The sequence below is a fragment of the Streptomyces sp. CT34 genome (genome assembly GCF_000805335.1).
GTDB lineage: Bacteria > Actinomycetota > Actinomycetes > Streptomycetales > Streptomycetaceae > Streptomyces.
On sequence record NZ_KN708638.1, the window covers coordinates 6887436 to 6945106 of the forward strand.

Annotated in this window: 47 protein-coding genes, 1 tRNA gene and 2 pseudogenes (1 of these 50 only partly in view); 28 read left to right on the plus strand and 22 right to left on the minus strand. The window is 70.3% G+C overall.

Going from position 1 to position 57671, the window contains the following annotated elements; translation table 11 throughout:
• The first annotated feature begins 105 nt into the window (after positions 1-105).
• The 4 genes from RZ84_RS30070 (at position 106) to RZ84_RS30085 (ending at position 4273) form a co-directional block, all read left to right on the plus strand.
• Positions 106-1308 carry an MBL fold metallo-hydrolase gene (locus tag RZ84_RS30070; protein WP_241777920.1) on the plus strand — a complete coding sequence of 401 codons (1203 nt, stop codon included), beginning with the start codon at positions 106-108 and terminating at the stop codon, positions 1306-1308.
• A 367-nt stretch (positions 1309-1675) separates the two neighbouring features.
• A complete protein-coding gene (locus RZ84_RS30075) occupies positions 1676-1870 on the plus strand; it encodes a hypothetical protein (protein WP_043267436.1) in 195 nt (64 codons plus the stop codon).
• A 411-nt stretch (positions 1871-2281) separates the two neighbouring features.
• A complete protein-coding gene (locus RZ84_RS30080) occupies positions 2282-3670 on the plus strand; it encodes an amino acid permease (RefSeq protein ID WP_277816888.1) in 1389 nt (462 codons plus the stop codon).
• 180 nt (positions 3671-3850) lie between these two features.
• A complete protein-coding gene (locus RZ84_RS30085; protein WP_078894347.1) occupies positions 3851-4273 on the plus strand; it encodes a nuclear transport factor 2 family protein in 423 nt (140 codons plus the stop codon).
• Positions 4274-4347: 74 nt separating this feature from the next.
• Here the strand turns inward: RZ84_RS30085 and RZ84_RS30090 are convergent, their stop codons facing one another.
• Positions 4348-5157: a helix-turn-helix domain-containing protein gene (locus RZ84_RS30090; RefSeq protein WP_052230246.1), complete on the minus strand. Its 810-nt coding sequence runs from the start codon at positions 5155-5157 to the stop codon at positions 4348-4350.
• Between the two features lie 156 nt (positions 5158-5313).
• On the opposite strand from RZ84_RS30090, the gene RZ84_RS30095 reads away from it, so the two are divergent.
• On the plus strand, positions 5314-5625 hold the full coding sequence (locus tag RZ84_RS30095; protein ID WP_043271237.1) for a 4a-hydroxytetrahydrobiopterin dehydratase: 312 nt from the start codon (positions 5314-5316) through the stop codon (positions 5623-5625).
• Positions 5626-5637: 12 nt separating this feature from the next.
• Here the strand turns inward: RZ84_RS30095 and RZ84_RS30100 are convergent, their stop codons facing one another.
• Both RZ84_RS30100 and RZ84_RS30105 read right to left on the minus strand, forming a co-directional pair.
• Positions 5638-6657 carry a YihY/virulence factor BrkB family protein gene (locus tag RZ84_RS30100; protein WP_241777921.1) on the minus strand — a complete coding sequence of 340 codons (1020 nt, stop codon included), beginning with the start codon at positions 6655-6657 and terminating at the stop codon, positions 5638-5640.
• Positions 6658-6707: 50 nt separating this feature from the next.
• Positions 6708-7751, minus strand: a complete 1044-nt coding sequence (locus RZ84_RS30105; RefSeq protein ID WP_043267438.1) for a DUF1266 domain-containing protein — start codon at positions 7749-7751, stop codon at positions 6708-6710.
• A 130-nt stretch (positions 7752-7881) separates the two neighbouring features.
• Between RZ84_RS30105 and RZ84_RS30110 the strand changes: the two genes are divergently transcribed.
• The 3 genes from RZ84_RS30110 to RZ84_RS30120 all read left to right on the plus strand — a co-directional run bounded on the left by RZ84_RS30110 (position 7882) and on the right by RZ84_RS30120 (position 13155).
• A complete protein-coding gene (locus RZ84_RS30110) occupies positions 7882-8817 on the plus strand; it encodes a class I SAM-dependent methyltransferase (RefSeq protein WP_043267439.1) in 936 nt (311 codons plus the stop codon).
• Positions 8818-9027: 210 nt separating this feature from the next.
• Positions 9028-11205, plus strand: coding sequence for a hypothetical protein (locus RZ84_RS30115; RefSeq protein ID WP_241777922.1), 2178 nt, complete (start codon positions 9028-9030; stop codon positions 11203-11205).
• A gap of 222 nt (positions 11206-11427) precedes the next feature.
• Positions 11428-13155 (plus strand): hypothetical protein, encoded by a 1728-nt coding sequence (locus RZ84_RS30120; protein WP_052230247.1) that lies wholly within the window; start codon positions 11428-11430, stop codon positions 13153-13155.
• Between the two features lie 46 nt (positions 13156-13201).
• On the opposite strand, the gene RZ84_RS30125 is transcribed toward RZ84_RS30120, so the two are convergent.
• The 6 genes from RZ84_RS30125 to RZ84_RS30150 form a co-directional block, all read right to left on the minus strand.
• Complete coding sequence (locus RZ84_RS30125) at positions 13202-13993, minus strand: VOC family protein (protein WP_043267441.1); 792 nt, start codon at positions 13991-13993, stop codon at positions 13202-13204.
• A 183-nt stretch (positions 13994-14176) separates the two neighbouring features.
• Entirely contained in the window at positions 14177-15010 is an 834-nt protein-coding gene (locus tag RZ84_RS30130; RefSeq protein WP_043267443.1) for an aldo/keto reductase, read from the minus strand.
• 159 nt (positions 15011-15169) lie between these two features.
• Positions 15170-16996 carry an AMP-dependent synthetase/ligase gene (locus tag RZ84_RS30135; protein ID WP_198540069.1) on the minus strand — a complete coding sequence of 609 codons (1827 nt, stop codon included), beginning with the start codon at positions 16994-16996 and terminating at the stop codon, positions 15170-15172.
• Positions 16997-17369: 373 nt separating this feature from the next.
• Positions 17370-18233, minus strand: coding sequence for a LysR family transcriptional regulator (locus tag RZ84_RS30140; protein ID WP_043267445.1), 864 nt, complete (start codon positions 18231-18233; stop codon positions 17370-17372).
• Positions 18234-18540: 307 nt separating this feature from the next.
• Complete coding sequence (locus tag RZ84_RS30145; protein ID WP_043267447.1) at positions 18541-20502, minus strand: sialidase family protein; 1962 nt, start codon at positions 20500-20502, stop codon at positions 18541-18543.
• A 208-nt stretch (positions 20503-20710) separates the two neighbouring features.
• The gene (locus RZ84_RS30150) at positions 20711-21652 is read right to left on the minus strand and encodes a quinone oxidoreductase family protein (RefSeq protein WP_043267449.1); all 942 of its coding nucleotides are present in this window, start codon (positions 21650-21652) and stop codon (positions 20711-20713) included.
• A gap of 147 nt (positions 21653-21799) precedes the next feature.
• Between RZ84_RS30150 and RZ84_RS30155 the strand changes: the two genes are divergently transcribed.
• Entirely contained in the window at positions 21800-22243 is a 444-nt protein-coding gene (locus tag RZ84_RS30155; protein WP_043267451.1) for a MarR family winged helix-turn-helix transcriptional regulator, read from the plus strand.
• A gap of 14 nt (positions 22244-22257) precedes the next feature.
• On the opposite strand, the gene fdhD is transcribed toward RZ84_RS30155, so the two are convergent.
• The gene (fdhD, locus tag RZ84_RS30160) at positions 22258-23112 is read right to left on the minus strand and encodes a formate dehydrogenase accessory sulfurtransferase FdhD (RefSeq protein WP_043267453.1); all 855 of its coding nucleotides are present in this window, start codon (positions 23110-23112) and stop codon (positions 22258-22260) included.
• 275 nt (positions 23113-23387) lie between these two features.
• On the opposite strand from fdhD, the gene RZ84_RS30165 reads away from it, so the two are divergent.
• Together RZ84_RS30165 and RZ84_RS30170 are read left to right on the plus strand one after the other, a co-directional pair.
• The gene (locus RZ84_RS30165) at positions 23388-24071 is read left to right on the plus strand and encodes a GntR family transcriptional regulator (protein WP_078894349.1); all 684 of its coding nucleotides are present in this window, start codon (positions 23388-23390) and stop codon (positions 24069-24071) included.
• Positions 24072-24219: 148 nt separating this feature from the next.
• Positions 24220-24597 (plus strand): chorismate mutase, encoded by a 378-nt coding sequence (locus tag RZ84_RS30170; RefSeq protein WP_043267458.1) that lies wholly within the window; start codon positions 24220-24222, stop codon positions 24595-24597.
• 79 nt (positions 24598-24676) lie between these two features.
• Here RZ84_RS30170 and RZ84_RS30175 read toward each other — a convergent pair whose 3' ends face one another.
• From RZ84_RS30175 to RZ84_RS30185, 3 genes are read right to left on the minus strand one after another with little or no spacing between them, the layout of a single operon-like run.
• Positions 24677-26086 carry an OFA family MFS transporter gene (locus tag RZ84_RS30175; RefSeq protein WP_043267460.1) on the minus strand — a complete coding sequence of 470 codons (1410 nt, stop codon included), beginning with the start codon at positions 26084-26086 and terminating at the stop codon, positions 24677-24679.
• A gap of 22 nt (positions 26087-26108) precedes the next feature.
• Positions 26109-27338: a formyl-CoA transferase gene (gene frc, locus RZ84_RS30180; RefSeq protein WP_043267463.1), complete on the minus strand. Its 1230-nt coding sequence runs from the start codon at positions 27336-27338 to the stop codon at positions 26109-26111.
• A 12-nt stretch (positions 27339-27350) separates the two neighbouring features.
• Positions 27351-29033, minus strand: coding sequence for a thiamine pyrophosphate-binding protein (locus tag RZ84_RS30185; RefSeq protein ID WP_043271248.1), 1683 nt, complete (start codon positions 29031-29033; stop codon positions 27351-27353).
• A gap of 531 nt (positions 29034-29564) precedes the next feature.
• Here RZ84_RS30185 and RZ84_RS30190 point away from each other — a divergent pair.
• Positions 29565-31124, plus strand: coding sequence for an aldehyde dehydrogenase family protein (locus RZ84_RS30190; RefSeq protein ID WP_043267466.1), 1560 nt, complete (start codon positions 29565-29567; stop codon positions 31122-31124).
• 136 nt (positions 31125-31260) lie between these two features.
• Here the strand turns inward: RZ84_RS30190 and RZ84_RS30195 are convergent.
• Positions 31261-32240, minus strand: a pseudogene (locus RZ84_RS30195) (DUF2254 family protein).
• A 120-nt stretch (positions 32241-32360) separates the two neighbouring features.
• On the opposite strand from RZ84_RS30195, the gene RZ84_RS30200 reads away from it, so the two are divergent.
• Positions 32361-32445 (plus strand) — tRNA-Leu (locus RZ84_RS30200).
• Between the two features lie 136 nt (positions 32446-32581).
• On the opposite strand, the gene RZ84_RS41920 is transcribed toward RZ84_RS30200, so the two are convergent.
• A complete protein-coding gene (locus RZ84_RS41920; RefSeq protein WP_241777923.1) occupies positions 32582-33070 on the minus strand; it encodes a recombinase zinc ribbon domain-containing protein in 489 nt (162 codons plus the stop codon).
• Entirely contained in the window at positions 33070-33942 is an 873-nt protein-coding gene (locus tag RZ84_RS41925; protein ID WP_241777924.1) for a recombinase family protein, read from the minus strand. Before RZ84_RS41925 ends, RZ84_RS41920 begins: the two co-directional genes overlap by 1 nt.
• Before the next feature lie 538 nt (positions 33943-34480).
• Here RZ84_RS41925 and RZ84_RS30210 point away from each other — a divergent pair.
• The gene (locus tag RZ84_RS30210; RefSeq protein WP_078894350.1) at positions 34481-35725 is read left to right on the plus strand and encodes an IS256 family transposase; all 1245 of its coding nucleotides are present in this window, start codon (positions 34481-34483) and stop codon (positions 35723-35725) included.
• 113 nt (positions 35726-35838) lie between these two features.
• Here RZ84_RS30210 and RZ84_RS30215 read toward each other — a convergent pair whose 3' ends face one another.
• Positions 35839-36192 carry a VOC family protein gene (locus RZ84_RS30215; RefSeq protein ID WP_043267468.1) on the minus strand — a complete coding sequence of 118 codons (354 nt, stop codon included), beginning with the start codon at positions 36190-36192 and terminating at the stop codon, positions 35839-35841.
• A gap of 121 nt (positions 36193-36313) precedes the next feature.
• Between RZ84_RS30215 and RZ84_RS39300 the strand changes: the two genes are divergently transcribed.
• Together RZ84_RS39300 and RZ84_RS35300 are read left to right on the plus strand one after the other, a co-directional pair.
• A complete protein-coding gene (locus tag RZ84_RS39300) occupies positions 36314-36451 on the plus strand; it encodes a hypothetical protein (RefSeq protein WP_157878951.1) in 138 nt (45 codons plus the stop codon).
• 205 nt (positions 36452-36656) lie between these two features.
• Positions 36657-37448: an SAVMC3_10250 family protein gene (locus tag RZ84_RS35300; RefSeq protein WP_277816889.1), complete on the plus strand. Its 792-nt coding sequence runs from the start codon at positions 36657-36659 to the stop codon at positions 37446-37448.
• Positions 37449-37452: 4 nt separating this feature from the next.
• Here RZ84_RS35300 and RZ84_RS30225 read toward each other — a convergent pair whose 3' ends face one another.
• Positions 37453-38073, minus strand: coding sequence for a hypothetical protein (locus RZ84_RS30225; protein WP_043267470.1), 621 nt, complete (start codon positions 38071-38073; stop codon positions 37453-37455).
• Positions 38074-38414: 341 nt separating this feature from the next.
• Here RZ84_RS30225 and RZ84_RS37260 point away from each other — a divergent pair.
• A pseudogene (locus tag RZ84_RS37260) lies at positions 38415-39214 on the plus strand (IS5 family transposase).
• Positions 39215-39845: 631 nt separating this feature from the next.
• Positions 39846-42332, plus strand: coding sequence for an AAA domain-containing protein (locus RZ84_RS30235; RefSeq protein ID WP_241777925.1), 2487 nt, complete (start codon positions 39846-39848; stop codon positions 42330-42332).
• A gap of 5 nt (positions 42333-42337) precedes the next feature.
• Here RZ84_RS30235 and RZ84_RS37265 read toward each other — a convergent pair.
• Positions 42338-43146 (minus strand): IS5 family transposase gene (locus tag RZ84_RS37265; RefSeq protein WP_198539934.1). Its coding sequence is split into 2 segments (ribosomal slippage): positions 42338-42807 and positions 42807-43146, totalling 810 coding nucleotides; the frame shifts between segments, so codons are not numbered across the junction.
• A 61-nt stretch (positions 43147-43207) separates the two neighbouring features.
• Between RZ84_RS37265 and RZ84_RS30245 the strand changes: the two genes are divergently transcribed.
• The 3 genes from RZ84_RS30245 to RZ84_RS30255 all read left to right on the plus strand — a co-directional run bounded on the left by RZ84_RS30245 (position 43208) and on the right by RZ84_RS30255 (position 47374).
• A complete protein-coding gene (locus tag RZ84_RS30245) occupies positions 43208-45109 on the plus strand; it encodes an AAA domain-containing protein (protein WP_078894352.1) in 1902 nt (633 codons plus the stop codon).
• Positions 45106-45948, plus strand: a complete 843-nt coding sequence (locus tag RZ84_RS39305; protein ID WP_043267474.1) for a hypothetical protein — start codon at positions 45106-45108, stop codon at positions 45946-45948. Before RZ84_RS30245 ends, RZ84_RS39305 begins: the two co-directional genes overlap by 4 nt.
• Before the next feature lie 82 nt (positions 45949-46030).
• The gene (locus RZ84_RS30255) at positions 46031-47374 is read left to right on the plus strand and encodes a hypothetical protein (protein WP_043267476.1); all 1344 of its coding nucleotides are present in this window, start codon (positions 46031-46033) and stop codon (positions 47372-47374) included.
• On the opposite strand, the gene RZ84_RS30260 is transcribed toward RZ84_RS30255, so the two are convergent.
• The 3 genes from RZ84_RS30260 to RZ84_RS30265 form a co-directional block, all read right to left on the minus strand.
• Positions 47371-49467 (minus strand): recombinase family protein, encoded by a 2097-nt coding sequence (locus RZ84_RS30260; protein ID WP_078894354.1) that lies wholly within the window; start codon positions 49465-49467, stop codon positions 47371-47373. The two genes, RZ84_RS30255 and RZ84_RS30260, sit on opposite strands and share 4 nt — an antisense overlap.
• A 107-nt stretch (positions 49468-49574) precedes the next feature.
• The gene (locus RZ84_RS39310; RefSeq protein WP_157878953.1) at positions 49575-49778 is read right to left on the minus strand and encodes a hypothetical protein; all 204 of its coding nucleotides are present in this window, start codon (positions 49776-49778) and stop codon (positions 49575-49577) included.
• Positions 49778-50773 (minus strand): TRM11 family SAM-dependent methyltransferase, encoded by a 996-nt coding sequence (locus tag RZ84_RS30265; protein ID WP_052230250.1) that lies wholly within the window; start codon positions 50771-50773, stop codon positions 49778-49780. The genes RZ84_RS39310 and RZ84_RS30265 overlap by 1 nt, the downstream gene beginning before the upstream one ends.
• A gap of 169 nt (positions 50774-50942) precedes the next feature.
• On the opposite strand from RZ84_RS30265, the gene RZ84_RS30270 reads away from it, so the two are divergent.
• From RZ84_RS30270 to RZ84_RS35305, 7 genes are all read left to right on the plus strand, one after another.
• Positions 50943-52061, plus strand: coding sequence for a tyrosine-type recombinase/integrase (locus RZ84_RS30270; protein ID WP_241777926.1), 1119 nt, complete (start codon positions 50943-50945; stop codon positions 52059-52061).
• A gap of 65 nt (positions 52062-52126) precedes the next feature.
• Entirely contained in the window at positions 52127-53230 is a 1104-nt protein-coding gene (locus RZ84_RS30275) for a tyrosine-type recombinase/integrase (protein WP_043267478.1), read from the plus strand.
• Between the two features lie 16 nt (positions 53231-53246).
• Entirely contained in the window at positions 53247-53600 is a 354-nt protein-coding gene (locus tag RZ84_RS30280; RefSeq protein WP_043267480.1) for a helix-turn-helix domain-containing protein, read from the plus strand.
• Positions 53597-56017, plus strand: coding sequence for a hypothetical protein (locus RZ84_RS30285; RefSeq protein ID WP_043267482.1), 2421 nt, complete (start codon positions 53597-53599; stop codon positions 56015-56017). Before RZ84_RS30280 ends, RZ84_RS30285 begins: the two co-directional genes overlap by 4 nt.
• A complete protein-coding gene (locus RZ84_RS30290) occupies positions 56014-56808 on the plus strand; it encodes a carbon-nitrogen hydrolase family protein (RefSeq protein ID WP_043267484.1) in 795 nt (264 codons plus the stop codon). The genes RZ84_RS30285 and RZ84_RS30290 overlap by 4 nt, the downstream gene beginning before the upstream one ends.
• Positions 56809-56954: 146 nt before the next feature.
• Positions 56955-57290 (plus strand): helix-turn-helix domain-containing protein, encoded by a 336-nt coding sequence (locus RZ84_RS30295; protein WP_043267486.1) that lies wholly within the window; start codon positions 56955-56957, stop codon positions 57288-57290.
• Positions 57291-57449: 159 nt separating this feature from the next.
• A protein-coding gene (locus tag RZ84_RS35305) for a hypothetical protein (RefSeq protein ID WP_052230253.1) crosses the window boundary here: on the plus strand, positions 57450-57671 show its beginning. It continues 1233 nt past the right edge of the window; the window shows 222 of its 1455 coding nt (coding positions 1-222); its start codon is at positions 57450-57452; its stop codon lies off the right edge, out of view.

Below are 57671 nucleotides of genomic sequence, written 5' to 3' on the forward strand. Positions count from 1 at the left end.
CCCCGGACGACCCGGCCAGGGTCCCATCACGGCCCCGGACCCGGCCGCCGTACCCGTTGCCGCCCCGCTCCCGTCTTGGTTTCGCCCACCGAATGGAGCCCCTCGATGACCGAACAGACCGAGCGCTCCCTCGCCGAGCCCGCCCGCACCGAGCAGCTCCCGCATGCCGACCGTAACGTCGTTACAGGGCCCGCTGCCGGCGATGCCGGGGACGTGGTGACCGACGTGACCGGCCCGGCCGCCGTGGGCACCGGTACGGCCCGCGGCGCCGCCGCGTCCCCGGCGCTCCCGGACACCGCCCCGGCGCCCGCCGAGCCGCGCCCACTGGGGGAACCCCGCACCTGGCCGCGGGACTTCACCGACCGGCTGACCGCGCCGCTGCCGGGTGTCCGGGCGCTGGCCCGGATCGCCCGGGAGGGCAAGCTGCGGCCGGCCCCCGAGGCGCTGCTGGAGATCCAGCAACTCCCCTTCGCACCCGGCCCGATGCCGGACGTCCGGCCCTCGACCATGGCGCTGACCTGGGCCGGGCACGCCAGTTGGGTCATCCGGATCGGCGGGCTGACCGTACTGACCGACCCGGTCTGGTCCCGCAAGATCCTCGGCACGCCGGCCCGGGTCACCCCCGTAGGGGTCCGCTGGGAGGATCTGCCGCCGGTCGACGCCGTCGTGATCAGCCACAACCACTACGACCACCTGGACGCGCCGACTCTCAAGCGCCTGCCGCGCGAGACCCCGCTGCTGGTCCCCGCGGGACTCGCGCCCTGGGCCCGCAGGCGCGGTTTCACGCGGGTCACCGACCTGGACTGGTGGGAGGCGGTCGAACTGCCCGCGCCCGGTGGGTCCGTACGCTTCGACTTCGTCCCCGCGCACCACTGGAGCAAGCGGACGCTGACCGACACCTGCCGCTCCCTCTGGGGCGGTTGGCTGCTCACCGCGCCCGACGGGCGGCGCATCCACTTCGCGGGGGACACCGGTTACGGCCACTGGTTCGAGGAGATCGGCCGCCGCCATCCGGGCATCGATCTCGCGCTGCTGCCCATCGGGGCCTACGACCCGCGCTGGATGCTGCGGCCGGTGCACACCGACCCGGAGGAGGCCGTACGGGCCTGCCGGGACCTGGGAGCGCGGTGCCTGGTCCCGATGCACTGGGCCACGTTCCTGCTGTCCGCGGAGCCGCCGCTGGAGCCGCTGCGCCGGGTCCGCGCCGCCTGGGCCGCGGCCGGGCTCGCGCGCGAGGACCTGTGGGACCTGCCGGTGGGGGCGTCACGCGTCCTCGACGAGGTCACCTCGGGCGCCGGCCGTACCTGAGCCGGCGGGCAGCACTACGCGGCGGATCCCGCAGCGGTACGTGGCGGATCCCGCCGGCTGCGCGTGCGGCGCCCGAGCTACGACGTCCCGCTACGACGCCCTACTACGCCCCCCGCCCCGCCCGTCGGTCGCCCGGTCCCGCCCGCCGGTTCCCCGGCTCCGCCCGCCGGCGCCGGCCGGAGCCGGTGCCACACCCGGGGTGCCGTGCTGACCAGTACGGTCGCCAGCCGGGGTTCGCGGTGCCGGGTGGCGGCGCCCAGCAGCCCGGTGGGGAACGGGACTTGGGGCGTGGCCCAGGGCCCGCAGTCTGTGGTCGACGAGGGAGCGGCGGCCGTCGTGGCCGGGGCGGTCCGGATGGCTCCGGCTCATGGCCCGCCGGGAGGACCGGCCGGCGGCGCTCTGCGAGGAGATCACCGGCGTGGGCGGCAACGCCTCCTTCGTGGTGGGCGAGGCCACGTCGGAGGAGTCCGTCGCGGAGTCGGTCGCCGTCACCGAACGGCTCGGCGGCCTCGACGCGACGAGCGACGAGGCCAAGCGGGCACGGGTGCGCAGACCCCGCTGAACTTCATCGCGCTGCCCGACGGCATGGCGCGGGTGACGCTCTTCCTGCCGTCCGACGAGTCCCGCTGGATCACCGGCACGGTGCCCCCGTGGACGGCGGCGCCGCAGCCGCCTGAGGTCGGGTCCTGACGCGCACCGTGTGCGGGCGATATCGATGCAGCGCGCACGAATCGCACCCCGGTCGTCCGGTCCGCAGGTGGTGTGACCGAAGATCTTCGCCTGGCAGTTGGGTCGGACAGGAGGATTCGCGGCGATTTTGAGCCGTGCGGGCGTGCGGTGACCATAGGCCCAGCCGGCACCCCGGCGAGTCAGCACGACGAGAGACGCGTCACACACCATGCACCGCGATCCTGCCGTAGAGGTCACCCCTACCGCCTCTGACCTGGACGTTCCAGCGAACCGTCCGTTCCGGTTGAATCTGATCACCGCCACCGCCCTCGTGATGGGCAACATCATCGGCGGCGGCATCTTCCTGCTGCCGGCCTCGGTGGCGCCCTTCGGGACCATCAGCCTGGTCGCCTTCGGCGTCCTCACGCTCGGTGCGATCTCCCTCGCGCTGGTCTTCGGGCGGCTGGCGCAGCGCCATCCGGACACCGGCGGCCCCTACGTCTACGCGCGCGAAGCGTTCGGCGACTTCGCCGGGTTCCTCTCCGCCTGGTCGTACTGGACCATGACCTGGGTCAGCAACGCGGCGCTGGCGGTCGCCGCCGTCGGCTATGTGCACGTCCTCTTCCCGGGGCACGAGTCCAAGGGCGTCGATCTCGCGGTGGCCCTGGGCGCGCTGTGGCTGCCGGCGCTGGCCAACTTCGCGGGCACCCGCTACGTCGGCGCGGTCCAACTGGTCTCCACCGTCCTGAAGTTCGTCCCGCTGCTGTTCATCGCGATCGTCGGGATCTTCTTCTTCGACCCGCACAAGCTCGGCTCGTTCCACGAGGGCGGCGGCAGCACCCTCGGCGGGCTGTCCGCGGCGGCGGCGATCCTCCTCTACAGCTACGTCGGCGTGGAGTCAGCCGCGATGAGCGCCGGCGAGGTCCGCGACCCGGAGCGTAACGTCGGCCGGGCCACCGTCCTCGGCACCATCGGCGCCGCCGTGGTCTACCTGCTCGGCACCCTCGCCGTCTTCGGCACCGTCTCCCACGACAAGCTGGTGACGTCCAAGGCGCCGTTCTCGGACGCGGTGGACGCGATGTTCGGCGGCCACTGGGGCGGTACGGTCATCGCCGCGGCGGCCGTGATCTCCATCGTCGGCGCGCTCAACGGCTGGACCCTGATGAGCGCCCAGTCCCCGTACGCCGCCGCGAAGGACGGCCTGTTCCCGGCCGCGTTCCTCAAGAAGCGGCGCGGCGTGCCCACCTTCGGTGTGCTGGCCGCCGCCGTGCTGGCCAGCGCCCTCACGGTGATCAACTACTTCGTCGGCACCGGCGGCGTCTTCGAGATCCTGGTGCTGATCACCACCTTCTCGGCCACCGTCCCGTACCTCCTGGCGGCCGGCGCGCAGATCTACTTCCTGGTCAGCGGCCGGCGCGACAAGGTCCGCCCCGGCCGGTTCGCCCGCGACCTGACGCTCGCCCTGATCGCCTTCGGCTTCACCTTCTGGCTCGTCGCCGGGGCCGGCTACGCGGCGATCTACCAGGGCGTGCTGTTCCTCTTCGCCGGCATCCTGGTGTACGCGCTGATGGCCGCCCGGCGCGCGGACCGCGCGGAGCGGCGGGACGGGCCGGAGCATGCGGAGGAGGCGCGGGAGGCCGCGCCGTCCCCGGTGGCCGCCGCGGCGCCGAGCGGCGGCGGCCCGGCAGCGTAGCCGGCGGCGAGCCCTGGGCGGACCCGGGATTACCGGACCGCGGGATTACCTCCGACGTAATCGACCCTCCCGGGCCGCACCGGCAGAGTGAAGGCATCGGTTCACGGGCCGGCGCACTCCGGCCCGTGAACCGGTGCCGATACGTCTCTTCCGGATACCGGATATCACCAGGAGTTCGCCATGTCGCAGCACGGGCACGGGCAGTCGCGCAACGGGCAGCAGGGCACCGCCGGTCAGAACGTCGATCATTCGGTCGCCGCTGCGCGGTACATCGACGCGTGGAACGCCACCGAGGAGGGCGAGCGGGCCGAGGCGGTCGCCGCGGCGTTCACCGGGGACGCCACCTACACCGATCCGCTGGCCGACGTCGCGGGCCATGAGGGGCTGGCGGCGGCGATCGCCGGTGCGCACCAGCAGTTCCCGGGGTTCGCCTTCCGGCTGCTGGGGGCGGTGGACGGCCACCACGACATCGCGCGGTTCGGCTGGGAGCTGGTCGCGCCGGACGGGGCGGCGCCGGTCGCCGGGTTCGACGTGGTGCGGCTGGCCGAGGACGGCCGGATCCGGTCGGTGCTCGGATTCCTGGACCGCGTCCCGGCGGTGTGAGGGGCCCGGCGGAACCGGCGTGACGGGGGAGCGATGCCTGTGATGTCAGGCCCGGCCGGAGGCCGGTGCCCGCGTCACGCCAGGGTCCGCAGGGCGGCGGCCGTTTCGGGGTCGGCGGGCAGCAGCGTCTCCACCGCCAGTTCCGAAACGGTCACATCCATCGGGGTGTTGAAGGTGGCGATCGTCGAGATGAAGGACAGCACCCGGCCGTCGTGCTCGATCACCATCGGCAGGGCGAAGGGCGGGTGCTCGCCGAACGCCGCGGTCTCCCGCCCGCCCTCGGGCAGCGGGTAGCCGCTCACCTCGTCGTACAGCTCCCGCAGCGGCGCGGACCGCAGCAGCGCCAACTGCCGCTCCATCTGGTCGAGAAGGTGCCCGCGCCACTCCAGGAAGTTGCGGATGCGGGGAGCCAGGCCGCGCGGGTGGAGGGTGATCCGCATGGCGTTCAGCGGCGGTTCGAGCAGGGCCGGGTCGATGCCGTCGAGCAGCACGGCCAGGCCGTTGTTCGCCGCCTGCACGTGGTACGTCCCGTCCACCACCAGGGCGGGGTACGGTTCGTAGCCGGTCAGCATCCGTTCCAGTCCCGCCCGCAGCGCGGTCATCGACGGGTCGTCCAGCGGGGTCTCCGGAAAGCTCGGGGCGTAACCGGCCGCTATCAGCAGGACGTTGCGCTCCCGTACGGGGACGTCGAGATGCTCGGCCAGCCGCAGCACCATCTCCTGGCTGGGCCGGGCGCGGCCGGTCTCGACGAAGCTGATGTGGCGGGCGGAGGAGTCGGCGCGCAGCGCCAGTTCCAGCTGGCTCATCCGGCGCCGGTCGCGCCATTCCCGCAACAGGGTGCCCACACCCGTGGATTCCGACGCGAGCGCCGCGGCAGTCGTCATGGGGGGAAGGTAGCCGACATCACTGATGTTACCGCTGGTAACTTCTGTGGGTGCCGCGCACCCTCCGTGCCCGGGCGCGCGAACCGGGTCCACCGTGACAGGCTGGAGGTGCCGCACCCGGAGGGCGGCACCGGCACACTGCGGGAGGCGAGCACGATGCAGGCTCAGGTGGAACCGCTCAGCGACACGGAGATCCAGGACCGGCTCGCGGAGCTGCCCGGCTGGACCGTCGACGGCACCCTGCTGTGCCGCCGCTACCACTTCCGCGGCCACCTCCCGGCGGCCGTGATGGTGATGCACATCGCCCGGATCCAGGAGGAGTTGGGCCACCACGCGGATCTGACCCTGGGGTACAACCGGCTCGCCGTCGCGGTGAACACGCACAGCATCGGCGGCCGGATCACCGCTCTCGACTTCGGCCTGGCCCACCGGATCGAGGAGATCGCCGCGGCGCACGGCGCCGACTGAGCCGGGCGCCCGTCAGCTCGGCGCGCGCGGCTTGATGATCCGGCCGGCGCGCGCCAGCTCCACGTTGAACTGGGCGCCGGACAGCAGCGACAGGTTCGAGAACCACAGCCAGATCAGGAACACCACGGGCCCGGCGAGCGAACCGTAGAGCCGGTTGAAGGTGCCCACGTACGAGGCGTAGAACGCGAAACCCGCCGACGACACCAGCCACAGCAGCACCGCCAGCACCCCGCCTGGCCCCGCCCGCCGCACCCCGCGCGAATGCGGCGGCCCGGACCGGAACAGCACCATCGCCAGCACGGTCGCCAGAAGCAGCAGCAGCGGCCACTGGAGCACGTTCCAGGTCGCCTCGCCCGCCTCCCCGAGACCCAGCGCCCGGCCCAGCGCGGTCGCCACCGGCCCGCTCACCAGCAGCGCCACCGCGCTGCTGATCAGCAGCGCCATCAGCAGCAGCGCCGTCACGATGATCCGCGGCGCCTTCCGCCACGGCGGCCGGTCGTCCTTCGTACGGTGCATGGCGTGCAGCGCCCGCCGGAACACCGCCAGATAGCTGCACGACGACCACAGCGCGCTGGCCAGCGCACCGCCCACCACCACCCAGGCGGCGGTGCGCTGGTGGGCCATGACGACCAGCGCATGGCGGACCGTCGTGCCGGACTCGGCCGGCGCGATCGAGCTGAGCCGGTTGATCAGCTGTTCGGTGCCCGCCGGATCGGCGAGCCCGATCAGCGAGATGGTGACGATGGCCGACGGCAGCAGCGCCAGTACGGAGTAGTACGTCAGGCTCGCCGCCCAGTCCGTCACATCGCCGTGCCACACGGACAGCGGCGTACGGCGCAGCGCGGTGCGGTACCGCTTCCAGGCGGGGCGGTGGGCCGGGCGCCCGGCGGCGACCGGAGCCGGGGCCCCGGACGGTGCGGCGCCGGCTTCCGGGGCCCGCTCCGCCGTCGTGGTCCGCCGGCGCGCCTCGCCGCGCATACCGCTTCCACCCATGTCGTATCCGTCCTGTGTGCCGTACTGGTCCTGCATCATCCCGGTTCTCCGCCGCCCCTGTCAGGCGAACGGTGCCGCCCGTCGCCCCGTCAGGAGAACGGCAGGGACCGCCACGGCGAGGCCGGATCCTGGGTCAGCACCCGGTGGACGTGCACCGCCTCCGCGTACGGCGCCCCGAACCAGCCGTTGTCGAACGCCAGCATCCGGCCCAGCGCATGGCCCGCGGCGAACTCCTCCCACGAGCCGTAGACCTCACCGGCCCGCGCGGCCACCCGCGTCACCGCCTGCTCGGCCTGCGGCGGCGCTATCAGCCGTGCGCCCAGACCCCACCGCACCAGACCGACGGCGTGCACGAGGTCGAGCGCGGTCAGCGACACCACCCGGCCGCCGGCCGGCAGCAGCCCGTCCGCCCGGAAGCGCTCCTCGTACCGGCCCACCAGCTCGGGCACCGCGGGCGCCTCCCCGGACGGGGCCGGTGCCCCCGGTGTCCCGCCGTGCCGGGCGCGCAGCGCCGCCTCCGTCCCGGCCGGCACGAACTGCCCGCCGAGCAGCGCCTCGAAGCGCTGCTGCCAGCCGGCCGGGTCGGTCACCGACCACTGCTCGCGCAGCGTCTGCGCGTCCGCGGCGTAGTCCAGGAAGGCGGTGCCGAGCTCGTTCCACGGGACGCTGTGCTGCACCGCGAGCGGCGCGCCGCAGGCCAGCCCTTGGGCGACCGGGCCGTGCTGCGGAGCGCCCTGGTGCGTGGTGAGCAGCCCGCCGGGCCGCACCCCGTACTGCGCCCGGACCCGCAGCCAGCCGGCGCGGTGGGCGGGTGTCGCGGCGAGGTACGCGGCGAACGGTGTGCCCGGGTTGACCGCCAGCCGCCACCGGTCGTTGGGCCAGTCCTGCGCCAGCTCCTCGACCGACACCCGGTCGAAAAACTGCTGCGGCTGCCAGGGCGGCAGCATGCCGCGCGTCAGTACGGGAATGCACTTACCGCCCGCCGCCGGGTCGTCGTAAACGGGGAGCGGGTCCTGACCCTGCTGCGGCACCGCCAAATACAGATCCTCGCCGGCGATCGCCGCGACCTGTCCGTCCCAGTCACCACGCGCCGTCGCTTCGTACAGCCGCCGCTCGGTATCCGTCGGCGGCATCCATCCCGGAGTAGCCACAGGTCCCGACCCTACGGTGGCCCGCCGCCGGCCCGTAACCAGGGGCCACGGCGGGGACCTCCGGCCGGACGGCGGTTTGCCCCGCAACGACCCGTAACGGAGGCTCGATGTCATGAGCAGTCACGACCGCCCCGTATCCGGGCATCCGCAGGACGGCACCGCCATCGACTGGGCGCAGCTCGGTCCGCTCCTCGAACGGGGCGCCGCCCTCCAGACCCCGCTGTACGAACAGGCGGCGGGGTGGCTGCGGGACCTGCTGATCCCTGATGTCGCGTCAGACACCGGTGCCGTTGCCGGTGCCGTTGCCGGGGAGGACGCGGTCGGCCGGATTCTGGACGTCGGCAGCGGACCGGGCGTCGTCAGCTGCCTCCTGGCCCGCGCCTTCCCGGCCGCCGAGGTGTGCGCGGTGGACGCCAACGAGGCACTCCTGGAGCGTGCCCGGGCCCGCGCCGCGCGCCTCGGCCTCGACGGCCGGATCCACACTCACCTCGCCGAAGTCCCCTACGGGCTGGACTCGCTCGGGGGCGGTGACCTCATCTGGTCGAGCCGGGCGCTGCACCACGTCGGCGACCAGCGCGGCGCGGTCGCCGCCCTCGCCGGCCACCTGCGGCCCGGCGGGCTGCTCGCCGTCTCCGAGGGCGGCCTGGCGCCGCGCTTCCTGCCGCGCGACATTGGCATCGGCCGGCCCGGACTCCAGTCGCGCCTGGACGCGGCGGCCGAGGACTGGTTCACCGAGATGCGTGCGGCGCTCCCCGACACCACCGGCGCGATCGAGGACTGGCCCGCCTTCCTGGCCGACGCCGGCCTGCGCACTCCCCGCACCCGCAGCTTCCTGCTGGACCTGCCGGCGCCCCTCTCCGCCGACGCCCGCCACTACATCCAGGCCAATCTCACCCGCGCCATGGAGCTCTACGGCGACCAGCTGGATCCGGACGACCTGAGCACCCTCGCCCGCCTCACGGACCCCTACGACCCGGCCGGCATCACCCGCCGACCGGACGCCTTCCTGCTCGCCGCGCAGACGGTGCACACGGCGCGCGCACAGTGATCGGCCCGCCGGTCCGGGAAGGCGGTCCGGAAGGCGGTCCGGAAGGCGGTTCCGTAGACGCGAGACGAGGTGAGACGAGGCGAGGGAGGCGAGGCGAGGGCGGGGCGCCCGCCGATCGCACCGGATCGGCCCGACTCGCCGCCGTTGTCGGTCCCAGGCAATACGCTGGGTGACGATGGTGCCGGGCAGGCGCAGGAGAAGGGGGAGGCGATGGACCCGATGGACGGCAACAGGGCGGCGTCCGGCGGCGGCAGCGGCGCCCGGGGTGCGGGCGGCGCCGGCGGGACCGGCGGATCCGGCGGGACCGTCTGCAACGGCGTGTCCGGGAACGCGGTCGTCAACGGCCCCCTGACGCAGGCCGAGCGGATCTACTCCATCCAGTTCGGCGGCGGGGCCCCGACCCCGGTGACGCCGCGTCAAGTACCGCTTCCCCAGGCCGGTTTCGTGAACCGGAGCCGGGAATTCGCCGCCCTCAACGCCGCGCTGGCCTCCTGCACGCCGGACAGCCCGCCGACCACCATCGTGATCACCGGCCTCGGCGGTGTGGGCAAGACGGAACTGGTCTCCCAGTGGGTGCGGCGCGAGCTGACCGAGCGGTTCCCCGACGGCCAGTTGTACGCCGATCTCGCCGAGGTGCGCCACGACGGCGGGATCGACGTCGGCGGCGTCATCGGGACCTTCCTGCGCGCCCTGGGCGTCCACGAGAGCTTCATCCCCGCGGGGGCGGCCGACCGGTCGGCGGCGTTCCGCTCGGCTACCGCGGGACGCAGGCTGCTGGTGGTGCTCGACAACGCCCAGCACGCCGCCGAGGTACGGCCGGTCCTGCCCAGCCACGGCCTGACCGTCGTCCTCAGCCGCAAGCGGCTGGCCTCCCTGGAGATGGACGGCGCGGTCTCGGTGACGGTCGGCCCGCTCGACACCGACGCCGGTGTGCAACTGGTGCGGCGCTGGCGCAGCGGCGCGCCGGAGCCCGGTGCCGCCGCCCCGGACCCGGGGGCGGAATCCGGCGCCGCGGCCCGGCTCGTCGCGGCCTGCGGCGGGCTCCCGCTGGCGCTGCGGGCGGCCGGGGAATGGCTCATCGAGCGCCCGCACATGAGCCTGGAGGCCGTGCTCCGCGAACTCACCGCCGAGCAGCTTCCCTTGCACGCCGCCGACGGCTCGGTGGCCGCCGTCTTCGACGCGGTCACCGAGACCTTCCCCGAGCACACCCGGGCCCTCTACCGCTTCCTGGGCTGCCACCCGGGCACCACCTTCACCTCCGCCGTCGCCCGCGCCGCCGGCGTCCCGCGCTTCGAGGACGGGCTCCGCGATCTGCGCACCGCCCACATGGCCGTCGGCGCGGGCGGACCGGACCGCTTCCGGCTGCACGACGTGGTGGCCGCCCACGCCCGTTCCCGTACCCGCGACGTCCCCGAGGAGGAACTGCGCGCCACGCGGCGCCGGGTGACCGACTTCTACCTGGTGGCCGCCGCCCGCGCCGACCACCTCGTCCTGGGCCGGCGCTTCCGCCTCCAGGAAGCCCCCGACGTTCTCGCGGACCGGCTGGGCCAGGACGCGCAGGGGCTGTTCGGCACCGAGGCCGAGGCGCTGGAGTGGCTGGACGCCGAACGCGCCAATCTCCTGGCCGTGTTGCGGACCGCCGCCGGCGAGGGCCGACCGGACGCCGTCTGGCGGCTGTGCGAATCGCTGTGGGCGCTCTACCACAGCCGCAAGCACTACGCGGACCAGATCGAGGCCCACCGCCTGGGCATCGAGGCCGCCCGGTGGGAGGGCCGGGTCGACGCGCAGGTCCGGATGCACAACCAACTCGCCCGCGCCCACTACTCCCTGAAGGAGTACGCCCTCGCCGACACCGAGCTGAGCCGCGCCGAGGAACTGCTGGGACTGGTCGCCGACGCCCGGTTGCCCGGCATCATCTGGGAGACCCAGGGGCTGATCTGCCTGGCCCGCGAGGAGCCCGAGCGCGCCATCGCCCTCTTCGAGCGTGCGCTGCGCGCCAACGAGGGCGACGCCCACGGCATCGTCGTGCAGACCTACAACCTGGGCCAGGCGACGCTTGCCGCCGGCCGTCCGCGGGAGGCGCTGGAGCTGCTGGCGGGGGCGCTCGCGACGGCGGAGGCCGAGCGCGACGACGCGATGCGGCCGCGGATCGGGATCGTCCGCGGCCGGGCCTGCCAGGCACTGGGACTCCTGGACGAGGCGCTGGCGGCGGTCACCGATGCCGCGCTGCTGGCCGATCAGCTGGGGCAGGTGGTGAAGCTGGCGGAGGCGCTGGAGCTCACCGCCGAGCTGGGTGACCGGATAGAGAGCACCCAGGTGCAGCACGCGAGCCGCAGCAAGGTGCGCGAGCTGCGGCAGCACGCGGGAATCGGCGGCCCCATGGGCTGATCGCGCACCACGGCGCAGGACGCCGGGATCCGTCACCCGGCACCGTCGCCCCGCACGACGGTCGCGCAACCAACCCGAGTCCGCCACCCGCGTACGACGGTCCGCTGCGACGGCCCCGTGCGACGCTTCGGCCGGTCCTTCCCGGTGCCCCGTGCCGCGTTGTCCGCGTTCCTTTCCCCCGCCTCCCGCCGCACCCCGTTCCGTCCCGAGAGTGGTTTCCCCGTGCCCCTGTCGCCCCGCCGCCTCCGCAGCAGGCGTCTGTGGCCGCGCTGGAACACCGTTCCGGAAGACGCCCGGGTGCTGGGGGTGGCGCGTACGCTCACCTCGGCGACCCGGCTGATGGACGTACTGCGGCTGCTGCCGCCGGAGGACGGCATCAGGGTGTCCGTCACGGTCAACCCCGGCTCGGTGTTCGGCGACGGGCTGGCCGACTACTTCGACGCGCTGGGCGCCACCGTGCTCAGCTGGCGGGAGGCCACCCGGCAGCGCTTCGACCTGGCCGTGGCCTGCGCCGTCCACCCCTCCATGCGGCGCCTGGACGCGCCGCTGATGGTGATGCCGCACGGCGCCGGGTACAACAGGCTGGTCACCGAGTCCACCGGCGACCCCAGCGCGCCCGCGGGTCTGTCCCGGCGGGAGTTGACCCGGTGGGGGCGGGTGGTGCCGGCCGCGATCGGGGTCTCGCACGACGAGCAGATCGCCCGCCTCGCCCGTACCTGCCCCGAGGCCGTGCCGGTCGCCCATCTCATCGGCGACTACTGCTTCGACCGGATCGCGCAGAGCGTGCCACGCCGCGACCTGTACCGGGCGTCCCTGGGCGTGGGGCACGGCCGCCGGCTGGTCGTCATCAACAGCACCTGGAGCGAGCACTCCCTCCTCGGCCGCCATCCGGACCTGCCGCTGAAGCTGGTCAGCGCGCTGCCCGCGGACGAGTACGCGGTCGCGATCGTGCTGCACCCCAACGTCTGGGCCCGGCACAGCCGTTACGGCGTACGCCGGCTGCTCGGCACGGCGATGGACGCCGGGCTGCTGGTCCTGCCGCCGGAGGAGGGCTGGCGCGCCGCGCTGATCGCCAGCGACTGGGTGGTGGGCGACCACGGGAGCACCACTTTCTACTCGGCGGCGCTCGACCGCGTCGTACTGCTCGCGGCCACCGGACTCGACGAGCTCGACCCGGCCTCGCCCACCGCGGCCCTCAGCCGCGCGGCGCCCCGCCTCGACCCGGAGGGCGATCTGCTCGACCAGCTGCTGACCGCCGCCGAGCGGCACCACCCGGAGCGGCAACAGGGGCCGACGGACTCCCAGTTGGCGGCCCGTGGCGAAGCGGGTCGGCGGCACCGCGAGGTGATGTACCGGTTCCTCGCCCGCCGGCACATCCGCCCGCCCGCGACACCGCCCGACCCCGACCCCGTGCCGGAGCCGCGCCCGGAGCGGCACCTGGGCCCGACCGCGTACGACGTGACCGGCGAGGTGCTGCCCGACGACTCGGTGGCCCTGCGCCGCTGGCCGGCCGTCCGCCCCGGGTGCGAGGAGCCGCGCGGCCTCGTCGACGAGGAGTCCCGCGGCTTCCTGGCCGTCACGGACGAGGAGACCAGCGGCTACAAGCGGTCGTCGGCGGCGGTCGTCGCGCGTACCGTCACCGACGCCGAACTGGCGCCCGTGGACTGGCTGCGCGGTCGGATCCCGGACGCCCACGCCGGCCATGACGTCGCGGTCGCCGCCCTCGCCGACGACCGCTGCCTGCTGCTCCTGCGCACCGGTGAGGTCCTGCTCGAAGCGCACGCGCCCCGGTCGTTCGGCCACCCGGCGGCACGCCTCGACCCCCTGCTCCTCGGCTCGGCGGTGGCGGTCTGGCTGCACGAGAAGCGCACCGCGGAGGAGCTCTCGGCCGGCCTGCTGCTGCGCACCGGCGTGCGCTGCGTGCGGGTCACCTTCACGGCGCCGCCGTGAGCGGGCGGCAGGCCGGCGGTCATCGCCGCATGCCGTCCGGCACTCCTCAGCCCTGTGTCATCGGCTTCGGGTGGATCATCGCGAAGACCGCGCCCTGCGGGTCGGTCACGATGGCCATCCGGCCGGCGATCATGTCGAAGGGCTCCTTGATCGCGTTGCCGCCGGCCGCGGTCACCTTGGCCACCGCCGCATCGGCGTCCGCCACCGCGAAGTACGTCAGCCAGTGCGACGGGGTGTCGGCGGGCAGCTGCTCCGGCATCGGCTGCATACCGCCCACGGCGTGCTCGTTCACGTTGAGCGAGTAGTAGTGCGGGGCGCCTTCCATGGTCGCGGACTCGATGCCGAAGACGGCCCGGTAGAAGGCGGAGGCCGCGGACCGGTCGCTGGTGTTGAGCTCGTTCCAGATCAGCGCGCCGCTCTCGTTGACGACACCCGCGCCCGGGAAGTCGACCGGCTGCCAGACGCCGAAGACCGCCCCGGTCGGATCGGCGGCGAGGAACATCCGGCCCAGGGACATCACGTCCATCACGGGCATCAGCACGGTGCCGCCGGCGGACTCCACCGACTGCTTGGTGGCGTCCGCGTCGGCGGCGGACAGATATGTGGTCCAGACGGTCGGCGGCGCCGGCTGGTCGCCCATGGGCACCGCGGCCATGATGCCGGCGACCGGTTTCCCGTTCAGCCGGCACACGGCATAACCGCCGGTCTCCGACGGGCCGATCTCGCCGGACCAGCCGAGGAGGTCGGCGTAGAAGTCGAGGGCGGCCTGCTGGTCCGGGGCCGCGAGGTCGACCCAGCAGGGCGTCCCGGGAGCGTAGGGAGTGGTGACGTCGGGCATCGGTGCCTCCTCGGAGCGGAGTGTTGGCCGGCCGGTGCAACCGGCCCGCCGGCAGCGCCCCCCTTTCCACACTTCCCGCCGCCCGCCGACCCCGCCACTCGGCACCGCGGCGCCGCCCCTTCCGTCCGGGAACGGAGCGGGGCGGCGCCGTACGGGCATCGGCCGCGCGGCGGCCTCGGGGCCTCAGGCCATGTCGAACGTGGCCGGGTCCGGGCCGAGGCGGTTGCCCGAGTCCAGGCCGGCGACGGCCGCCAGGTCCGCGCCGTCCAGCTCGAAGCCGAAGACGTCGAAGTTCTCCCGGATCCGCGACGGGGTGGCGGACTTGGGGATGACGATGTTGCCGATCTGGAGGTGCCAGCGCAGCACCACCTGGGCGGGGGTCTTGCCGTGCTTCGCGGCGATCCCGGCGATCGTCGGGTCCTCCAGGAGACCCTTGCCCTGGCCGAGCGGCGACCATGCTTCGGTGGCGATGCGGTGCCGGGCGTGGAACGCGCGAGACTCGGCCTGCTGGAACTGCGGGTGCAGCTCGATCTGGTTGACGGCCGGGACGATCGAGGTCTCGCCCAGGAGCCGCTCCAGGTGGGCGGGCTGGAAGTTGGAGACACCGATGGCCTTGGCACGGCCGTCCGCGTAGATCTTCTCGAACGCCTTGTACGTCTCGACGTACGTGTCCTGGGCCGGGAGCGGCCAGTGGATCAGGTACAGGTCGACGTACTCCAGGCCGAGCTTGGCCAGCGAGGCGTCGAAGGCGCGGAGGGTGGAGTCGTAGCCCTGCTCCGAATTCCAGAGCTTGGTGGTGACGAAGAGCTCCTCGCGGGGGAGGCCCGAGGCGGCGAGCGCCCTTCCGGTGCCCGCTTCGTTGCCGTAGATCGCCGCGGTGTCGATGCTGCGGTACCCGGCCTCCAGGGCGTGCCCGACGGCGGCGAGCGCCTCGTCGTCGGAGATCTGCCAGACGCCGTACCCGAGCTGGGGCATCGCGAGGTCGTTGTTGAGCGTGATGGACGGAACCGTGCTCACGGGGGAATCGATCCTTACGTCGGCTTTCGTGTACTGCGATCCCAACGATCATCCGCCTCCGGACATTCCCGCGCATGCCGACAGGCTCCGGAATTCCGGGGCATCCCGCAAGGGACCCCTCCCGGCGGCCCCGCGGCACCGTTCCGCGCCCGGCCCCTCTCACCCCCGGTACAGCGCGTCGACCTCCACCGAGTAGGCCGCTTCGATGGCCTTGCGCTTGAGCTTGAGGGACGGCGTCAGCAGGCCGTGCTCCTCGGTGAACTGGTTGGCCAGTATCCGGAACGTGCGGATCGACTCGGCCTGGGAGACCGAGGTGTTCGCGGCGACCACGGCGCGCCGGATCTCGGTCTCCAGATCCGGGTCGCGCACCAGGTCGGTCGGCGGCATCTCCGGCTTGCCGCGCATGGCCAGCCAGTGCGCCACCGCCTCCGGGTCCAGGGTCACCAGCGCGGCGATGAACGGCCGGTCGTTGCCGACGACGATGCACTGGGCGACCAGCGGATGCGCCCGTACGCGCTCCTCCAGGGACACCGGCGAGACGGACTTGCCGCCCGAGGTGACGAGGATTTCCTTCTTCCGGCCGGTGATCGTCAGATAGCCGTCCTCGTCCAGGGCGCCGAGGTCCCCGGTGGCGAACCAGCCGTCCTGCAACACGGCATCGGTCGCCTTGGGGTTGTTGTGGTAGCCCTGGAAGACCTGGCCCCCGTAGAGCCAGATCTCGCCGTCCTCGGCGATATGGACGGTGGTGCCGGGGACGGGCGTGCCGACCGTGCCGAAGCGGGTCCGCTCCGGCGGGTTCGCGGTGGCGGCGGCGGTGCTCTCCGTCAGGCCGTAGCCCTCGAAGATCCGTACGCCGGCGCCGGCGAAGAACAGTCCCAGCCGGCGTTCCATGGCCGAACCGCCGGACATCGCGTGCCGCACCCGGCCGCCCATCGCCTCGCGGACCTTGCTGTAGACCAGCTTGTCGAAGATCTGGTGCTGCATCCGCAGCGAGGCCCCCGGCCCGGAGCCGGTGCCGAACGCCTTGTGCTCCCTCGCCTCCGCGTAGCGCACCGCGATGTCGACGGCCTTGTCGAACGGGCCGACCTTGCCGTCCGCCTCCGCGCGCCGCCGGGCCGCGGCGAAGACCTTCTCGAAGATGTACGGCACGGCGAGGATGAAGGTGGGGCGGAACGCCTGGAGGTCCGGGATCAGGGCGCGGGCGGCGAGCTCCGGCTGGTGGCCCAGCTTGACCCGGCCGCGGATCGCGGCGACCTGCACCATCCGCCCGAAGACGTGCGCCAGCGGCAGGAAGAGCAGGGTCGCGGCCTCGTCGCCGGGCTTCGAGCGGAAGACCCTGTCGTAGCGCAGCACGATGTTGTCGGCCTCGGCCATGAAGTTGGCGTGCGTGATGACGCAGCCCTTGGGGCGGCCGGTGGTGCCGGAGGTGTAGATGATCGTCGCGGTGGCTTCCGGGGTGACGGCCATCCGGTGGCGGTGCACCACCTCGTCGTCGATGTGCGCACCGGCCGCGGTCAGTTCGGCCACCGGATCGGCGTCCAGCTGCCAGAGCTTGCGCAGCTGGGGGAGCCGGTCGACGACCGAGCCGACGGTCATCGCGTGGTCCTCGTGCTCGACGAGCGCGGCCGAGACGTTGGCGTCGTGCAGCATCCAGAGGACCTGCTCGGCCGACGACGTCGGGTACAGCGGCACGGACTGGGCGCCGACGGACCACAGCGCGTAGTCGAAGAGGGTCCACTCGTAGCGCGTGCGGGACATGATGCCGACCCGGTCACCGAACCGGACGCCCTGGGCGAGCAGGCCCTTGGCCAGCGCCAAGACCTCGTCCCGGAACTGCGCGGCGGTGACGACCTCCCACTGCCCCGCGGCGTCCTTACGCGCCAGAGCGGTCCGTTCCGGGTCGGTTGCGGCGTTGTCGTAGACGGAGTCGGCCAGCCCGCCGACCCGGGGCGCGGTCGCCAGCGGCGGGACGGTGAACTCGCGCAATTGCCCAGCTCCTCGTGGTGCTTCTCACAAGGCCGCGACCGTACCCCACGGGGGCGGCGGGCGGGAGTGCGGTAGCACGCCGCGAACGGTCCGCCACCGGAACTGGCCAAGCGGCGAAATCGGGTTACTTCGGGTAACCGCGGACATTATCCGGCTGTTTCGCCGCCGGACGAACACGCTGCCGGGACCGGATCTGCACCAAATCTCTGCACCTGTCGAGGTGCCGGCGCGCCCCCTGAGAGGAGTGCGGCGCTGCGCGGGAGATCTCTGGGAGATCTTCGGGAGATCCGCGCAAGATGCCGCCGGCCCATGGGACAGACCCTAGAGGGCCCATCGGGCAGGGCCTGGATGTGCTGTTCGGGAGGGCCTGGATCTAGGGGAGGTGCAGCCGGTCGCCGCCCGCCAGGATCGCGGCGGCCAGGGCCTCGGCCGGACCGCGGGCGGCGCCGGCGCGCTGCCCGTGCAGGAGGACGAAGTCCACGCCGCCCAGCTCCGGCAGCCCCGCACGCGGCGGTATCCGGACCAGGCCGGGCGGGATCATCCCCAGGGAGTGCGCCATGACGCCCAGGCTCGCCCGGGTCGCCGCGATCAGTCCGTTCAGGCTGCCGCTGGTGCAGACGATCCGCCATTCCCGGCCCTGGCGTTCCAGCGCCTCCAGCGCGCGGGTGCGGGTCACCGCGGGTGGCGGGAAAACGACCAGCGGGACCGGCCGCTGCGGGTCCAGCCGCAGCCGCTCGGTGCCCACCCACACCAGCCGGTCCCGCCACACCAGCCGTCCGCGCCGCTCCTCCGGCCGCCGCTTGGCCAGTACGAGGTCCAGCCGGCCGGCCGCCAGCAGCTCGTGCAGTGTGCCGGACAGCTCGACGGTCAGCTCCAGATCGACCTCGGGGTGGTCGCGCCGGAATCCTTCGAGCACCTCCGGCATACGCGTCAGCACGAAGTCCTCGGACGCGCCGAAGCGGAGCCGCCCGCGCAGCCGGGTCCCGGTGAAGAAGCTCGTCGCCCGCTCGTTGGCCTCCAGGATGGTGCGCGCGAAGCCGAGCATCGCCTCGCCGTCCTCGGTGAGTTCCACGGCATGGGTGTCCCGGGCGAACAGCCGCCGCCCGGCGGCCTCCTCCAGCTTCCGTACGTGCTGGCTCACCGTCGACTGCCGCAGCCCGAGGCGGTTCGCGGCCTGGGTGAAGCTCAGCGTCTGCGCCACGGCGAGGAAGGTACGCAGCTGCACGGGCTCGAACACGGGAACCTCCAGGGGCGGACCGACGGCGTGGGCGGCTCATCTCGTTTCATGATGGCAGTCACCACGGTGAGGGGGATTCCCGATCGCCCCGGCGCCCGGTGCTCCGGGAGGCGCCGTCCATGCCGCCGCCCGCGAGCCGCCGGTTCTCTTCGGCGCCCGGGCCGGGCCGGCGGTGCTGCCGCTGATGCCGTTCCACCAGATGCACTTGATGGTGTGCGCGGTGCTCGCCAAACGGGACGCGGCACGGGCGGACGGCGGATGGGGCGGACGCGGGGGAGGCGCCGGACGCCGCCGGTGCCGGGCGGGGTCAGTCGGGTCCGCCCCCGCTCACCCGGTCCAGCGGAAGCCCGAGGACCAGCGGGCCGGCGACGGGGGCGTCGGTGCCCCGGACCCGGGCGAGTTCGGAGTCGGTCAGGGCCCGACGGTAGACGCGTACCCCGGCGAGCGCGCCGGTGAACTGGGCGCGACCGTCCGGCCGTTGGCCCAGGTGGACGCCGAAGACCGAGGTGCGGCTGACCGAACCGGGGACGTCGGCGGCGGTGGTGGTCGCGGTGCCGTCCACGGTGAGCAGCAGCCGGCCGCGGGTGCGGCGCAGCGCCAGGTGGTGCCAGCCGCCGTCGTTGTGGGCGCCGTCGGCCGACACCTGGGCGGTGGCGGGGGGCCGGGCCCCGTCGACGGCCGTCAGACGGGCGGTGAGCCGGCGGTGCGCGGGGTCGCCGACCACCGCTACCTGCGGGGACGTGCTGCCCACCCCGCCCATCCACAGCAGCGGCTGCTCCCCGCGCGTCGCCCGGTAGCGGAACCACAGGGTGCAGGTGAAGTCATGGCTGCCCAGGGGGAGCGAGTTGCGGAAGGGGAGGCGGACCGCGTCGTCCCGGCCGTCGAAGGACAGCGCCTGGCCGAACGGGCCGGTGGTGGGGCGGGCGCCGCCCAGGACCAGCGCCGGGCGGGCGCCGCGGGCGGTGTCGGGCGTGGTCGGGTCCGGGGCGCGACGCGGGCCGAGCCAGTCCTCGGTGAAGCGGGCGAAGCGGATCTCGTCGCGGGCGTCGGCGGTGCCGCCCTCGTAGAGCAGGCCGGTGACCCGGGGCGAGACGGCGACCAGGTCCGAGTAGCCGGACCAGTCGGCGGTGACCCGGGCGCCGCGGTCGACGCCCTCCCAGGTGCGGCCCTCGTCGTAGGAGGACCGGATGGTCATGGTGCGCCGCCGGTCCGGGTCGGCGGGCGCGGCGAGCAGGGTGCGGCTGCGGCCCCCGGCGGCGGACGAGTGCGGCAGGCGCAGCGCCGACGCCTGCACCATCGGGGTGTAGAGGTCGGGGATGGCGCGGAACGGGGCGGTGAAGGAGTCGCCGCCGTCGCGGCTGACCGCGGCGGTCCGGTTGCCCAGGTCGGTGCCGTCCTGTTCCCGCCCGTTGACGTAGACGGAGCCGTCGGAGCGTTCCAGGAGGGTCATCTCGGACGGCTTCTGGCGGAAGGTGCCGTCCGCGGCGATCGGCCAGGTGTCCACCGCGCCGATCCGCCAGGTGGCGCCCCCGTCGTCGCTGTGGATCAGGGCGGCGTGGTTGGCGGTGATCCGGTGGCCCGCGTAGCTCTCGGCGTTGACGCCGAACAGCAGCCGGCCCGCGTGCCGGCCCCGGGTGAGCTGGATGCCGTGCACGGGCCCGGTGGCGTACCAGGAGTTCCACTGCCGGGGGCGGATGCGGGGGGTGAGGTCCCGGGGCGCGGACCAGGTGGCGCCGTCGTCGTCGCTGTACTGGAGGTGCGGGGTGCGGTCGCAGGGGACGTCGCAGCTGAGGCCGTCGGCGCGGCCCTTGTTGTAGGTCTCGGCGAGGACGATGCGGCCGGTGCGGCGGTCCACGACGGGCGTCGGGTTGCCGTGGGTGTCGCCGTTGCCGTGGTTGACGACCCGCAGTGGGCCCCAGGTCCGGCCGCCGTCGGTGGAGCGCTTGAGGACGAGGTCGATGTCGCCCGCGTCACCGCAGTCGTGCACCCGGCCCTCGGCGAACGCGAGGAGGGTGCCGCGGGGGGTCCGCACGATGGTGGGTATACGGAAGCAGAAGTACCCCTTCTCCCGGGCCGACTTGAAGAGGACCTGCTGGTCGAAGCCGCCGGAGGGGGCGTCCGGGGCGGCCTGTGCGGGGGCGGTCGCCAGCGCGGTGAGGGCGGTGGCGGTCAGCGCGGCGAGGGCGGCGCGGGGGGTGCGGGGGGCCGGCGCGCGGTGGCGCCGGGGTCTGCTGCGGAGGCGGGGGTGTGCGCGGAGAACCGACGTCATGGTCCGGCCTGCCCTTCGAGGCATCGGGTCGGGTCATCAGGACATCCAACGTCCTATGTGCAGGTGCGACGGAAGCTACTGCCGCGTGCGGACCGCGACAAGGAGCCCGCGTCGGTTCTCCGCGCCGGCGGCGGATTTCACTCTCCCGGGCCGGGAGCGATGCGCCGTGTGCGCCGCCCGGGGTGCGCGGGGGCGCGTACCGGACGGGTCACGGCCGGAGGACCACCTTGCCGAGATTGGCCCTGGCCTCGATGATCTCGTGCGCCTTCGCCGCGTCCGCCAGCGGCAGTTCGGCGTGTACCGCGGCCCGCAGCCGGCCGGATCCGGCCAGTTCCCACAGCTGCTCGCGGTGCTGTTCGTACAGCTCCCGGTGGACGGTCGAGAAGCGCCGCATGGTCAGTCCGGTGATGGTCTTCGCACCTGCCAGCAGTTCGTACGCCGGGACCGTGCCGCCGCCGGAGTTGAAGAAGACCAGCCGCCCGCCGGGCGCGACCGCGGCCAGTGCGCGCGGCAGCAGGTCGCCGCCGACGCCGTCCAGCACGATGTCGGCGGGCTCGCCCCAGGACTCCTGGTCGTAGGTCACCACCTCGTCGGCGCCCAGCCCGTACAGGAACTCCGCCTTGGCCGGGGAGCTGACCGCGGCCACCACCCGCGGCACCCCCTGGAGCTTGGCCAGTTGGACGGCGAGGTGCCCGGTGCCGCTGGCCGCGCCGGTGATCAGTACGGACTCGCCGGCGGCCGGTGCGGCGGTGCTGAGCACGGCGAGCGCGACATGCCCGCTGCGGACCAGGGCCACCGCCTGCACCGCGCTCGCGCCGTCCGGTATGCGACTGGCCAGGAAGGCGGGCGCGAGGGCGAGTTCGCCGTACGAGCCGGTGAGGGTGAGCGAGGTGACGCGGTCGCCCACGGCGAAGCCGCTGACCTCCGGCCCGAGTGCGACGACCTCTCCCGTGATCTCCCCGCCGAGCACCCCGGGCAGCGGCACCCCGCCGCCCTTCCCGTCGCCGCGCACCTGGCGCACCACCGGCAGCGTGACGCCGATCGCCTCGGTGCGCACCAGGAGGTCGCCGGGGCCGGGCACCGGCTCCCCGGTCTCCTCCAGGCGCAGGACCTCGGGGCCGCCGTAGGCATGGAATCGGACGCGGCGCATGGGCCGTCACCTCCACGGGAGTCGGTCGCACTCCGACCGGTTTCATTGGGTGCTCCAACAATAGCCGCAACCATTGGGTCCGCCAATGGTTTTCGTTGGGCGTCCCTATGTTGGCGCTTCCCATGAAACTCTCGCTACGGTGGCCCCATGGCCGACGCCCCCTATGCCCCCAGCCGTATCCGCGCCCTGCCCAGCTGGCTGCTGGGTCGCGCCGCCGCCCGCGGCCACCGGCTCGTGGCCGAGGCGCTCGCCACCGAAGGCATGCGGATGACGCATCACGCCGTGCTGTCCGCGGTCGCCGAACTCGGCCCGGTCTCCCAGGCCGAGCTCGGCCGGACGGTGGGCATCGACCCCAAGGACATGGTCGCGATCGTCAACGACCTGCAGTGCGACGGGCTGGTCACCCGTACCCCCGACCCCAGCGACCGGCGGAAGAACGCGGTCGGGATCTCGGCGGAGGGGACGCGGCGGCTGCGCCGTACCCAGCGGCTCGGCGACGCGGCGAACGCGGAGCTGACCGCCGCGCTGAGCGACGAGGAGCGGGCCCAGCTGATCGCGCTGCTGACCCGGATCGTGGCGCCGGAAGGCTGACCGGCCGGGCGGCCTCAGCCGGTGGTGGCCGCCGCGCCCAGGGCGAGCCGCTGCTCGCCCGCGTACACGTTCATGGAGGCGCCGCGCAGGAACCCGACCAGCGTCAGCCCGGTCTCGGCGGCCAGGTCGACGGCCAGCGACGACGGGGCGGAGACCGCGGCCAGGACGGGGATGCCGGCCATCACGGCCTTCTGCGCCAGCTCGAACGACGCCCGCCCGGAGACCATCAGCACACACGACGACAGCGGCAGCCGGCCGTCCTGGAGCGCCCGCCCGACGATCTTGTCCACCGCGTTGTGCCGCCCCACGTCCTCCCGTATGTCCAGCAGTTCGCCGTCCGCGGTGAACAGCGCGGCGGCGTGCAGGCCCCCGGTCCGCTCGAAGACGCGCTGCGCGGCCCGCAGCCGGTCGGGGAGGGCGGCCAGCGTCGCCGGGTCGATACGGAGGCGGTCGCCGGAGGGGGAGTCCAGTGGCCAGCGCGCGGTGGTGCGGACCGCGTCCAGGCTGGCCTTGCCGCACAGCCCGCAGGACGACGTGGTGTACACGTTCCGCTCCAGCGTGATGTCCGGGACCGGTACCCCGTCGGCCAGCCGGACGTCCACGACGTTGTAGGTGTTGGTGCCGTCTTCGGTGGCGCCCGCGCAGTAGACGATGGTGGCCAGTTCGTCCGCGCCCGCGAGGACGCCCTCGCTGACGAGGAAGCCCGCCGCCAGTGCGAAGTCGTCACCGGGGGTCCGCATGGTGATCGCCAGCGGTTTGCCGCCCAGGCGTATCTCCAGCGGCTCCTCGGCGACCAGGGTGTCCGGACGGGTGCTCACGGCACCGTCGCGGATGCGGATGACGCGGCGTCGCTCGGTGACCCGTCCCATGTCTGACCAGTCCCATTCGTCGGATTCAGTGCTGCGGCAGTGCGGGTGGCCGAAGCGACCCGCGATACGGAGGGTGCTGTGGTCACCGGGCTGTCGTGCGGTGCGGTGACCTCGGCGATCTCATTGTCCTGCACCGGGAGCGCGGGGCGGCGGTCGGCTCCGCGGCCGGCAGCTGCCCGACCGGCTCGGCGGGGGCGGAGCGCGGTCCGGACTGTGGAGCGCGGTCCGCGCGTCAGTAGACTGTAGACGATAACCAATCGCAGAGGGGGACCGCGATGCTGTCCACAGGGCTACCGCAGGGAACCGTGCCGAAGCTCGAACGCCCCGGCCCGCTCCGCGAGCGCGTCTACGAGGCGCTGCTCGAACTCATCACCACCCGTGCGCTCCGGCCCGGCCAGCACCTGGTCGAGAGCGAACTCGCGGGCCACCTCGGGGTCTCCCGGCAGCCGGTCCGCGAGGCGCTCCAGCGGCTGAACACCGACGGCTGGGTCGATCTGCGGCCCGCGCAGGGCGCGTTCGTCCACGAGCCCACCGAGGAGGAGGCGGACCAACTGCTGACGGTCCGTACGCTGCTGGAGGCGGAGGCCGCCCGGCTCGCCGCGGCGCACGCGGACGCGTCCGGGGTCGCGGAGCTGGAGAGGCTGTGCGAGCAGGGCGAGCGCGCCGTCCGCGACGACGACGTGGCCGCCGCGGTGGCGTGCAACGCGCAATTCCACGCCAAGGTCACGGAGTTGGCCGGTAACGCGGTGCTCGCGGAGCTGGCCGCACAGGTCGGGCGGCGGGTGCGCTGGTACCACACGCCGGTGGCCCGGCAGCGCGGCCGGCAGTCCTGGGCCGAGCACCGCGAGCTGATCGCGGCGATCGCCGACGGCGACGAGACGCGCGCCACCACCGTGATGCGCGCGCACACCGAGCACACCCGGCGTACGTACCACGAGCGCCCGCGCGACGACGCCTGACGGCGGGCCGGGCCGGACGGCTTTCGCGCCCGTCCGATCCGCGAGACCGGCACGAATCACTCGCCGCGGTCCGGGTAATGTGCAGGCGGTCACGCGGTACCGCATCGCGGACATAGCCCCACAACCGACCAGAAACGGCGAGACGTACATGAGCGAAGGGACAGCGCCGGCGGTCGGCGACGCCACCTCCGTCGCCGACCAGGCGGCCCGCGAGCGGCTGCGCTACCTGCGCGGCAGCATCGACAACCTCGACGCGGCGCTGGTGCACCTGCTCGCCGAACGCTTCAAGTGCACCCAGCAGGTCGGCGAGCTCAAGGCCCGGCACAGCCTGCCGCCCGCCGACCCGGCCCGCGAGGCCGCCCAGATCGAACGCCTCCGCCGCCTGGCCGAGGACGCCCGCCTCGACCCCGCCTTCGCCGAGAAGTTCCTCAACTTCATCATCGACGAGGTGGTCCGCCACCACCGCGCCATCGCCGACCGCACCAACGGGGAAAACGGGGAAGACCCCGCGCACGAGGCGGTGTGAGGGCTCCCGCAGGGCCGGGCGCCCCGCCGGGAGTCCTCCGGTGCCGGGCGCCCGGCCCGCCGCGTTCCGGCATCGCCGTTCAGAGCAACTCCCGGCTGACCGGGCGCGGATCGGGCGTGACGTCGCGGGTGCGGGGGTGTCCCGGCCGGTGGAGCAGGAGCGTGAAGACCGCCGCCACCATGGAGACGCCGCCGGCCAGGGCGTAGGCGCCGTCGTAGCCCCAGGCGGTGACCACCATGGAGCCGAGGCCGCCGCCGAACAGGCCGCTGATGATCTTTCCGCTGTAGACCAGGCCGTAGTTGGTGGCGTTGTGGTTCTCACCGAAGTAGTCGGGGGTCAGGGCCGCGAAGAGCGGGTAGCAGGCGCCGCCGCCGAAGCCGGAGAGAAGGGCGAAGACCAGGAACAGCCACTGGCTGTGGATCTCGCCGGCCCAGATCACGCCGAACTGCGCCAGCCCCAGGGCGACGATGACGCACACCAGCGTCGGTTTCCGGCCCCAGAGGTCCGACAGCCAGCCGACCACGGTCCGCCCGGCGCCGTTGACGACGGACATCACACCCATCGACGAGGCCGCCACCAGCGGGCCGAATCCCACCTCCTTCGCGAAGTCCACCTGGAAGGAGATCCCGAAGACGGAGACGCCGGCGGTCAGCACGACGGCGACCCACATCACCGGAAGCATGCCGCTGCGGACGGCCTCACCGGGCGTGAACTGCCGTGCCGCCGGGGGATTCCTCGCCGGGCCCGCCGCGCTCTTCCGGCCGCCGCCGAAGCCCGGCGGATCGATGTCCGCCGGCCACCAGTTCTTCGGCGGGTCCCTGAAGAACCAGGCGCAGCCCGCCACCACGATCAGCACATAGACCCCGATGAGGTCCAGCACCTCGGTGAAGTCACCGGTGTCGAAGCCGTAGTTGAAGAGGAAGACGAACGGCAGGGCGCCGTAGGCGAATCCGCCGTTGACGAACCCGGTCCGGGCGCCCCGGCGCTCCGGGAACCACTTTCCCACCATGTTGATGCAGGTGGCGTAGACGAGTCCGGAGCCGGTGCCGCCGACGACGCCGAAGCCGCAGATCGCCGGCACGACGTTGTCCAGATGCGCGAGGGCGGCGAACCCGAACAGGCTCAGCACCGCGCCGAGGAACATCGCCCGGCGGGCGGTGAGGATTCCGCGCTCCCGCAGCCAGCCGGCCGGAAAGGCGATCCCGGCCTGGAAGAACACCCAGACGCTCAGAATCCAGAAGGCGTCGCCCTGCGTCCAGTGGTGGGCGCGCGAGAGGGTGTCCTCGGCGGAGCCGTAGGCGTACTCGGACACGCTGATGGCCATCATCGCGATCCAGGGCAGATACACCATCAGTTTCCGCGACTGTCCGAGCAGTTCACGGTCGGTTTCGCCGACCCGGTAGACCCGGCCCCTGCCGTCAATGATCTCCCGGTAGGTGCGGCTGCCGCCTGAGGTGCCGTCCGGTGTGAGGTCGTTGACGTCGGTCATGTCGCCGCGGCCCGAATCCCCATCAGATCACCCCGTCCGCCTTCAGCAGCCGCAACTCCTCGTCGTCCAGCCCCAGTTCGCCCCCGTACACCTCTTCGTTGTGCTCGCCCAGCAGCGGGGAACGGCTGACCTCGACGGGGGAGTCGGACAGCTTCAGCGGTGAGCCGACGGTGGTGAAGGCGCCGCGCTCGGGGTGCTCGACCCGGACGACCATCTCGTCGGCGGCCAGCGAGGCGTCCTCGACGATCTCCTTGGTCGAGAGGATCGGTCCGCAGGGGATGCCGTGCGCGTTCAGCCGCTCCAGCACCTCCCACTTGGGCAGGGTGCTGCTCCACTCCTCGATCAGCTGGAACATCTTCGGCAGCCGGGGCAGCCGGGCCTGTGGCGTCGCCCAGTTCGGGTCCTCGGCCAGCTCCGGCCGCCCGATCAGCTCGGTGAGCGGTCGCCAGCCGACCGGCTGCACGATCACATAGACATAGTCGTTGGGCCCGCCCGGTGCGCACCGCACCGCCCACCCCGGCTGCCCGCCGCCGCTGGCATTGCCGCTGCGCGGCACCTCGTCGCCGAAGCGGGCGTTCGGATACTCCGTCAACGGTCCGTGCGCCAGCCGCTGTTGGTCGCGGATCTTGACCCGGCAGAGGTTGAGCACGGCATGCTGCATGGCCACCCTGACCCGCTGTCCACGGCCGGTCGAGGTCCGCTGGTAGAGCGCGGCGAGGATCCCGGCCACGCAGTGCACACCGGTCCCCGAGTCGCCGATCTGCGCCCCGGTCGCCAGCGGTGGCCCGTCCTCGAAGCCGGTGGTGGCCATCGAACCGCCCATCGCCTGGGCCACCACCTCGTACGCCTTGAAACCGGTGTACGGGCCCTCGCCGAAGCCCTTGATGCTGGCGTAGACGATCCGCGGGTTGATCTGCTGGATGCGTTCCCAGGTGAAGCCCATCCGGTCCACCACGCCCGGCCCGAAGTTCTCCACCAGGACATCGCTGCGGCGGATCAGCTCGGTCAGCAACTCCTTGCCGCGGGCGGTCTTGGTGTTGAGGGTGATGCTGCGCTTGTTGCAGTTGAGCATCGTGAAGTAGAGGGAGTCCACGTCCGGGATGTCGCGCAGCTGGCTGCGCGTGATGTCACCGGTGGTGGCCTCCAGCTTGATGACGTCCGCACCGAGCCAGGCCAGTAACTGCGTGGCGGACGGCCCGGACTGAACATGCGTCATGTCGAGGATGCGAATACCGTCGAGCGCCTGGGTCACGGCGGACTCCCTCTACTTGTACATGGTCTGGTTCATCGTTCCGGGGGCGTAGGCGTCCGGATCCACCCAGACGTTGATCAGCGAGGGCTTCCCGGACTCCCGCGCCCGGCGCAGCGCCGGCCCGATGTCCGCGGGGTGGCGGACCTCCTCGCCGTAACCGCCCAGCATCCGGGCGAACTTGTCGTAGTGCACATCGCCCAGGGTGTTGCCGACCCGCTCGCGCGCCGCGCCGTACCTGGCCTTCTGGCCGTAACGGATCTGGTTCATCGAGGAGTTGTTGCCGACGATGCCGACGAACGGGAGGTCGTAGCGGACCAGGGTCTCGAAGTCCCAGCCGGTCAGGCTGAACGCGCCGTCGCCGAACAGCGCGACCACCTCCTTGTCCGGCCGGGCCTGCTTGGCGGCCAGGACGAAGGGGATCCCGACACCGAGGGTGCCCAGCGGGCCCGGGTCCATCCAGTGGCCGGGCGACCTGGGCTGCACCACCTGCCCGGAGAAGGTGACGATGTCGCCGCCGTCGCCGATATAGATCGAGTCCTCGGTCAGGAAGTCGTTGATCTCGCTCACCAGCCGGTAGGGATGGATGGGGGAGGCGTCGGACCGCAGCTGCGGCAACCGCTCGTCCAGCGCGGCCTGTTCGGCGGCCCGCAGCTCGTCGAGCCACTCCTTGCGGCGGGGCGCGCCGCCGTTGACCCGGCCGGACGCGGCGTCGGCCACCGACGCCAGAACCAGCCCGGCGTCCCCGACGATCCCGAGGTCGATGTCGCGGTTCCTGCCCACCGTCCGGTAGTCCAGATCGATCTGCACCACCGTCGCGTCCGGCGACAACCGCTTGCCGTACCCCATCCGGAAGTCGAAGGGGGTGCCGACGACGACGAGCACATCGGCGTGGGCGAACGCGTACCGGCGAGACAGCTGGAAGTGGTGCGGATCCCCGGGCGGCAGCGTGCCGCGGCCCGCGCCGTTCATGTACGCCGGGATGTTCAGGCTCCGGACGAGATCGATGGCGGCGGCGGTGCCACGCGTCGTCCACACCTGGCTGCCGAGCAGGATCGCCGGCTTCTCGGCGTGCACCAGCAGATCGGCCAGCCGCGCCACGGCCTCGGGGTCGCCGGCCGAACGGGTCGAGGCCCGATAGCGCCCGGCCCGCGGGATCCGGGCCTGCGCGGCGGGCACCTCGGCGTCCAGCACATCGCGCGGGATCTCCAGGAAGGAGGGGCCGGGCGCGCCGTGGTAGCACTCGCGGAACGCCATCGAGACCATGTCGGCGACGCGTGCGGTGTCCGGGACGGTGGCCGCGAACTTGGTGATCGGCGTCATCAACTCGACATGCGGCAGGTCCTGGAGCGAGCCCATCTTGTGCTGGGTGCGGGCGCCCTGACCACCGATCAGCAGCATCGGCGACTCGGCGCGGAAGGCGTTGGCGACGCCGGTGACCGCGTCGGTGGTGCCGGGACCCGCGGTGACCACCGCGCAGCCGGGCTTCCCGGTGAGCCGGGCACGGCCGTCCGCGGCGTGCGCGGCGACCTGTTCGTGGCGTACGTCCACCACGTCGATGCCCTCGTCCACGCAGCCGTCGTAGATGTCGATGATGTGGCCGCCGCAGAGGGTGTAGATGACATCGACCCCCTCCGCCTTGAGCGCCTTGGCGACCAAGTGCCCACCGGAGATGAGGTCCTGGGCGTCCTGGGGCATGTGCATCGCTTCCCTTCCTGGTGCCGCGCAGGCGACAGCGACCGGACTTGCAGGAGATTGCATACAGTCGACGAATACTGTATGGTCCCGTTATCCCTCATCGGATCGCCGATGTCCAGCGGGCGCACGGCGCGCGCCGGCCGGGGCGCGGTACGGTCCGGACCGAGCCCCGGCGGCGGGGGTGGAGCGGTCGACACAGGGCCCGGCCGCACGCCCGGCCCGACGCCGCCCAACTCCTCGCCCCCATCGGCGCGTTCGGCGCGCTCCACCGGGGAACGCGCCGCCCGCCACATCGCCCGCCCCGTACGCGAGCCCCTGGCAGTCCGCCACCCCGTACGGGAACCCCCTGCCCACCGGTCGCCGCCCCCGGGTGGTCCCGCAGACCGCCCCGAGTGACACTCGCCATACCCGACGCCGCAACGGCCCGCGCGCCACCACACACCGCTACCGTCCAGTAACGCGGCTCCTCCGGGAGCCGCCGAGCGCCACCACCCTGCCCCTCCGGCCGTGCACCGAGAGTGGAGACACCCGATGGCACCCACCCCCGCAACCACCCCGACACTCGCCCTCAAACCCGGCACCTCCTGGCAGGACGCCTGGCAGCGCAGCCGGGCCGCCGCCCCCGAGGCGTTCCGCGACGACCGGGTACGCAACCTCTGGGCCGGCACCTGGCACGCCGACGGCGACCCGCTGCCCGCCGTCAGCCCCGTCGACGGCACCGCCATCGCCGGCCCGCCCCGCCTCGACGCGGACGCCGCGCTGGGCGCCGTCCGCGCCTCCCTCGACCAGCACCGCGCCTGGCGCCAGGTCCCGCTCGCCGAACGCAGGGCCCGCATCTCCGCCACCCTCGACGCCCTCACCGAGCACCGCGACCTGCTCGCGCTGCTCCTCGTCTGGGAGATCGGCAAGCCCTGGAAGGCGGCCCGGGCCGACGTCGACCGCGCCATCGACGGCGTGCGCTGGTACGTCACCGAGATCGACCGGATGCTCGCCGGCCGGTCCCCGCTGCCCGGCCCGGTCAGCAACATCGCCAGCTGGAACTACCCGATGTCGGTCCTGATCCACGCGATGCTGGTCCAGGCCCTGGCCGGCAACGCGGTGATCGCCAAGACCCCCACCGACGGCGGCCTGGTCTGCCTCACCCTCGCCTGTGCCCTGGCCGCCCGCGAAGGTGTCCCGGCCACCCTGGTCAGCGGCAGCGGCAGCGCCCTCTCGCCCGCCCTCGTACGCTCACCGGAGATCGGCTGCGTCTCCTTCGTCGGCGGACGCGACACCGGGGCCCGGGTCGCCACCGCCGTCGCCGACCTCGGCAAACGCCACATCCTCGAACAGGAGGGCCTCAACACCTGGGCCATCTGGAACTTCACCGACTGGCCGTCCCTCACCCCTCAGCTCCGCAAGACCTTCGACTACGCCAAGCAGCGCTGCACCGCCTACCCCCGCTTCGTCGTCCAGCGCGAGGCGTTCGCGGACTTCCTCGCCGCCTACCTCCCGGCCGTGCGCGGCGTCCGCTTCGGCCACCCACTGGCCGTCCCCGACCCCGCCGCCCCGCTCCCCGAGCTCGACTTCGGCCCTCTGATCAACGCCGCCAAGGCCAAGGAGCTCGCCGACCTCATCACCGAGGCGATCTCCCGCGGCGCCGTCCCGCTGCACCGCGGCACCCTCGCCGACGGCAACTTCCTGCCCTCCCAGGACACCTCCGCCTACCTCCCGCCCACCACCCTGCTGTCCCCGCCCCCGTCCTCCCCCCTCCACCACGCCGAACCCTTCGGCCCCGTCGACACCATCGTCCTCGTCGACACCGAGGCGGAACTCCTCGCCGCCATGAACGCCAGCAACGGCGCCCTCGTCGCCACGCTCTCCTGCGACTGCGACGAGACCTACGACCGCCTGGCACCGCAGATCCGCGCCTTCAAGGTCGGCCACAACAAGCCCCGCTCGCGCGGCGACCGCGACGAGCTCTTCGGCGGCTTCGGCAACTCCTGGCGCGGCGCCTTCGTGGGCGGCGACCTCCTCGTCCGCGCGGTGACCGAGGGCCCCGCGGACGAACGCCTCCCCGGCAACTTCCCGGACTACCACCTGATGCCGTAGGGCGGCCCCGGCACGGCGGGCCCGTGGTAGGCCCGGCCCCGGTGCGGCTGGGCCCCCGCCTCCCACCCGATCCGGGACCCCACCTCCTACCCCGATCCGGGACCCCACCTCCTACCCCGATCCGGGACCCCACCCGCTACCCGATCCCCTGCCGGTCGGGGGAGAGGGCGAACCGCCGTTCCGCCGTGGCCGGCACCGCACCCTCCACCGCCTCCACCAGGAGGGTGCGGTGCCGCACCAGCGGCGCCCGCCGCTCCTCCGGCGCGCGCAGCAGCAGATCGTCGATCCCGGCCAGGATCCGCCGCGTCACCTGCGGACTCCCCACCGCGCACCCCCGGATCTCGGCGAGCCTCAGGCCCACCGGATCCGCCCACCCCTGAACGGTCTGCGCCAGCCGCACCGCCCCCGCCGGTCCCGGTGGTGCACGGTGCCCAGCGGCCGTTCCACCACCGCCGCCAGAATCTGCACGATCCGGTCCAGGCACTGCACCGCGGTCGTCGGATCGTTCACCGCCGGCGACACCGCCCACAGCGCGATGTCCGACAACTGCCGCAGCCCCAGCCCCAGCCCCAGATCCTGGTGAAACGACCACTCCACCCCCACCGACACCGTGTACCGCAACGCCCGCCACGACGGCGCCGGCCCGCCGTGCACCGCCAGTACCGGAGTCCCCGGCATCACGAAGTCCCCGATCTTCGGAATCAGCCGCAGCACCACCCCCTACCGCCGCGCCGCCCCCACCAGCCGCGCCACATTCACATCCCGCACCACCCTGCCGACCTCCTCGTACACCACTCGCCCCGTCTCCCCGGGCAACCGCGTCGCACCACCGTCCCCACCATCCGCCACGTCTTCTTCGCGAACCGGTCCACCACCGGCCCCACCTGCATCAACCGCAGCGTGGCGGACACATACGCGATGAACAGCAGCGGACTCAGCACCACCAGCGCCAAGGTCAGCAGACTCTGCACCACCGGTACGGACACGGCCCCCCGCGCCGGCGTCTCGCTCTCACAGCACCACGGCCCCCATCAGCCCGACCGTCGGCGCGAACCAGAACGTGTCCCGCAAGTGCTCCGGAAACGGCGAAAGCGCCCGCGGCCTGCGCGACCCCACCTATCCCTCACCCATAAACGGACCTTATGTCCCGCACGGATACGCAGGTGAAAGGCACTCCGAAACCTTGGTATTGTTGTCCCTGTCGCCGCGGGCAACGCCCCGCGAAGAACACACCTGGTCCGGGTGGCGGAATGGCAGACGCGCTAGCTTGAGGTGCTAGTGCCCTTTATCGGGCGTGGGGGTTCAAGTCCCCCCTCGGACACACCTTCTGTATACGGTGCCCGCTTCGCGGGCAGGCGTAACTGGCACCCGCCTCGGGCTCCCGCCCGGGAGCGGGTGTTTGTTGTTTCAGGTCTCTCTTGCTCTTCTCCCTTCAGGGTCTGCAGAGGTTGCCACGGTCAGCCGAGAGTTACCTTGATCCTTTCTCCTTGCGGGGCGTCGGTAGTGAGAGTCTTTGCTTCTGGGTGATAGGTCAGGGTGGTGCCGTTAGCTCGGAGGTGTTTGACGGCATCGGCTTCGGTCGGCAGCTCGTCGCGGCCAGGTTCGGGGAGTTCTCCGTCGGTGGTGAGCCGGATGAGCAGGGCCGGCAGGTGCGGCAGGATGTGGTCCTCGCGGACATACGCATTCGCCGGCCGGCCGGGGACGGTCCGTCTGGCACTGGAGTGGCCGTGTCGACAGCGATACGCGGCGCGACGGGCCCAGCAGGACTCCATTCGACGGTCACACGCTGCGCAGCGCAACAGGCCAGCCAGCATATAGATGTGTTCCGGGGCTGTCGTCCTGGCCGCTCGGATGTGTTGCGCTGCGATGAAGTTAGCTTCGCTGACCAGCGCCGGGTGCGCGGGTTTGGTGGAGATGATCCAGTCCTCAGGGGCGTTCCAGCGCATCACGTCTCGGTGTCCCAGGCTGGTGTTGTGTGGATCGAGCAGTTCGTGGTCGGTGCGTTGCGGTTCCATACCTGTCGACCGGTGTAGCGCGGATTTTGCAGGATCGCGCGTACGGAGGTGAGGGACCACTGCTCGCCGGCGACGTGCCGATTGCGTTCCGGGTCGGCTGCTGCTGGGCAGGGGATGTCTGCGTCGTTGAGGGCCCGGGTGATGCGGGCGACGCTGTGCCGGGCCAGTCGTTGGGTGAAGATCCACCTGACGATCCGACCGTACTCGGGGTCGATGTCCAGGCGGTGGAGCCGGACCCCGCGGCGGGCAAAGGAGCGGTGGGGGTGCGGGCCGGCGTCCACCAGCCGGTAGCCGTACGGCGGCCGTCCGCCCAGATAGCGGCCCTGGTCGCGGGCCTGCACGGTCATCGCGCTGCGTACCCGGATCCGGGCGCGAGCGATCTCCCGCTTGGACAGGATCCCCAGGAGGATCATCAGTTCCTCTTGGCCGACGAGGTCGGTGTCGATGGCGCCGCCCAGCTCCGGTACCCACAGCGCTACGCCGTAGTGCTCGAAGAGCGGCGCCATCGTCGCGAACTGGTTGCCGTAGAAGGCCCGCTCACAGGAGCCGATGACGATCGCATCGAAATCCCGTTCGGGATCAGCCATGGCGATGAGCAAAGCGGCCGCTTCAGGGCGGCGTGACCATGGCAGCACTCTGCTGTGGCCGACGTCAAAGAACTCCGCTACCACTCGGCCGTATCCGGAGGTGACCGCCTGTGCTTGCAGCAGCTGCCAGGACCGCGAAGTAGCGGGATCCTGGTGGTCCTCGGTGGAGCCCCGGCCGTAGAACGCGAACCGCAGCCCCGGGGGCGTCTGGACCATGGCCGTGGATCGTGGCTGGCCATGCTCGTGCGCCCAACCCGCCAGCAGGCTGTGCGCAAGCGTGGTGTTGGGGGTGGAACCAGAGGGTGAAGCGTTCAACGGCATGCGTGCCACCTCCCTTCGGCTGCACCACTTCGTGCACGCTTGCGCGACCGTCCGTAACAGTCCGCCTGCACCACTGCTCCCTCTGTGGGGCTGGATACTCTGCGCGACTGAGGTGAGGGGCGCCAGCGTCCGCTTGAGCGTTCTTTCAGCTATGGGCGGGATACCCAGCGGGTGAGGGAATGTCACCAGCGCACAGGCGCACGAGACGAGCGCATGGAGACCGCCACCGCCTTCTGGACCCGCGTACAGGCGTTCTTCATCACCTGTGGCATCACCGTCGAACAACGGGGTCCGACCGCGCCCCCAGGAGCAATGCTCAAGACCTGTGGATCGACCCGGGGAAGACGTACCTTCCCGGGTGATTGATCGATAGGTCACCGAGCAAGACCGGTGTTCGCAGCACCGGCCGGGAAGGCACTCCGTTCTCAGCGCAGTGAACGACGACGGCACCACCGCCAACGGCTCCTCCCTGATCGACGAGATCGTCCGGGAAGGCGCCAGAAGGATGCTGGCCGCCGCGCTGGAAGTCGAAGACAACGCCTATATAGCCGAGTTGGCTGACCAGCGTGACGAGAACGGCCGACGGCTCGTGGTCCGCAATGGGCACCACCAGCCTCGCAAGGTCACCACCGCGGCTGGAGCGGTCGAGGTGAAGGCCCCGCGGGTGAACGACAAGCGCACCGTTGCCGAGACCGGCGAGCGCAAGCGGTTCTCCTCCGCGATCCTGCCGCCGTGGTGCCGCAAGTCCCCGAAGATCAGCGAGGTGCTGCCCCTGCTGTATCTGCACGGCCTGTCGTCGGGCGACTTCGTGCCCGCGCTGGAGCAGTTCCTCGGCTCCACGGCCGGTCTGTCGGCGGCGACCGTCACCCGGCTCACCCAGCAGTGGCAGGCCGACCACGCCGCGTTCGGCGAGCGCGATCTGTCGGGCAGCGACTACGTCTACGTCTGGGCCGACGGCATCCACCTGCGCATACGCCTGCGGGAAGCGAAGTCGTGCGTCCTGGTGCTGATGGGGGTGCGCGCGGACGGCACCAAAGAGCTGATCGCCATGGCCGACGGCTACCGCGAATCGGCGGACTCCTGGGCCGACTTGTTGCGGGACTGCCAACGGCGGGGCATGCGTGCTCCCGTCCTCGCGGTCGGTGACGGTGCCCTGGGCTTCTGGAAGGCCCTGGCCGAAGTGTTCCCCGACGCCCGCCATCAGAGGTGCTGGGTTCACAAGATCGCCAACATCGCGAACGCCCTGCCGAAATCCGCACGGCCCGGCGCGAAAAAGGCCTTGCAGGAGATCTACAACGCCGAGGACCGCGACCACGCGCTCAAGGCCGTCGCGGCGTTCGAGAAGGCATACGGCGTGAAGTTCCCCAAGGCCGTCAAGAAGATCACCGACGACGTGGACGAGCTGCTGGCGTTCTACGACTTCCCTGCCGAGCACTGGATCCACCTGCGGACCACGAATCCGATCGAGTCGACCTTCGCCACCGTCCGGCTGCGCACCAAGGTCACCCGCGGGGCCGGCAGCGCGGCTGCCGCCCTGGCCATGGTCTTCAAGCTCGTCGAGTCCGCCCAGGCTCGATGGCGGGCCGTGAACGCGCCTCACCTCGTCGCCCTCGTCCGCGCCGGAGCTCGCTTCGAACGCGGCCACCTACTCGAACGCCCCGAGCCCCTCGTGGCATGACCGCAAATTTCGCAGGACCGGCACCGCCCCACCCCGGTCTGTGGTCGGACCGGGGTGGGGCGGTGCCGGCGTCGACTGACGACCAGCCATCGAAACGCGTCGAAGCGGCGCAGTCAGCGTTGCCAGAGGCCGACTCGGTTGCCATCAGGATCGTGAAACACGGCCATCTTCCCAAGTCCGGGGATCTCCCAAGGGGGAACCGCACAGCTGCCACCGAGCTGCTTGGCCCGCTCGAGGGCTGCTTCGAGGTCGGCCACCGGGAAGTACATCACGAGACCTACGGGGTGGGGACTGTCCTCCGTTGCCTGACCGATACCGCCGGCAACTCCCTCCGAGGTCACCGTCAAGCCGTAGTTCATCGACTCATCGACTTTGACCTCCCAGCCGAAGAGCTCTCCGTAGAACTCGCGGGACTTCGCGGCGTCCGTGGCAGTGACGTCGAACCATGCGGGCGGCTTACTCAGCATTGTCCTCCCAATGCGGTGGTACGTGTGAGCTTTCACTACTTGGACTGCCGAACGAGCCGAATCTCATCGGTGCCCTCGGTGAGATGACTCTCATCCACTTGCCGTGCAGCACAAAGGACGGATGCAGCAGGTACAGACGATCAACCAAACCACAGGTATTGATAATTGCTCCGCCCCCCAGCGCGCCATGTGCCGCATGATCAAGGAAGCCAACAGCCTCGGCCTCACCGTCCGCTTCGACCCCATCGAGGCAGCATAAACACCCCACAGCCCCCGCCCCGATGACCAGGGCTCATGCTCTATTTTCGGACCAGTCCCGCCATAGACGATGGATGGCCGTGGGCTGGTCTGTCCGCTGATCTGAGGCGTCGACTCTGCCGCGCCCGGTGGTGCGCAGGGGTCTGAGGTGAGCCTTTGGCTCTTCTATTCTGTTGAGAACGCAGCCATGACGAGACGGGGGAGCGATGCGTTACTTGCGGTATGTATCAGAACACAAGGTCCGAGCAGTGCTCCCCGGAGCAGTCGACCCAGTGGTGCCCCGGCTCAACGGCTCAGTGACGGTTTTGCCGGGTGTGAAGGTGGAGGTAGCGCACCCAGGCCCGGGGGAAGACGGCGATCCTGGCTTGCTCTCGGAACGGGAGCTGGAACGGGCGATCGGCCGCCTGGAACGGTATGACGACATCCTGGACCTGAAAGAGCCCGAGCTGCGTCGGAACTGGTGGATACGGTTCGACCTCGACATGAGCGAGCGGACAATGCATGAGGACAGCAGCCTGCTCCCCGACGATGTCGCAATGTTCGCTGGGACTGATCCAAGGCCCGGCGGCCGGTATGGGAGGGAGACCAACCTCCTGCTGTGCGGGTCGATCCGCCACCTCCGTGCGACCGCTGCCTCGGGCGGCCGTATGGGCTCCGACACGGGCTGGTTCCACGAGGTCATCCTGGAGCTGACTCGCCGTGAGGAAGAGGGGGTGTGCGTCATTCCAGAGTTCCTGGAACACCTCGTTCCCACACGGTGCGCTAATGCCATGGAGTCCGCCCCCTACTCCGTGTTCAGGATTCTCGATCGCGAGTATCCGCCGCACACTCGTGGTCGCCTGCGGGGGCTCGCCAGCGTTCTGATGGATATCGACTTCCGGGAGGGGCGCTCACGTCTCGTCGTGGCGACGCCCCTCTACGTAGAGGCGGTGCCTCGGCGTCCTCCGTCCAAGCGTTGGTGGAAGAGGAAGCTCCCCGCTGACCGGGTACACGACTGATGCGTCACTCCCTGTCGAGCCGGCCGGCTTCGAGGAGTTCCTGACGCGCCTGGTCGCGAACGTCAGCGAGTACCCCGTGGAGCTTATCCTTCTGGGCGTAGAACTCCCGTCCGACGTCTTGGGCAAGTTGGTTGTTCTCGCTGGAAAGCCGCAGGGCGGCCCTCCCATCCCTGACAAAGGTCGCTGACGTGCCACGGAACTTGTCCAGTAGATCGCGTACTTCGCGACTCCAATAGATTTCGGCCCAAGCGATATCGACAGGGATGCGCAAGGTCTCCCACGGCCACTGGTCCAGCAGTAGCTCTGACCTCGCGGCCTCGTCCTCCTTCGAGGTCACCGTGCCGGCCCACACCTCGTCAATCGTCCGGGAGAGCTCCCTCAACCAGCGCGCGAGAACGTTGTACGCCTCGGTCATCCGTGCTTGCGCGCGCTCAGCATGCTCGGCCCTGTACTTAAGCGCTTGCTGCTGCTCTGCCAGCCGCAGCTGAGCGGTGATGGTGCGCTCCAGCACCGTGACATCCCGCTCGGACTGCTGACTTGCTCCGGTGTACCCGAGCCATGTGCCCACGGCGAGCAGGAAGAACGTGCCGACGGCACTCCAGATCTGTGAGCTTGTAGATAACATCGGATCAGGATGCCGGGCACAGGGAGGCTTGGGCAATGCGGCTGATCGCGCGATGGACACCAGCCGACATCGGATGAGAGCAGGACGCGGCGCCGCAGTATTCTGAGGCCGGTGCGCCCACGCTTCAGTGGTGCCTGCCCGTGTACGCGCAGGCCGCGCTTAACGGTGGTGCACCGTAGGCAAATTACATGGCGCTGGGTCAACACCCAAGGCGAGCCAGAACCACTTTTTTGGGTTCGCGGACCGTGAGGCGGAACGCCTCGGATTCCTTACTGATCAATTCAGAATGAGTTTGTGTTGGGGGCTTGGCAGTTCGGGTGGGTGACGGCAGTCTTCTGCGGGTGTCCGACGATCTTGTGCCTGATGACCTGTGGGAATGTGTCGCGCCGTTGCTTCCTCCTCGGCCTCCGCGGCGCCGTCGATATCCGGGCCGGCTGCCAGCGGTTGATCGTGCTGCCGTGCGAGGCATCATTTACGTGCTGTGCAAGGGCGTGAGCTGGGCGGATGTCCCTGCGGAGAGGGTCGGTTGCAGCGGGGTGACCGCTTGGCGGCGGCTTCGGGACTGGACCGAGGCCGGTGTCTGGCCTCGTCTTCACGAGGTCCTTCTGGCGGAGTTGCGGGCGGCCGGTCTGCTGGACATGGATGACGCGGCAGTGGACGGCTCGCACGTCAGGGCTCTCAAAGGGGGCTCACACCGGACCTTCGCCGGTCGACCGCGCGCGTCCGGGCAGCAAGCACCACCTGATCACCGGCACGGAACACCGCTGCCGATCTCGCTGACCGGCGGAAACCGTCATGACGTCACCCAGCTGATGCCACTGCTGGACGCGATACCCCGCATTCGCGGAGTCCGGGGTCGTCCGCGTCACCGGCCGGGCCGGCTCTTCGCCGACCGCGGCTACGACTACGACAAGTACCGGCGCCTTCTCCGGGCCCGCGGCATCACACCGAAGATCGCCCGCAAAGGTACACCCCACAGCTCCGGACCGGGAAAGACCCGCTGGGTCGTCGCATGCACCTTCGCCTGGCTCCACCAGCTCAAACGCCTGCGGATCTGCAAAGAGATACGCCCGACCTCCACCTCGGCCTGCTCCAACTCCTGCAACATCACCTGCTTGTGGAGACTCCGACCTCATTCTGACAAGATCAGTAAGCAGTTACCGGTATTCGCAGTCCCTCATGCCATGGTCACTGCGGGCGCTTCAGCTGTTAAGCCTGACGTTCAGTTTGCGCCATAACCGGTCATCGTTCATCGGGGTCCCAAGCTGCCGTTCGCCCACCCGCGGTGCCACGCATGAGGGTAGGTGCGGTAGGTGGGTCCCCGCGATCAGGGGTCCTCCGACGGCGTCTCCGTATCGCCTCCCACCTGTGTACAGGCACCTGGCGGGAGCCCTGCGAAGCGTGCTCCCGTCAAGACCGGTCGGCACGTCCACGGCCAGCCCGTTCGGCGACGTGCACGGCGCCGAAGCGGTGAAGCGGATCCGGTCATCCTGCCCGGAGCCCGTTGTTGTGCCCCTGACGGACCCTCATCCTGGAACGTTCGTCAGCGGCTGAGAAGGAGAATGGTGAACGTTCCGCGACGCCATGCGAGTGATCCCGACGTCATCGGGCAGACAGCAGGGCTGGTCAACTTCCTGCGCGACATGGTCCACAGCAGCCACCAGCGACAGCGTGACGACCGCAGTCGTGAACGCCTGTGGCTGGCCCGACTGCCGGAGCCCATCCGCAGGCCGGCACCGCGCGATGACGGCGTACTGATGACACTCGACCACGTGCCGCAGAGCGCGCCGCCCGACCTGCCCGCCTCGCTCGACGGCTGGGTGGAGCCGACGCGCTGCCTGGACCCAGACGGGGGTGATCCGCCTCTTGCGGAGGAGGGTCCGGGGCGCGAGCTGGTGCGCGTCGCGGATGAGAGGGAGCGGCTGGAGGAGGAAGGCACGCTGCGTCGTGAAGATGCGGGTGACGTGCTGCGGGCCTATGGCACCTGGCTGGACCGCTGGCGCAGGTGGGCGGAGCGGGAGCGCGCGGAACGACCGCTCCGGGAACTCTACGACCGGGTCTACACGTGGCACCAGAAGCTGACCCAGGAGGACGACCAGACGGAACTCATCCTCGGGGTAGGGCTGTTGACCTGGACTAGCCCGAACGAGGACACGGTGCACCGCCATCTGTTTACCCACCGGGTGGAGACGTCGGTGGACCGCCGCACGGCAAGGCTGACGGTGCGGCTATCGCCGGAGAGCGCCCTACGTCTCGAAGACCAGGACTTCCTGGACAGCGACGACGGATGGGTACGCGAGCGCGGGGCCGCTCTCTCGGAAGAGATCACCGCTCGGGGGATGGATCCGCTGAAGCCCGAGGCGCTGGAGCAGCTGGCTCAATGGCAGGAGCGGGCGACCACGCGTCCCATGGGTTTCAGCGCGACGTGGGAGCCACCCCGCGCACCTGAGCCAGCGGCGCGTCTCACATACGCGCCCGCCCTGGTCATGCGCCCCCGCAACCTCAACTCTCTGCTGCGGTTCTACGACCAGATCGCGGAAGCGGTGGCCTCGGAGGGCCGTGCACCGCTCGGCCTGGCCCAAATGGCCATGACGATCGAGGCCGACGACCGATCCGCGTGGAACGGGGGTCAGAGGGCGCCGCTCTTCGGTGACGATCCCCTCTTCCCGGGCAAGACGAACGCACAACAGCGCAGCGTGCTGGGGCGCCTGGAGCACGACACCGGCGTGGTGGTCCAGGGGCCACCCGGCACAGGCAAGACTCACACGATCGCCAACCTTGTCTCCGCGCTGCTCGCACAGGGCCAGCGGGTGCTCGTCACCAGCGCCCGCGACCAGGCGCTGACCGTACTACGGGACAAACTTCCGTCCCCAGTGAGGGACTTGTGTGTCCTGCTGCTCAGCTCCACTCGCCACGACGGCGCGGGCGAACTGGAACGCACCATCAATGCACTCACCGACCAGGTGGCCGCCAGCGACCGCGACGAACTACGCGCCGAGATTCGCCGCCTCACCGGCGAACGGGACGAGGTGCGGGGACGGATCGAGACGCTCACGGAGCAGGTGATCTCGCTCCGAGAGGCCGAGTACCGGCATCGGAGCGTGGCACCGGGATACGAGGGAACACTCGCCGAGATCGTGGAGCGGGTCCACGCCGGTGCCGAGGAGTTCGCATGGATCAGCCCTCTCCCGGACACCGCCGAGGACGCCCCTCCGTTGGCCTCCGAGCAAGCCCAGGAACTCCTCCTACTGCTGCGTGACGGCGCGGGTGAGCCACGCGCGGGCGGCGCCCTGCCTGTCCCTGACGAGCTTCCTTCGCCCAAGCACGTCGCGGACGTCTTCGCGGCGAGCCGCCTCAGCGACGAGGGTCTGTCCGCGGAGGCCGTCGAGATCCGGAACGTACTCGCCCATCTCGACGCGTCCGTGACCGCCGAACTAGCCTCGCTGCTTGATGCCTGCGAGACGGCCCTTCATTACCTCGGGGTGCCTGCCGACGCCACGCGCTGGGATCCGGATTCCTGGATCACCCGGGCGCTGACTGGCCGGCTCTCCCGATCCGACCTCGGACTGTGGCAACGCTTGGCAGCCGTCACCGACGACATCCGCGAGGTCGCGCGGGACGTGGACGCGCTGGGTCTGCGCCTGGTGACCGTGCCCGAGGGCCTGACGGCCCAGAAGGCCGGCCAGTTGGCGACGGCCGGCACCGCGCTCCGAGCCCACCTGGCCAAAGGCAAGACCTTGCGCCCCTGGATTCCGAGCAAGGCACAGAAGAACGCCCGGGAATTGCTGGCCTCCTGCACCGTCAACGGCCGTGCGCCGCAGACGGCCGAGGACCTGGACGCCGTACTGGCGCACCTCAGGGCCCACTCCGCCCTCGCCGGCGCGGCCACGCGCTGGCAACAGGTAGATGCCGCGGTCCCCCCGGGAGACGTGGAGGTACGGCTGGCCGAACTGACCGCACGGGCCGCGCGCCTCGAGTACGTACAGGCATTCGGCTCAGCCCGGGAACGTATCGACGAGCTTCTCGTACGTCACGGTTTACGCCTGAAGATCACCTCCCGCCGGACGTGGCAGGACTTCAACACCGGCGTCGCCGCGCTCCACGGCCGACAATTCGCCGACGAGGCGGTCGCGCAATTGGCCGCGTGGGACGAGCTCCTTCGCGCCCCCGTCAGTGGCACACAACCGTCCATGGAGGCCATGGCACTCGTACAGGCCCTTCGCGACCAGGACGTGGACACGTATGCCGAGGCTAACTGATCATTTCAGAATGAGGTCCGGAGTCTCCTCAAGCAGATGAGGCTGCAGGCGAGTTGGAGCAGGCCGAGGTGGAGGTCGGCGCGTATCTCGTAGCGGATCCGCAGGCGTTTGAACTGGTGGAGCCAGGCGAAGGTGCGCTCGACGACCCAGCGGGTCTTGCCCAGGCCGGAGCCGTGAGGTGTGCCTTTGCGGGCGATCTTCGGTGTGATGCCGCGGGCCCGCAGAAGGCGGCGGTACTTGTCGTAGTCGTAGCCGCGGTCGGCGAAGAGCCGGCCCGGCCGATGACGTGGACGACCCCGGACTCCGCGAATGCGGGGTATCGCGTCCAGCAGTGGCATCAGCTGGGTGACGTCATGACGGTTTCCGCCGGTCAACGAGACCGCCAACGGTGTTCCGTGCCGGTCGGTGATCAGATGGTGCTTGCTGCCCGGACGCGCGCGGTCGACCGGCGAAGGTCCGGTGTGAGCCCCCCTTTGAGAGCCCTGACGTGCGAGCCGTCCACTGCCGCGTCATCCATGTCCAGCGAACCGGCCACCCGCAACTCCGCCAGAAGGACCTCGTGAAGACGAGGCCAGACACCGGCCTCGGTCCAGTCCCGAAGCCGCCGCCAAGCAGTCACCCCACTGCAACCGACCCTCTCCGCAGGCACATCCGCCCAGCTCACGCCCTTGCACAGCACGTACACAATCCCACGCAGGGCAGCACGATCATCCGCCGGCAGCCGGCCCGGATATCGACGGCGCCGCGGAGGCCGAGGAGGAAGCAACGGCGCGACACGTTCCCACAGGTCATCAGGCACAAGATCGTCGGACACCCGCAGAAGACTGCCGTCTCTCACCCCAACTGCCAAGCCCCCAACACAAACTCATTCTGAAATGATCAGTAAGGAGGCTCTGGCCGCCGCGCACCGGCGGGAGCACCGCACGCGTCGGTGCGCCGAACTGCTGGGCGCCCTACGCGCCAGCCACCCTCTGCTCGCAGGCCGCCTCGTCGACAGCGCCGACGATCCCGACTGGGAGGATCGGCTGGGGTCCCTGGAACGGGCGTGGGCTTGGGCAAAGGCTTCGCAGTTCATGGACAAGCAGCGCACGCCCGGTCTGGAGCGCAAGCTCGAAGGCGACCTGAGCGAGCACGAAGCCCGGCTGGAGCATGTGACGGGTGAACTCGCCGCAGCCTGGGGCCGGTTGCACTGCTTGGAGCGGATGACGCAGGAACAGCGCTCGGCGCTCCAGGCGTACCGGACGCACGTGACGTCCCTCGGCAAGGGCAAGGGGCGGAACACGGGACTCTTCAAAGCCGCGGCACGCGACGCGATGTCCGTGGCCCAGGATGCGGTTCCCGCATGGGTTATGCCCATCCCCCAGGTCGCCGAAATGGTGCAAGCCAAGCGGGACGCTTTCGACGTCGTCATCGTCGACGAGGCCAGCCAGGCGGGCATGGACGCGCTGTTCCTCCTGTGGCTGGCTCCCCGGGTGATCGTCGTCGGTGACGACAAACAGTGCGCGCCTACCGTCACGCGCAACGGCCGTCACCAGGCCATCCAGGACAAGCTGGCGGCCCATCTGCCGGACATGCCTACCCGGCTGCGCCACCTCTATATGCCGCACACCAATCTCTACCAGTTGCTGTGCAACTTCTTCCCGCAGGTGATCCGTCTCGAAGAGCACTTCCGCTGTGTGCCCGAGATCATCAACTGGTCCTCCAGCACCTTCTACGACAACAAGCTCCTGCCCCTGCGCCAGTACGGCGCCGAACGGCTGGACCCGTTGCGTACCCACTTCGTCGAAGGCGCGGTGGTCGCGGGTCGCGACAGCCGTGTTCACAACCCCAAGGAGGCCGAGGCGATCGTCGACTGCATGAGCCACCTGGTCAAGGACCCTGCCTACCAGGACAAGACCATGGGCGTGATCGTGCTCCAGGGCTTCGGGCAGACCAAGCTCCTGGAGACCCTCATCGAGCAGCGGCTGCCGGCCACCGTGCGTGAGAAGCACCAGATTCGCGTCGGCAACGCGGCCTCGTTCCAGGGCGACGAGCGTCACGTCATCCTGTTGTCCATGGTCGTGACGAACCCGCCGCGCGCGGCGGGTGGGAACAAGAGCGAGCAGCAGGCATACAACGTCGCCGCCAGCCGTGCCCAGGACCAGATGCGGCTCTTCTACTCGGTCCCGCCGGACCGTCTCAAGCCACACGACCTGCGGCTCAACCTCCTGACGTACATGGAGAACCCGCCCGCCGCGTTGGAAGCCGCCGACGACATCGGACCGGTGCTGCCCGACGTCCGGAGGGCTCCCTTTGACTCACTCTTCGAGCAGCAGGTGTACCTGGAGATCAAGGAACGGGGCTACCACGTGGTCCCGCAGTTCCCGGCTGGCAGCAAGCGCATCGACCTGGTGGTCGTAGGGGCCCGCGGTCGGTTCGCCGTGGAGTGCGACGGTGACGCCTTCCACCACGCCACGCGGGAGCAGATCGAGAGCGATCAACGCCGGGACCGCGAACTGAAGCGCGTGGGCTGGAAGTTCTGGCGGGTACGGGAGAGCGACTTCCGCTTTGATCCCGTCGCGGCACTCGACGGCCTGTGGGAAGAACTCGACCGCCAGGGGATCCGGCCCGCGAACTACACACTGTCGGCGACAGCCACCCAGCCAGCTGGCTCCATTGCCGGGTGGAAGCCACTCGATCTCTCCTCGGACGACGGGCTCACGGATGACGAGGACACCGGGGACAAACAGTCCGATGACCAAAACGACGACGACACCACGGAGGACAACGCCGCATGACGCAGGAAACCGTTCTGGGCCCGCTCGACGGCAACACCTTGAAAGAGCTGGCCCGCGTCATCTGTGGCGACGACCACCTCTACTACCGCAGGGGCTTCGAGATTGCCCAGTTCCTGGAGAACGCCGGGTGGCGCAATGTGCCCGAGTACGACGGCGAGTACCGCGGCGAGTGGACGCTCCAGCTCCTCACTGCGCGTCGTGACAGCCCCACCGAGCTGGAGAAGGTGCTGGTCAGACTCGCGGACGCGCGCGAATACCTTGAAGAGCCCGACGTCCTCCCGACCGTCGTCAACGCGGTCAACACCTTCCTCGTCCACGAAGGCTTCCGCCTGGAGAACCCAGGCGGTCGGCCCAGGGTTGTCGTCTGCGACCCGGCTATGGCGCACCCGGGTCAGCAGGCACCAGTCGAACTCAAGGCCACCATGGCCGAGATCATCCGTGAAGCACGGATGGCCGCGCTGCTCCAGCGCCGCCTGGACGAGGCCCGCACCTGCTACGTCAACGGTGCTCACGTCGCGGCCATCATCATGCTGGGCAGCCTCCTCGAAGGCGTCCTGCTCACGGTGATCCAAGAGCGCGACGCCTCCCTGCTGGGCAACAAAGATCCCGATTTCATCGGCCTTAAGGCTCTCATAGGCATCTGCCACAAAGAGGGCTGGATCGACGTTGACATGGAACGCTTCAGCCAGGCCCTTCGCGAGTACCGCAATTTCGTCCACCCACGGTGTGAGTTCCGCGAGGCGCACACTCCCGACCGCGACACGCTCACCGTGTCGTGGTACGTCGTGAACGGCGCCCTCAACGACCTCGCGGCCAGCCAACCCGCAGCCGGCGCGTAGAGCCAGCACGTGCGAAGGCCCCGACGTGGCTGCCGGGCCACTGCGCTCAGACCAGGCACATCGGATCACTAGGGGGAGCAGGTTGAAGACCACGGCAGAAGTGCTGAAAGACCTTGCGGAGCCGTCGAACGTCGCAGCTCACTCGAACCCGGAACTGGCCGGGGACGTGAGCGTCGCGGCGGCGGACGACGACAAGCAACGAGAGGAGAAGGAGCTTGATCAGCTTCGCCGCAAGCCAGGACTGCGGCCCATACCGGCGAAGGACCTCGGCCGACTCGCGCAACTCACACCCTGGGATGTGCTGCACTCCTTCGGACGGGCAATCACCTTGGCTCGGCGGGGAGCGGGACGCGGACTCGCCGAGCACTGGGGCTGCCTGAAGTACAACCAGGCTCTGACCGGGAACTCGGACACCTTCATGGCCCTCTCGGCGGAGGGCAGGGAGACTGCGGACTACTACAAGGCGCTTCAGTCGGGAGAACTCGGTACCGGTTTCGCGCTGGCGATCGCTACCCGACTCCTGAGTAGGCGTCACCCGCAGCACTTCGTCTCGATCGTGCCGGCCGACACGGCTCTGCGCGCAGGGTGGGCCCTGACCAGCAGGGACTCCGGCACGAAGTCGGGTTACCGGTACCGGCCTCAGTTCTTCGCCGAGGTATGGAGGCCCGGCGAGCCCTCTCGCGTCTTCCCGATCGCGTGCAAGGGCAACCACAGCGGGCTCTCCGCCTCCCATACTCAGCTCGCCTCGGCTTCCGCCCACGTCGAGGCAGTCCACATCGGGGCATGGGACGAGACACCGTGCCTGGTGTTCAGCACAGAGCTCCCAATCGACGGCCCACTGATGGTCCACACCCTGGAGGCGGGCGGAGAAGGAGGTTGGCTGGACGCTCCGGGCCGCGTTCTTGATCACGCGCTGGAGGACGAGAACGTCTATCCCGGCATCCAGCCGCCCGCGCAAGGCGACAAGCCCACGGAGCCCGAACCCGGCTATCACGTGGGCCCCGACCGCTACGCGTGGTTCCAACACACGCTCGCCCGCACAGCCGCAGCCGGTCTTAGCGCCTTCGCCGGAGACGCAAGGGCGACCGCCCCGTACCTCACGAAACGACAAGGGCAACGACACTTCGCTGGTTTTACACACGCGGCCACGGACAGCGTCCAGGACGCACGGCAACGGTTCTTCGGCATCGACTTCGTCGGCACAGACCACGTCTTCCGGCTCAACCGGAAGCGAGTTGAAGCATTCTCCGGAGTCGCGGAGGACCTCTTCCGCCACCTTGAGGAAGGACGCCTGGAACAATACCGCCGCGAAATCTACGCGCGCCGGTCCACTTGGCCGCGCGACACCTGGGCCCCACGCTGGAACGGTCCCGTCTCCATACATCCTGACGGTTCAGTGCTGGCTATGCGCCTACTGCGTAATTAGCCCACTTTGAGCATATGCGCAGGCGGCGCTCTGCCCTTTCGCGCACGCAGCTCGTGAGTCTGATCCGGAACGCGGAACAGGCTCACGAGCACCGACACGGAGCTCACGCTTGGAACCACCCCACTTGCATGCCACCGAGGCCAACCAGGGCGATGCCTATGGCCGAGCAGCCGTCGGCGCGTGCCTGGACGGTGGCCCGGTGGATGCGGGAGGAGACCGTGTCGCGAACGCTGAACGCGGATTTCGCGCGCGGGTGCCTCACCTATACAGTCCCACTGTCGGCCGCCTACGGACGAATGGCAGATGTCACACGATCGAGCGATGACGGCGCAACGCTCTCCGAGTACCGTAGAGATATGTAGCAGCTGGGCTATTGGAATAGCTCCAGCTCGGTAGTGAGCGGCGTGATCCGTGGAGTATTGGTCCAACTCACCCCACGGACACTCCCCATATGTACATGTTTGAGAGGGTTGTGACTCTACGGTCACAGCCTTCTTTGGCATGTCGAGGGCCAGTTTGAGTCCGAAGCCTTCGTACAAGGGGCGTTTGCGCTCGGGGGCGGCGGCAAGAAGCCGGTCGGTCATCGCGCCGAGCGCGGAGACCATGTGCTCGATGTGCTCTGTGGTGAGGGTCTCGGGCTGTGCGGTCGCCGTCGCGAGGAGATCTTGCTGAGCCGAGGCTTTCTCGGCTTGGGCCTGGTTGATCCATGTGGTGACGAGTTGGGGGTCGGCGCCGGCGTCGAGCGCGGCCCGGTACTGGGTGATGCGCCGGTCGCATGCGGTGAGCGTGCGCCGGGCCGCCGCGGCGGCTGTCGTGTCAGGGGACCGTGTGGCCTGGTTTTGCTGCAGCGTGCGGAGCGTGGTGGTCAGTCGTCCGGGGGCGAAGGTGGTGGCGATCCACTTGTCGAGCGCGGGGAGGAGGAGTTCCTCGCGTACGTAGACGGTCAGGGGGTGGTCCAGGGCGGTGTTCTTGGCGTATTCGGCGGTGTAGCGGCAGCGGTAGTGCGGTTTCCCGTTGTTGTAGGTGCCTTGCATCTTGCGGTGGCAGAGGGCGCAGTGGAGCAGACCGCGCAGGGCGTAGCCGCGGTCGGTGGGGCGCGGCTTTCGCTCCAGGTGGGTCTGTGTGCGGCGGGCTTGGCGCTTGGCCTGGGCGCGGCTGAAGGTGTCTTTGGAGATCAGCGGCTCGTGGACCGGCTGCGCCGACCAGATCCAATCGTCGGGGGTGTTCCAGACGAGTTTGGTGCGGTGGCCGAGGGTGACGTCGTCGATGTTGAGAAGGACTTCGTCCTTGCGCTGCTTGTTCCATACTTCGTGACCGGTGTAGCGGGGGTTGGCGAGGATGGCCCGGACTGCGCCCTTGGACCAGGCGTAGCCGGGACGGTGAGGGTTGCGGGCGCGGTCGTGGGCGGAGGGGCAGGGGATGCCGTCGCGCGTCAGGCCCTCGGCGATGGCGTAGAGGCCCGTGCCGCGGAGGTATTCGGTGAAGATGCGGACGACGACAGGGGCCGTGTCGGGGTCGGGTTCGAGGCGATGGAGACGTTTGCCGTCAGTGGCCTTGGCCGGGTTGGGGTGCGGGCCCGCGTCGGCGAGGCGGTAGCCGTAGGGCGGCCGGCCGCCGAGGTAGCGGCCTTCGATCTGGGCTTGGGCGGCCATGGCGGTGCGCACCCGGATTTTGATGCGGTTGCGTTCGCCCTTGCTCATGCCGCCGAAGACGGACATGACCAGGTCGTGGGCCTCGTTGTTCGGGTCGATGGCACCGCCGACTTCGGGCACCCATAGCGGTACGCCGAAGTGGACGAAGAGGGGGAAGGTGTTGCCGAACTGGTTGCCGTAGAAGGTGCGCTGAGGCTCGCCGATGACGACGGCGTCGAAGCCCCGGTCCGGGTTACGGAGGGCGTCGAGGAGGGCGGCTGCTTGGGGGCGACGTTTCCAGGGCAGGGCGCGGGAGTGGCCGGTGTCGAAGTATTCGGCGACGATTTCACCGCCGGCGGGTTCGATGAGGGCGCGGGCGCGGGTGAGCTGCCAGTTGCGGGAGGTCTCGGGGTCTTGGAGGTCCTCGGTGGAGCAGCGTCCGGCGAAAGCGAAGTGGACCATGGTCGTTGGCTCTCTGGCTTGGTGTGCGGTGGGCACGGCGGATGACGGCGGTTAGTGGTACCTCCTGCTCTGCGAAGAGGGCCAGTCGTCCGCCATGCCCACGTGGCTTACGGGTTGGTGTGCTCCGGTGGCGCGTCTACCAGCCGGTGGTACTCCTCACGGACGAAGCGCAGCAGGGCTGCTGCCGCCATCTCGGTGAGGCGCGGGGGCTCTTCGGGCAGCTGCACCGTCAGCTCGGGCGACGCGGCGTCAGGAGGTGTCCGCGGCGTGGTCTCGGGGGCCATCGCGTGGTGTGACGGGTTCGTCGTCATCACTCACCCCGCCGCCATAGGGCAGCCGACGACACAGATCGGCCCCCAGGGCCCTCAGTGGCACCGGGCTGACTTCTCGGGGCGCAGGTGCGGGAGCGGAAGCCCGCTGCAGAAGCCGGTGTGCGGCTCTTGGAAGACGGCATGCCGGTGCCTCTTCGGGAGCGGGTGAAGAGCAAAACGTCCTCGTGCTGCACCACTGAGAGGGGAATGCCTTGCCGGCGGGCGTCGCGGACATTCTTCATCTGGAAGAACGACGGGCGGGAGACCAGGTGACCGTTGCGGATGCCGGCGAGGAGGGCTACACACCGCTCCGCAGGGATGAGGCCGGCTGTTCTGCCGGCGGCGAGGACGGCGGAGGGCAGGTCGATGAGTTCGCCGCGTTCGCGCCAGGGCCGGGTGGTGACGACAACGGTCCCACCTGGGCGGAGCATGGTGCGGCACTGGGCAAGGATCTCGGTGAACGCCTCCAGGAGGTGGGCGGTGGAGACATGGGCGAGATTGGCGCGGTCGTGGCCGTAGCGGAAGTCCTTCTTGACCACGCCTGGTTCGCCGGTCTCCCGGGAGGAGCGGACTTGCCCGTGGACGCTGGGCCCGTAGGGAGGTGAGGTGACCACGAGATCCACCTCGCCGCGAGCATCGGTGGGGGCGAGGTCGGCGAGGCGTCGGGCGTCGCCGCAGCGGACGATGCCGGTGCCCGTGCCACTTGTTTGTGCGGCAGCGCGGGCGTTGAGCGAGGCGAGGGTGGCCCACTTGGGTTCGTATTCGATACCGAGGGCGTTGCGGCCGAGGTGGAGGGCTTCGACGAGGGTGGTGCCGATGCCGCACATCGGGTCCAGAACCAGATCACCGGGCTGGGTGTAGGCGCGGATGGCGTGGGAGGCGATGCCGGGGTGCATCTTGGCCGGGTGCGCCGACGAGTCGGGAAGGTAACGGCCATTGCGCTGGGCGGGGGCGGAGGTGGGGGCGGTGTTCCACACCGAAGAGGAGCGCGTCACGAGAAATCTCCTTGGCTCAGGCGTAAGCGATATCGCTTGGGTTCGTTGGGGACAGGCTGTGCGGTCTGGTGCTCTGACCTGGTGTGCTGTAGCCGGAGACACGCACGGATGTCATGTGATGTTTCATCAGCATTTGTGAAGTACCTTCTGATTGTCCGGTGGATTCGGTGTGCTGCTGAAGACGAGGAGTGCCTCGGTGTCGCTGGCGGTAGTGCGGGACCTGCGTGAGCGACGCCCGCAGGCCACTGCTGAAGAGATCGCCCGGCTGGAGACTGACGTGCTGTCCGGGTTCGTCTTGGCGCGTGCCTCGGCCGGACTGGCGGACGGCACCATTCGCAGTGACCTGTCGAATCTCGAACAGATCAGGCTGTGGTTCGGACGGCCGCTGTGGGAGATGGAGCCCCGCGACGCAGACAGTTACTTCGGGACCGTCCTGCGCCAGGCGCCGATCGGGACCCGGCTGTGCCGGTCGCAGGCGTTGTCGGTGTACATCGAGTTCCTCGAGCTGCGCTTTCAGGCCGAGCTCCACACACTGACCGGCCACGTCGCTCGGTGCCCGCTGGATGAGATGAACCGTCCGCGCGGGAAGAAGGACGCGCGGCTGCGGATTCCGCCCACCGCGCCGGAGATGAACACGCTCTTCTCCGGTTGGGCCCAGGAGCTGGCGACCTGCCGCAAGTTTGCTCCCCACGCGCGCAACTACGCTGCTGCCCAGCTGATGGCGGCGGTCGGGCTGCGAGTGAACGAGGCACGCACGCTGGATCTGGCGGATGTGAAGTGGGATCTGGGCCGTTTCGGAAAGCTCCACGTCCGGCATGGCAAGGGCGCACGGGGATCGGGGCCCCGAGAACGGATGGTCCCCTTGATCAACGACGCTGCACGGACCCTGCGTTGGTACGTCGAGGACGTCTGGGGACACTTCGGCGGAGATCACTCCCTGGCTGGTGCACCGCTGTTTCCGTCGGAACGCCGCTGGCTGAACGGACTCAACGGGCGGATCGGATACGACGCACTGCGCTCTAGCCTGGCCGCGGCCAGTACCACCCACTTGCCCGCCTGGACTGGCAAGCTGACGCCGCACGTATTGCGGCACTTCTGTGCCTCCCAGCTCTACCTGGAAGGCATGGACCTGGTGGCCATTCAAGAGCTGTTGGGCCACTCGTGGATTGCGACGACCATGGGTTACGTCAACCCTCGGGAATTGCATCAGGTGGGCGAGAAGCCGCAGGTCACGTGGTCACGGCGGGGCTCAGCAGGACTCCGCAGCCTCTACGAACTGGCCGTCTGAGCAGGGGTGTTGCCGAGACGATCCCTTCTGATGCATGATCTGCTCTCCAGAAGGGATGGTCTGGAGTGGTGCATCAGCAGAAGGTGGCCCTGGCGGGGTCGGCTCGTATGGAGCTTGTCTCAGGGGTGGTCCAGTTGCGCCCCGAGGACGCGATGTTCGACGCGATGCTGAGGGGCTGGCGGGCCCAGCAGAAGTCGCGAGGGCTGAAGGACGAGACGATCGACCCGAGGGAACGACTGATCCGCCGCTTCCTCGAGTTCGCGAACGAGTATCCGTGGCAGTGGACGCCGGCCCACCTGGACGAGTGGTCGGCCACCCTGACGAGCGAGAAGCATCTGGCGCCGTCCACGATCCGCAGCTACCAGGGCACGGTTCGGCTGTTCACCGACCTCCTCATCGACGCCCGATACGGCTGGGGACCGGCCTGCGAGGAAGCGTTCGGCACTTTTCCGGTGGCGATCTGTCATGAGTGGAATACCCTGCCTCACCTGCAGGATTACGAAGGCGACCCGGAAGCGAGGCCGTTCACCAGGGAAGAGCTGCAGCGGTTCCTCGACTATGCCGACGACCAGGTCGCACGCGCCGTGAAGTCCAAACGCAAGGGCGCCCTCGCCGCCTACCGGGACGCCACCCTTTTCAAGGTCATCTATGGTTGGGGGCTTCGGCGGACCGAGACGTCCAAGCTCGATGTGGTCGACTTCGGACGCAATCCGCAGGCCCGGCAGTTCGGCCGGTACGGCACGCTCAACGTCCGTTACGGCAAGGCGAAGAAGGGTCAGCCGCCACGGCGCCGGAACGTGCTGTCGGTGATGGACTGGGCCGTCGAGGCGGTCGCCGACTACGTCGAAAATGTCCGCCCGCGCTTCGGGTTCCCCGATCACCCTGCTCTGTGGATCACCGAGCGCGGGGGCCGCCTTCAGCCCGGGTCGATCAACGATCGGTTCGAGGCATATCGGGATGCCCTGGGGCTGCACAAAGAGTTGACCCCGCACGGACTTCGCCATTCCTACGTCACGCATCTGACCGAGGACGGAGTGGACCGGCGCTTCATCCAGCAGCAGGTCGGCCACGAGTGCGACAGCTCCCTGGCCATCTACACGCACGTCAGCGACGACTTCATGAACACTTCCCTGCACAAGGCACTGGTGCCGGCGTTCGCCGGGGCCTGACAGGAGGGATCCGGCGATGGCCGCCAAGCTCGACTACCACTGGCACCTGCGCAAAGTCATGGCCGACCGCGGGATGTTCTCCACCACCGACCTCATCCCTCCGCTCGCTGAACGCGGCATCAGCCTGTCGTCGAGTCAGGTCTACCGACTCGTCGTCGAGCGACCGGAGCGACTGAGCCTGAAGATCCTCATGGCCCTGCTCGACATCCTCGACTGCACCATGGACGACCTCATCGAGCCCATCGCGGTGGCTGGGACCGTGAAGAAGCCGAAGAAGGCGGCCGTCGGCGGCGGCCCGTCATCCGGTTCGGAGGGACTTGGCGGGCTGCGGCCAAAGCGGGCCAGGATCAGGGGTGTTGACCGGTCATGACCACCGCTGACCATCTCGACCGCGCCGTTGCAGACCCGATCGGCCTGATCACGGACCTCGTCGCCGACGCCGAGAAGGCACTCGACGCTGACACGATCCGGGCCGTGGTCACCGCCGTCGTCGGCGGCCGCGCGAAGTCACGACAGCTGGCCAAGGCCCTGGCGATGCGGCCCGCAGTCCTGACCGACGGCCGGTCCCCGGCGCCACGGGCCATCGGTGATCTCCTCATCGAGCTCCGCAAGGTCGGCGCCTCGGCGATCACGGCGCCGGTCTGCGCCGAGTGCGGCAAGCAGCTACGAACCCTCCAACGCAAGGGCCAGGACTGGTTCTGCTCGGTCTGCGGACAGGAGACCGCCGAGTGCACCACCTGCGGCAACGTCCGACGCGTCGGCTTCCGGGACCGCAAGGGCCTGCCGCGTTGCAAGATGTGCCCCGACATCGACGAACGTGATCCGGTCACGGTCGTCCACGACCTGATCACCGCGATCACCCCGGATGCCGACCGCGATGCGATCGCCGAGGCCCTCCGCCACACGGCACCCCACCGCCCCACCTACCGGCAGCGACTGGTCTGGGCCCTGGAAGAGAACCCCCGACTGCTGACCGGGGAGGGCCATTTGGCGCCGCATCGCGCCATCCTGAAGTTCATCGACCTTCTGCATGAGGCCGGTGTCGCCGGGATCGTGAGGCCCGTCTGCCCTCGCTGCCGCCGGGTGGTCCGCATCGACAAGCCGCTCGACGGGCAGCGAGTCTGCCGCAACTGCATCGCCAAGTCCCGCATCGAAGAATGCGTACGCTGCGGAGCCCGACGCGAGCCAGCCACTCGCGATGACGAGGGACGGCCGTTGTGTCCGAACTGCCTGGTCAACGACCCTGCGAACGTCGAGGTCTGCATCGGCTGCGGCAAGCGTCGCCGAGTACAAAACCGCACCTCTGACGGTCCTCTCTGCCCCAACTGTTGCCCCCTGCCCATCCTGGTCTGTTCGATCTGTGGTCGCACCGCACCCGGCACCCACTCCCGTCTGACCGGACTGCCCCGCTGCGGCGGCTGCGACAGACGCCAAGCTCACTGCACCTCCTGCGGGAGGCTCCGCGGCATACACTCCGGCACCGCCGAAGTCCCCATCTGTGGACACTGCACCGCACCGGACGCCGAGCTCTGGCGCCCCTGTCCCACCTGCGGGGAAGCGGAACGACTGCGATCCTCCGGTCCGTGCCCTCGCTGCACGCTCAAGCAGCGGCTCCACGAACTCCTCGCCAACGGCTCGGGCGCGATACCCCCGAAGCTTCAAGCCCTCCATGAGGCCCTGGCCAACACCGAACGAGCCGCCACCGGGCTGCGCTGGCTCTCTGGCGGCATCGTCTCCACCGTACTGTCCGACCTCGGCTCCGGCCGCCGCCTCCTCACTCACGAAGCCCTGGACGAACTCCCCGAAGGCAAGGTCGTCGAGCACATCCGCAGCGTCCTCGTCGCCAGTGGCGCCCTGCCCACGCGGGACGAGCAGATGGTCCGTCTCGAACGACACGTCAAAGACCTCGTCACCTCCCATGCGACGGCCGAGGGGCGGAAGATCCTGCACCGGTACGCGACTTGGCACCTCCTACGACGGCTTCGCCGTCGCAGTCGCGGCAAGGAGACCACGTACTACCAGCTCCAGGTCGCGCGGCAACACCTGCGGGCAGGGGTCTATCTCCTGAACTGGCTCGAAGGCCAGAACTTGACCCTTGCCACCTGCCGACAGACCGACCTTGAACGTTGGATGACCAGCGAGGACGCCCGTCTTCGCCAGGAGGCAGGCCACTTCGTGCGCTGGGCCCTGGCCCAGAAGATCGCCCGCGATCTCAGCTTCCCGGCCGAGCGATGGAACGGCCCCTCGCAGCCGATGGACGACGAGGCCCGTTGGGCCACCGCCCGCCGTCTGCTGCACGACGACACCCTCAAGCCCGAAGACCGCCTCGCCGGCCTGCTGTTGCTCCTCTACGCCCAGTGGCCCGCGGCGATCTCCCGGCTCACCATCGATCATATCGAGGAGACCGACGGAGCAATCCGCCTCCGGCTCGGCGCCGTCCCAGTCGAGCTTCCCGCACCCGTCGCTGAACTGGCCCTCCAACAGGTCGAGGTTCGCCGCAGCCATGCCGTCCTCGGCCGCACAGACTCGACCTGGCTCTTCCCCGGAGGCCAGCCCGGCCGCCCGATCAGCGCCTGGGCCATGGGCGAACGACTCCGCAAACTCGGCATCCGGCTCGCCCAGGCCCGCTCGACCGCCCTGTTCCAGCTCGCCACCGAACTGCCCGCCGCGATCCTCGCCCGCACCCTTGGCATCGACATCACCGTCGCCGTCAAGTGGCAACGAGCCGCCGCCGGAGACTGGGCGGCATACGCAGCCGAGATCAGCCGCCGGAAGAAGGATTCATGAGGGCATCGCTAACGGTCGCACAGTTCCCTATCACCTGGGACGTTAAGCGGAATGTGGAGTTGATCTCCGAGGTCTTGGCCGAAGCCTGGCCCGACGACATCGTCGTCCTGCCCGAGGGCGCGCTGTCAGGCTATGGGCCTGACCTCTCCGTCCTGGGCGACCTCGACACTCTGGCCCTGGCGAACGCCACAGACCATGTCGCCGACCTGGCGCAGCGGAAAGCGGTCCATCTGTTCTGCGGCACGTTGCTCTTCGACCAGGGAGTCTGGAGCAACGCCGCCGTCTACTTTTCACCCAACGGCGCGAGGTGGATCTACCGGAAGATCAACCTGGCGATGAACGAACGCGGCCGACTGGAAGCGGGGACCGACCTCTCCCCCCTTTCCATCCCGATGACCGGCGGGCAAGTCAGCCTCGGTGTCCAAATCTGCCGGGAGATCCGCTTCCCCGAGCAATGGCAGCACCTCGCCAGCAGCGGGGCGCAGGCGTTCATCTATCTCACCCACGCCGCCAATACAGCCGAGCCAGCCGGGGTTTGGAGAAGCCACCTCATCAGCCGCGCAGCGGAGAACCAGCGGTTCGTCCTTGCGGCGAACGTCGCGGACCCTCACCAGCACTGCCCCAGCATGATCATCTCTCCGCGAGGAGAGGTCCTGGCCGAGGTGACGTCCGGCGACACCGCCGTCATCAGAACCACCATCGATCTTGACCAGACCGGCAATTGGTACCTCGGCCAGCGGCGGCAAGACCTGCTGAGGCTGTCCTACGAAGGACAGGGCAGATCAATGTAAACGGCGCAAAGCGCGGCTGCCCACAGGCAGGCATTCGGAGGGTTCCAATACCCGAGCCCACCGTTACATGTTCACCGCGCCCGCATCGAAGAGGCATGGGCCGCCGCGCAAGAACGCGCCGCCGAGCGGCTGAGGGGACTGGGCCAGTGAAATGGAACCTGAGGCTGACCGCTGCACAGCGCGGGGTGTGGAAGGCCTCCGAGCTGCAACGCGCGCTGGCGGAACACGGATTGACCATCTCCGCCGGCAAGATGTCCGCGCTGTGGGTCGGCCAGCCGGTATCGGTCAAGCTCGCCGACCTCGACGTCATCTGTGTCACGTTGAATTGCTCGGTGGCGGACCTGCTGCTGCCCGAGCCCGAGACCGTCACCCGGCCCGCCACCCAGAGCGCACCAGCAGCAGCGTCCGCCGTTGCATCTCCGTCCGGGCCGGCGCAGATCGTGCCCCGTCGCCGCGACGGCCGCACACTGCCGCCCAGGTGAGCTGCGGTGAAGACTCTCCCCGCCCGGGTCAGGGGTCCGGAAAGCTGTCGGGAGTGCCTGGCCTGGGGCGTCTTCCGGCGCCGCGGTCTGTGCCGGGCCTGCGCACAGAGCCATGTGCGGCGCCGTCCCATCGGGCCTTGCTCCGCCTGCGCTCGCCACGTGCCGCTGCTGAAACAGCATTGCCGTCTGTGCTGGCACCAAGGCCGTCTTGAACGTTCCAGCAGTACCTACACGCTGCTCCTGCCGCATGTCTCCAAGGTCCGTCACCACCAGCTCTACCTCGCCGACCTCATCCATCGCGTCGACCTGAACACCACCGCCCACCGCCGGGCCCGTGCTGCTGCGCAGCCCCTGCGGTCCCTGCCACCGTCGGCCTGGCAC

Bases quoted from the DNA above. Each gene is read 5' to 3' on its own strand.
- RZ84_RS30070 (WP_241777920.1), top strand. From the start codon at position 106: ATGACCGAACAGACCGAGCGCTCCCTCGCCGAGCCCGCCCGCACCGAG.
- RZ84_RS30075 (WP_043267436.1), top strand. From the start codon at position 1,676: ATGGCCCGCCGGGAGGACCGGCCGGCGGCGCTCTGCGAGGAGATCACC.
- RZ84_RS30085 (WP_078894347.1), top strand. From the start codon at position 3,851: ATGTCGCAGCACGGGCACGGGCAGTCGCGCAACGGGCAGCAGGGCACC.
- RZ84_RS30090 (WP_052230246.1), bottom strand. From the start codon at position 5,157: ATGACGACTGCCGCGGCGCTCGCGTCGGAATCCACGGGTGTGGGCACC.
- RZ84_RS30095 (WP_043271237.1), top strand. From the start codon at position 5,314: ATGCAGGCTCAGGTGGAACCGCTCAGCGACACGGAGATCCAGGACCGG.
- RZ84_RS30100 (WP_241777921.1), bottom strand. From the start codon at position 6,657: ATGATGCAGGACCAGTACGGCACACAGGACGGATACGACATGGGTGGA.
- RZ84_RS30105 (WP_043267438.1), bottom strand. From the start codon at position 7,751: ATGCCGCCGACGGATACCGAGCGGCGGCTGTACGAAGCGACGGCGCGT.
- RZ84_RS30110 (WP_043267439.1), top strand. From the start codon at position 7,882: ATGAGCAGTCACGACCGCCCCGTATCCGGGCATCCGCAGGACGGCACC.
- RZ84_RS30115 (WP_241777922.1), top strand. From the start codon at position 9,028: ATGGACCCGATGGACGGCAACAGGGCGGCGTCCGGCGGCGGCAGCGGC.
- RZ84_RS30125 (WP_043267441.1), bottom strand. From the start codon at position 13,993: ATGCCCGACGTCACCACTCCCTACGCTCCCGGGACGCCCTGCTGGGTC.
- RZ84_RS30145 (WP_043267447.1), bottom strand. From the start codon at position 20,502: ATGACGTCGGTTCTCCGCGCACACCCCCGCCTCCGCAGCAGACCCCGG.
- RZ84_RS30150 (WP_043267449.1), bottom strand. From the start codon at position 21,652: ATGCGCCGCGTCCGATTCCATGCCTACGGCGGCCCCGAGGTCCTGCGC.
- RZ84_RS30155 (WP_043267451.1), top strand. From the start codon at position 21,800: ATGGCCGACGCCCCCTATGCCCCCAGCCGTATCCGCGCCCTGCCCAGC.
- fdhD (WP_043267453.1), bottom strand. From the start codon at position 23,112: ATGGGACGGGTCACCGAGCGACGCCGCGTCATCCGCATCCGCGACGGT.
- RZ84_RS30165 (WP_078894349.1), top strand. From the start codon at position 23,388: ATGCTGTCCACAGGGCTACCGCAGGGAACCGTGCCGAAGCTCGAACGC.
- RZ84_RS30170 (WP_043267458.1), top strand. From the start codon at position 24,220: ATGAGCGAAGGGACAGCGCCGGCGGTCGGCGACGCCACCTCCGTCGCC.
- RZ84_RS30175 (WP_043267460.1), bottom strand. From the start codon at position 26,086: ATGACCGACGTCAACGACCTCACACCGGACGGCACCTCAGGCGGCAGC.
- RZ84_RS30185 (WP_043271248.1), bottom strand. From the start codon at position 29,033: ATGCCCCAGGACGCCCAGGACCTCATCTCCGGTGGGCACTTGGTCGCC.
- RZ84_RS30190 (WP_043267466.1), top strand. From the start codon at position 29,565: ATGGCACCCACCCCCGCAACCACCCCGACACTCGCCCTCAAACCCGGC.
- RZ84_RS41920 (WP_241777923.1), bottom strand. From the start codon at position 33,070: ATGCGCTGGAACGCCCCTGAGGACTGGATCATCTCCACCAAACCCGCG.
- RZ84_RS41925 (WP_241777924.1), bottom strand. From the start codon at position 33,942: ATGGTCCAGACGCCCCCGGGGCTGCGGTTCGCGTTCTACGGCCGGGGC.
- RZ84_RS30215 (WP_043267468.1), bottom strand. From the start codon at position 36,192: ATGCTGAGTAAGCCGCCCGCATGGTTCGACGTCACTGCCACGGACGCC.
- RZ84_RS39300 (WP_157878951.1), top strand. From the start codon at position 36,314: ATGCAGCAGGTACAGACGATCAACCAAACCACAGGTATTGATAATTGC.
- RZ84_RS35300 (WP_277816889.1), top strand. From the start codon at position 36,657: ATGCGTTACTTGCGGTATGTATCAGAACACAAGGTCCGAGCAGTGCTC.
- RZ84_RS30225 (WP_043267470.1), bottom strand. From the start codon at position 38,073: ATGTTATCTACAAGCTCACAGATCTGGAGTGCCGTCGGCACGTTCTTC.
- RZ84_RS30245 (WP_078894352.1), top strand. From the start codon at position 43,208: ATGATCAGTAAGGAGGCTCTGGCCGCCGCGCACCGGCGGGAGCACCGC.
- RZ84_RS39305 (WP_043267474.1), top strand. From the start codon at position 45,106: ATGACGCAGGAAACCGTTCTGGGCCCGCTCGACGGCAACACCTTGAAA.
- RZ84_RS30260 (WP_078894354.1), bottom strand. From the start codon at position 49,467: ATGGTCCACTTCGCTTTCGCCGGACGCTGCTCCACCGAGGACCTCCAA.
- RZ84_RS39310 (WP_157878953.1), bottom strand. From the start codon at position 49,778: ATGACGACGAACCCGTCACACCACGCGATGGCCCCCGAGACCACGCCG.
- RZ84_RS30280 (WP_043267480.1), top strand. From the start codon at position 53,247: ATGGCCGCCAAGCTCGACTACCACTGGCACCTGCGCAAAGTCATGGCC.
- RZ84_RS30285 (WP_043267482.1), top strand. From the start codon at position 53,597: ATGACCACCGCTGACCATCTCGACCGCGCCGTTGCAGACCCGATCGGC.
- RZ84_RS30290 (WP_043267484.1), top strand. From the start codon at position 56,014: ATGAGGGCATCGCTAACGGTCGCACAGTTCCCTATCACCTGGGACGTT.